The 56,214-nt window shown below is 71.6% G+C and carries 54 protein-coding genes, 2 rRNA genes and 1 riboswitch (1 of these 57 only partly in view); of the genes, 28 read left to right on the top strand and 28 right to left on the bottom strand.

The window, feature by feature from the left end; genetic code table 11:
* From AB4030_RS18160 to AB4030_RS18150, 3 genes are all read left to right on the top strand, one after another.
* A protein-coding gene (locus AB4030_RS18160; protein ID WP_442280611.1) for a DegT/DnrJ/EryC1/StrS family aminotransferase crosses the window boundary here: on the top strand, positions 1-605 show its 3' portion. Its footprint begins 526 nt before the window's first position; 605 of the gene's 1,131 nt are visible here — the last part of the coding sequence; its start codon lies off the left edge, out of view; it ends in the stop codon at positions 603-605.
* Position 606: 1 nt separating this feature from the next.
* Positions 607-2,085 carry a lipopolysaccharide biosynthesis protein gene (locus AB4030_RS18155; protein WP_442280610.1) on the top strand — a complete coding sequence of 493 codons (1,479 nt, stop codon included), beginning with the start codon at positions 607-609 and terminating at the stop codon, positions 2,083-2,085.
* A gap of 88 nt (positions 2,086-2,173) precedes the next feature.
* The gene (locus AB4030_RS18150; protein ID WP_442280609.1) at positions 2,174-2,818 is read left to right on the top strand and encodes a pseudaminic acid biosynthesis-associated methylase; all 645 of its coding nucleotides are present in this window, start codon (positions 2,174-2,176) and stop codon (positions 2,816-2,818) included.
* Between the two features lie 21 nt (positions 2,819-2,839).
* Here AB4030_RS18150 and AB4030_RS18145 read toward each other — a convergent pair whose 3' ends face one another.
* Positions 2,840-3,886: a hypothetical protein gene (locus AB4030_RS18145; protein ID WP_442280608.1), complete on the bottom strand. Its 1,047-nt coding sequence runs from the start codon at positions 3,884-3,886 to the stop codon at positions 2,840-2,842.
* A gap of 7 nt (positions 3,887-3,893) precedes the next feature.
* On the bottom strand, positions 3,894-5,039 hold the full coding sequence (locus tag AB4030_RS18140; RefSeq protein ID WP_442280607.1) for a glycosyltransferase family 4 protein: 1,146 nt from the start codon (positions 5,037-5,039) through the stop codon (positions 3,894-3,896).
* 110 nt (positions 5,040-5,149) lie between these two features.
* On the opposite strand from AB4030_RS18140, the gene AB4030_RS18135 reads away from it, so the two are divergent.
* Genes AB4030_RS18135 through glfT1 form a run of 4 tightly spaced genes read left to right on the top strand, consistent with a single transcriptional unit; the run spans position 5,150 to position 8,433 of the window.
* The gene (locus tag AB4030_RS18135) at positions 5,150-5,833 is read left to right on the top strand and encodes a glycosyltransferase family 2 protein (protein ID WP_442280606.1); all 684 of its coding nucleotides are present in this window, start codon (positions 5,150-5,152) and stop codon (positions 5,831-5,833) included.
* Positions 5,830-6,330: a DUF2304 domain-containing protein gene (locus tag AB4030_RS18130; protein ID WP_442280605.1), complete on the top strand. Its 501-nt coding sequence runs from the start codon at positions 5,830-5,832 to the stop codon at positions 6,328-6,330. The genes AB4030_RS18135 and AB4030_RS18130 overlap by 4 nt, the downstream gene beginning before the upstream one ends.
* On the top strand, positions 6,317-7,489 hold the full coding sequence (locus tag AB4030_RS18125; protein ID WP_442280604.1) for an LCP family protein: 1,173 nt from the start codon (positions 6,317-6,319) through the stop codon (positions 7,487-7,489). The genes AB4030_RS18130 and AB4030_RS18125 overlap by 14 nt, the downstream gene beginning before the upstream one ends.
* Positions 7,489-8,433 (top strand): galactofuranosyltransferase GlfT1, encoded by a 945-nt coding sequence (glfT1, locus tag AB4030_RS18120; RefSeq protein WP_442280603.1) that lies wholly within the window; start codon positions 7,489-7,491, stop codon positions 8,431-8,433. Before AB4030_RS18125 ends, glfT1 begins: the two co-directional genes overlap by 1 nt.
* Here glfT1 and AB4030_RS18115 read toward each other — a convergent pair.
* Both AB4030_RS18115 and AB4030_RS18110 read right to left on the bottom strand, forming a co-directional pair.
* A complete protein-coding gene (locus AB4030_RS18115; RefSeq protein ID WP_442280602.1) occupies positions 8,412-9,224 on the bottom strand; it encodes a WecB/TagA/CpsF family glycosyltransferase in 813 nt (270 codons plus the stop codon). The two genes, glfT1 and AB4030_RS18115, sit on opposite strands and share 22 nt — an antisense overlap.
* A 4-nt stretch (positions 9,225-9,228) precedes the next feature.
* Positions 9,229-10,395, bottom strand: a complete 1,167-nt coding sequence (locus tag AB4030_RS18110) for an acyl-CoA dehydrogenase family protein (RefSeq protein WP_442280601.1) — start codon at positions 10,393-10,395, stop codon at positions 9,229-9,231.
* 140 nt (positions 10,396-10,535) lie between these two features.
* A riboswitch (SAM riboswitch) is annotated at positions 10,536-10,649 on the top strand.
* 88 nt (positions 10,650-10,737) lie between these two features.
* On the opposite strand from AB4030_RS18110, the gene AB4030_RS18105 reads away from it, so the two are divergent.
* Together AB4030_RS18105 and AB4030_RS18100 are read left to right on the top strand one after the other, a co-directional pair.
* A complete protein-coding gene (locus AB4030_RS18105; protein WP_442280600.1) occupies positions 10,738-12,057 on the top strand; it encodes a bifunctional o-acetylhomoserine/o-acetylserine sulfhydrylase in 1,320 nt (439 codons plus the stop codon).
* A gap of 51 nt (positions 12,058-12,108) precedes the next feature.
* Positions 12,109-13,149 carry a S66 family peptidase gene (locus AB4030_RS18100; protein WP_442280599.1) on the top strand — a complete coding sequence of 347 codons (1,041 nt, stop codon included), beginning with the start codon at positions 12,109-12,111 and terminating at the stop codon, positions 13,147-13,149.
* Positions 13,150-13,159: 10 nt separating this feature from the next.
* On the opposite strand, the gene AB4030_RS18095 is transcribed toward AB4030_RS18100, so the two are convergent.
* The 3 genes from AB4030_RS18095 to AB4030_RS18085 form a co-directional block, all read right to left on the bottom strand.
* A complete protein-coding gene (locus AB4030_RS18095; RefSeq protein ID WP_442280598.1) occupies positions 13,160-15,640 on the bottom strand; it encodes an exo-alpha-sialidase in 2,481 nt (826 codons plus the stop codon).
* A 130-nt stretch (positions 15,641-15,770) separates the two neighbouring features.
* Positions 15,771-17,657, bottom strand: coding sequence for a Na+/H+ antiporter (locus tag AB4030_RS18090; protein ID WP_442280597.1), 1,887 nt, complete (start codon positions 17,655-17,657; stop codon positions 15,771-15,773).
* A gap of 24 nt (positions 17,658-17,681) precedes the next feature.
* Positions 17,682-18,701, bottom strand: coding sequence for an LLM class F420-dependent oxidoreductase (locus tag AB4030_RS18085; protein WP_442280596.1), 1,020 nt, complete (start codon positions 18,699-18,701; stop codon positions 17,682-17,684).
* 84 nt (positions 18,702-18,785) lie between these two features.
* On the opposite strand from AB4030_RS18085, the gene AB4030_RS18080 reads away from it, so the two are divergent.
* Entirely contained in the window at positions 18,786-19,250 is a 465-nt protein-coding gene (locus AB4030_RS18080; RefSeq protein ID WP_442280595.1) for a CoA-binding protein, read from the top strand.
* A gap of 168 nt (positions 19,251-19,418) precedes the next feature.
* Here the strand turns inward: AB4030_RS18080 and purE are convergent, their stop codons facing one another.
* The 8 genes from purE to AB4030_RS18040 all read right to left on the bottom strand — a co-directional run bounded on the left by purE (position 19,419) and on the right by AB4030_RS18040 (position 26,647).
* The gene (gene purE / locus AB4030_RS18075; RefSeq protein WP_442280629.1) at positions 19,419-19,916 is read right to left on the bottom strand and encodes a 5-(carboxyamino)imidazole ribonucleotide mutase; all 498 of its coding nucleotides are present in this window, start codon (positions 19,914-19,916) and stop codon (positions 19,419-19,421) included.
* Between the two features lie 50 nt (positions 19,917-19,966).
* Positions 19,967-21,163, bottom strand: a complete 1,197-nt coding sequence (locus AB4030_RS18070; RefSeq protein WP_442280594.1) for a 5-(carboxyamino)imidazole ribonucleotide synthase — start codon at positions 21,161-21,163, stop codon at positions 19,967-19,969.
* A 21-nt stretch (positions 21,164-21,184) separates the two neighbouring features.
* On the bottom strand, positions 21,185-21,832 hold the full coding sequence (locus AB4030_RS18065) for a GtrA family protein (protein ID WP_442280593.1): 648 nt from the start codon (positions 21,830-21,832) through the stop codon (positions 21,185-21,187).
* Between the two features lie 59 nt (positions 21,833-21,891).
* On the bottom strand, positions 21,892-22,920 hold the full coding sequence (locus tag AB4030_RS18060; RefSeq protein WP_442280592.1) for a sensor histidine kinase: 1,029 nt from the start codon (positions 22,918-22,920) through the stop codon (positions 21,892-21,894).
* 2 nt (positions 22,921-22,922) lie between these two features.
* Positions 22,923-23,600 (bottom strand): response regulator transcription factor, encoded by a 678-nt coding sequence (locus AB4030_RS18055; RefSeq protein ID WP_442280591.1) that lies wholly within the window; start codon positions 23,598-23,600, stop codon positions 22,923-22,925.
* Positions 23,601-23,752: 152 nt separating this feature from the next.
* A complete protein-coding gene (locus AB4030_RS18050) occupies positions 23,753-24,592 on the bottom strand; it encodes an enoyl-CoA hydratase-related protein (RefSeq protein WP_442280590.1) in 840 nt (279 codons plus the stop codon).
* A 20-nt stretch (positions 24,593-24,612) separates the two neighbouring features.
* Positions 24,613-25,743 (bottom strand): adenylate/guanylate cyclase domain-containing protein, encoded by a 1,131-nt coding sequence (locus tag AB4030_RS18045; protein WP_442280589.1) that lies wholly within the window; start codon positions 25,741-25,743, stop codon positions 24,613-24,615.
* 7 nt (positions 25,744-25,750) lie between these two features.
* Positions 25,751-26,647 carry a biotin--[acetyl-CoA-carboxylase] ligase gene (locus tag AB4030_RS18040; protein ID WP_442280588.1) on the bottom strand — a complete coding sequence of 299 codons (897 nt, stop codon included), beginning with the start codon at positions 26,645-26,647 and terminating at the stop codon, positions 25,751-25,753.
* A gap of 24 nt (positions 26,648-26,671) precedes the next feature.
* On the opposite strand from AB4030_RS18040, the gene AB4030_RS18035 reads away from it, so the two are divergent.
* The 5 genes from AB4030_RS18035 to AB4030_RS18015 all read left to right on the top strand — a co-directional run bounded on the left by AB4030_RS18035 (position 26,672) and on the right by AB4030_RS18015 (position 32,906).
* Positions 26,672-28,345 (top strand): acyl-CoA carboxylase subunit beta, encoded by a 1,674-nt coding sequence (locus AB4030_RS18035; RefSeq protein WP_442280587.1) that lies wholly within the window; start codon positions 26,672-26,674, stop codon positions 28,343-28,345.
* A 28-nt stretch (positions 28,346-28,373) separates the two neighbouring features.
* Positions 28,374-28,598: an acyl-CoA carboxylase subunit epsilon gene (locus tag AB4030_RS18030; RefSeq protein WP_442280586.1), complete on the top strand. Its 225-nt coding sequence runs from the start codon at positions 28,374-28,376 to the stop codon at positions 28,596-28,598.
* 91 nt (positions 28,599-28,689) lie between these two features.
* Positions 28,690-30,363: a Stk1 family PASTA domain-containing Ser/Thr kinase gene (pknB, locus tag AB4030_RS18025; RefSeq protein ID WP_442280585.1), complete on the top strand. Its 1,674-nt coding sequence runs from the start codon at positions 28,690-28,692 to the stop codon at positions 30,361-30,363.
* Between the two features lie 84 nt (positions 30,364-30,447).
* Positions 30,448-32,142 carry a DUF885 domain-containing protein gene (locus AB4030_RS18020; protein ID WP_442280584.1) on the top strand — a complete coding sequence of 565 codons (1,695 nt, stop codon included), beginning with the start codon at positions 30,448-30,450 and terminating at the stop codon, positions 32,140-32,142.
* 86 nt (positions 32,143-32,228) lie between these two features.
* Positions 32,229-32,906, top strand: coding sequence for a Maf family protein (locus AB4030_RS18015; RefSeq protein ID WP_442280583.1), 678 nt, complete (start codon positions 32,229-32,231; stop codon positions 32,904-32,906).
* A 17-nt stretch (positions 32,907-32,923) separates the two neighbouring features.
* Here the strand turns inward: AB4030_RS18015 and AB4030_RS18010 are convergent, their stop codons facing one another.
* From AB4030_RS18010 to AB4030_RS18000, 3 genes are read right to left on the bottom strand one after another with little or no spacing between them, the layout of a single operon-like run.
* Positions 32,924-34,231, bottom strand: a complete 1,308-nt coding sequence (locus AB4030_RS18010; RefSeq protein WP_442280582.1) for a hypothetical protein — start codon at positions 34,229-34,231, stop codon at positions 32,924-32,926.
* A complete protein-coding gene (locus tag AB4030_RS18005; RefSeq protein WP_442280581.1) occupies positions 34,185-35,756 on the bottom strand; it encodes an acyl-CoA carboxylase subunit beta in 1,572 nt (523 codons plus the stop codon). The genes AB4030_RS18010 and AB4030_RS18005 overlap by 47 nt, the downstream gene beginning before the upstream one ends.
* Positions 35,753-36,931: an acyl-CoA dehydrogenase family protein gene (locus AB4030_RS18000; protein ID WP_442280580.1), complete on the bottom strand. Its 1,179-nt coding sequence runs from the start codon at positions 36,929-36,931 to the stop codon at positions 35,753-35,755. The genes AB4030_RS18005 and AB4030_RS18000 overlap by 4 nt, the downstream gene beginning before the upstream one ends.
* A gap of 85 nt (positions 36,932-37,016) precedes the next feature.
* On the opposite strand from AB4030_RS18000, the gene AB4030_RS17995 reads away from it, so the two are divergent.
* The 4 genes from AB4030_RS17995 (at position 37,017) to AB4030_RS17980 (ending at position 39,670) form a co-directional block, all read left to right on the top strand.
* Complete coding sequence (locus AB4030_RS17995) at positions 37,017-37,400, top strand: MerR family transcriptional regulator (protein WP_442280579.1); 384 nt, start codon at positions 37,017-37,019, stop codon at positions 37,398-37,400.
* Positions 37,401-37,412: 12 nt separating this feature from the next.
* Positions 37,413-38,291, top strand: a complete 879-nt coding sequence (locus AB4030_RS17990; protein ID WP_442280578.1) for a sulfurtransferase — start codon at positions 37,413-37,415, stop codon at positions 38,289-38,291.
* A gap of 4 nt (positions 38,292-38,295) precedes the next feature.
* Positions 38,296-38,751, top strand: coding sequence for a SufE family protein (locus AB4030_RS17985; protein ID WP_442280577.1), 456 nt, complete (start codon positions 38,296-38,298; stop codon positions 38,749-38,751).
* A gap of 211 nt (positions 38,752-38,962) precedes the next feature.
* Positions 38,963-39,670, top strand: coding sequence for a helix-turn-helix domain-containing protein (locus AB4030_RS17980; protein WP_442280576.1), 708 nt, complete (start codon positions 38,963-38,965; stop codon positions 39,668-39,670).
* On the opposite strand, the gene kynA is transcribed toward AB4030_RS17980, so the two are convergent.
* From kynA to AB4030_RS17965, 3 genes are read right to left on the bottom strand one after another with little or no spacing between them, the layout of a single operon-like run.
* Positions 39,602-40,477 carry a tryptophan 2,3-dioxygenase gene (gene kynA, locus AB4030_RS17975; protein ID WP_442280575.1) on the bottom strand — a complete coding sequence of 292 codons (876 nt, stop codon included), beginning with the start codon at positions 40,475-40,477 and terminating at the stop codon, positions 39,602-39,604. The two genes, AB4030_RS17980 and kynA, sit on opposite strands and share 69 nt — an antisense overlap.
* A 22-nt stretch (positions 40,478-40,499) precedes the next feature.
* Entirely contained in the window at positions 40,500-41,021 is a 522-nt protein-coding gene (locus AB4030_RS17970) for a DUF3806 domain-containing protein (RefSeq protein WP_442280574.1), read from the bottom strand.
* A gap of 47 nt (positions 41,022-41,068) precedes the next feature.
* A complete protein-coding gene (locus AB4030_RS17965) occupies positions 41,069-41,911 on the bottom strand; it encodes an aldo/keto reductase (protein WP_442280573.1) in 843 nt (280 codons plus the stop codon).
* Positions 41,912-42,029: 118 nt separating this feature from the next.
* On the opposite strand from AB4030_RS17965, the gene AB4030_RS17960 reads away from it, so the two are divergent.
* Positions 42,030-43,814, top strand: a complete 1,785-nt coding sequence (locus tag AB4030_RS17960) for an acetyl/propionyl/methylcrotonyl-CoA carboxylase subunit alpha (RefSeq protein ID WP_442280572.1) — start codon at positions 42,030-42,032, stop codon at positions 43,812-43,814.
* Between the two features lie 95 nt (positions 43,815-43,909).
* Here AB4030_RS17960 and AB4030_RS17955 read toward each other — a convergent pair whose 3' ends face one another.
* Entirely contained in the window at positions 43,910-44,326 is a 417-nt protein-coding gene (locus AB4030_RS17955) for an antitoxin (RefSeq protein WP_442280571.1), read from the bottom strand.
* 116 nt (positions 44,327-44,442) lie between these two features.
* On the opposite strand from AB4030_RS17955, the gene AB4030_RS17950 reads away from it, so the two are divergent.
* Positions 44,443-44,664 (top strand): hypothetical protein, encoded by a 222-nt coding sequence (locus AB4030_RS17950; RefSeq protein WP_442280570.1) that lies wholly within the window; start codon positions 44,443-44,445, stop codon positions 44,662-44,664.
* Here the strand turns inward: AB4030_RS17950 and AB4030_RS17945 are convergent, their stop codons facing one another.
* Positions 44,665-46,077, bottom strand: coding sequence for an NAD(P)H-quinone dehydrogenase (locus tag AB4030_RS17945; RefSeq protein ID WP_442280569.1), 1,413 nt, complete (start codon positions 46,075-46,077; stop codon positions 44,665-44,667). It abuts the gene before it with no gap.
* Positions 46,078-46,167: 90 nt separating this feature from the next.
* Between AB4030_RS17945 and AB4030_RS17940 the strand changes: the two genes are divergently transcribed.
* Together AB4030_RS17940 and AB4030_RS17935 are read left to right on the top strand one after the other, a co-directional pair.
* Positions 46,168-47,001, top strand: coding sequence for a purine-nucleoside phosphorylase (locus tag AB4030_RS17940; RefSeq protein ID WP_442280568.1), 834 nt, complete (start codon positions 46,168-46,170; stop codon positions 46,999-47,001).
* Positions 47,001-48,686 carry a phospho-sugar mutase gene (locus AB4030_RS17935; RefSeq protein WP_442280567.1) on the top strand — a complete coding sequence of 562 codons (1,686 nt, stop codon included), beginning with the start codon at positions 47,001-47,003 and terminating at the stop codon, positions 48,684-48,686. Before AB4030_RS17940 ends, AB4030_RS17935 begins: the two co-directional genes overlap by 1 nt.
* Positions 48,687-48,736: 50 nt before the next feature.
* On the opposite strand, the gene AB4030_RS17930 is transcribed toward AB4030_RS17935, so the two are convergent.
* A complete protein-coding gene (locus AB4030_RS17930; protein WP_442280566.1) occupies positions 48,737-49,411 on the bottom strand; it encodes a PH domain-containing protein in 675 nt (224 codons plus the stop codon).
* A gap of 55 nt (positions 49,412-49,466) precedes the next feature.
* Between AB4030_RS17930 and deoC the strand changes: the two genes are divergently transcribed.
* The 5 genes from deoC to AB4030_RS17905 are packed head-to-tail and all read left to right on the top strand — an operon-like array spanning position 49,467 to position 54,239.
* Positions 49,467-50,453 (top strand): deoxyribose-phosphate aldolase, encoded by a 987-nt coding sequence (gene deoC / locus AB4030_RS17925; protein ID WP_442280565.1) that lies wholly within the window; start codon positions 49,467-49,469, stop codon positions 50,451-50,453.
* A 52-nt stretch (positions 50,454-50,505) separates the two neighbouring features.
* Positions 50,506-51,978: an aldehyde dehydrogenase family protein gene (locus AB4030_RS17920; protein WP_442280564.1), complete on the top strand. Its 1,473-nt coding sequence runs from the start codon at positions 50,506-50,508 to the stop codon at positions 51,976-51,978.
* A complete protein-coding gene (locus tag AB4030_RS17915; protein ID WP_442280563.1) occupies positions 51,975-52,862 on the top strand; it encodes an aldehyde dehydrogenase family protein in 888 nt (295 codons plus the stop codon). Before AB4030_RS17920 ends, AB4030_RS17915 begins: the two co-directional genes overlap by 4 nt.
* Before the next feature lie 4 nt (positions 52,863-52,866).
* A complete protein-coding gene (locus AB4030_RS17910) occupies positions 52,867-53,547 on the top strand; it encodes a uridine kinase family protein (protein WP_442280562.1) in 681 nt (226 codons plus the stop codon).
* Positions 53,544-54,239, top strand: a complete 696-nt coding sequence (locus AB4030_RS17905) for an aspartate/glutamate racemase family protein (protein ID WP_442280561.1) — start codon at positions 53,544-53,546, stop codon at positions 54,237-54,239. Before AB4030_RS17910 ends, AB4030_RS17905 begins: the two co-directional genes overlap by 4 nt.
* A 57-nt stretch (positions 54,240-54,296) precedes the next feature.
* Here the strand turns inward: AB4030_RS17905 and AB4030_RS17900 are convergent, their stop codons facing one another.
* The 4 genes from AB4030_RS17900 to AB4030_RS17885 all read right to left on the bottom strand — a co-directional run.
* Positions 54,297-55,436, bottom strand: a complete 1,140-nt coding sequence (locus tag AB4030_RS17900; protein WP_442280628.1) for an adenosine deaminase — start codon at positions 55,434-55,436, stop codon at positions 54,297-54,299.
* A gap of 8 nt (positions 55,437-55,444) precedes the next feature.
* Complete coding sequence (locus tag AB4030_RS17895; RefSeq protein WP_442280560.1) at positions 55,445-55,831, bottom strand: cupin domain-containing protein; 387 nt, start codon at positions 55,829-55,831, stop codon at positions 55,445-55,447.
* A 95-nt stretch (positions 55,832-55,926) separates the two neighbouring features.
* Positions 55,927-56,043, bottom strand: a 5S ribosomal RNA gene (gene rrf, locus AB4030_RS17890).
* Between the two features lie 81 nt (positions 56,044-56,124).
* Positions 56,125-56,214, bottom strand: a 23S ribosomal RNA gene (locus tag AB4030_RS17885); the annotation flags it as partial.

Here is a 56,214-nt window from a genome sequence, read left to right as displayed (position 1 = left end):
CCTTCTTCCCGACGAAGAACCTGACGACGGCCGAAGGCGGCGCCGTCGTCAGCCGCGACCCGGCACTGCTCGAGCGCGCCCGCACGTTCAAGGGCATCGGGATGGTGCGCGAGCAGGAGCGCCTGCGGCACCCCGACGAGGGCGCCTGGTGGTACGAGATGCCCGAGCTCGGGCTGAACTACCGCCTTCCCGACGTGCTCGCTGCCCTCGGTTCGAGCCAGCTGACGAGGCTCGGCGAGTTCGTGGCCCGCCGCCAGGAGATCACCGACCGCTACAACGCGGCCTTCGAGGGCATCGACGTGCTCCGGCGTCCGGCGCACCGCAGCGGTGCGGTCCCGGCCTGGCACCTCTACCCCCTGCGCATCCTCGACGGTCGCCGGCGTGAGCTCTTCGACCACCTGCGCGGCCACGGGATCGGGGTGCAGGTCAACTACATCCCGGTCTACTGGCAGCCCTACTTCGAGGACCTGGGCTACCAGCGCGGCATGTGCCCCGTCGCCGAGGAGTACTACTCCCAGGAGATCTCGCTCCCCCTCTTCCCGGACCTCACCGACAGCGACGTCGACCGCGTCAGCGACCTCGTCCGTGGATTCGTCGGCGCCTGACGTGGACGAACCGGTCGACCGGCACAGCGAGGAGCCACACGACGGGTCGCAGGCAGGCGAGCACGGCAGGCAGGCCAGCCGGGCCGTGCTCGGTCGCGGGTCGCTCTACACGCTCGGCACTGCGGCGCCCATCCTCGCGCAGGCGGCCGTCACGCCGGTCGTGACCCGGCTGCTCGGCCGCGACGCCTACGGTCTCGTCGCGCAGGGCGTCGTCGTCATCCAGGTGACCATGATGCTCGCGAGCCTGGGCCTGCCGTCCGTCATCACGCGGCAGGCGCTCATGACGACGAACGGGATGGCGCGGGCCCGCTCGATCCTGCTGCGGGGCTCCCTGACGACCCTCGGGTTCGCGGCCGTGGCGGTGGCCGTGACCGGAGTCGTCCTCGGTGGCGCCGCCCCCGTCACGCGGCAGACCATGCTGCTGGCCGTCGCCTCCGGCGCGTGCTTCGTGGTCGTCGAGAACGCCCAGGCTCTGATGCGCTCGCTCGACCGTCCCCTCGCCTTCATCTCGATCTCCTCGGTGGCGACCCTGGGAGGACCCCTGGCCGGCCTCGCCGCCATCCTGCTCCTCGGCCGTTCCGCCCAGAACTACCTGCTCGGCCTCCTCGTCGGCTATGCGCTCGCGGCGCTCACGGGCGCCGTGCTCTCACTGGGGGTCCGGCTCTCCCACAAGCGCGAGCACACCCCGGGCGACATGCGCGAGGCCTACCGCTTGGGGCTTCCGATGCTGCCCCACATGGTCGCGCTCTACCTCGCGAGCATGGCCCTCGTCTTCGTCGCCGGCGCCCTCTACGGCCGAGCGGACAGCGGACGTCTGCAGCTCGCCCTGCTCATCGGGACGGCGCCGAACGTCATCACCTCCTCCCTCAACAACTCGTGGGCTCCGGTCGTCTTCGCCGCTCCGCCCGAGCGCCGGGCCGCCGTGCTCGAGCGCACGGCGACCGACGTCGCCACCGTGGCCGCGCTCGTCGCGGGTGGCGTGGCACTGCTCAGCCCGTGGCTCCTCCGGCTGACCGCGGACGCCCGCTTCGCCCCCGACCTGCTCGTCCCCGCCGTCTGCCTCGCGTGCATCGGCGCCATGGTCTCGGTCGCCTATCTCGCCAACGTCCACCTGGTCTTCGCCCAGGGTCGGCCCGCCGGCCTGTCCCTCGTCACCCCGCTGTGCCTCGCGCTCGGGGTGGCGACGGCGTGGGCCCTGGGCCACCTCGATGTCGTCTGGGTCGCCATCGGCTTCCCGGTGACGTATGCCGCCCTCGCCGTGGGAGCGGCCGGGCTCCGTCGCAGGGTCGGTGGCCCCGCGTGGAGGGAGCGCCGTCTGGCGCGGCCCTTCCTCATCGGGTCGCTCTTCATCGTCTGCGGCTTCCTGCTCCCGGTGACCGGCCCCTGGTCGGCGAGCCGTTGGCTGGTGGCCGCCGTGGCCGGCGTCCTCGTCCTGCAGCACGGACGCCAGGTCCTGCGTCCTGCCACCCCCGCCGTCTGACCCGCACCTGACCCGCCGCGACCGACATACCGGACACGCGGGGGGCCGCTCCGACCGGCACGGTCGAGGTGGTGTGATGATGTCCCGCATGAGCGACTCCACACAGCCCCGGACGGTCACCCAGCAAGAGGTCTTCTGGACCGGCGACTTCGGCAAGCAGTACATCGAACGCAACCGGGACGAGCGTCTGGTCGAGAACAACAAGGCGCTCTTCGCGAAGGTGGTCGCCGCCAGCGGAGGCACCATCGGGTCGGCCATCGAGTTCGGTGCCAACATCGGCAACAACCTCAAGGCCCTGCGCGACCTGCTCCCCGATGCCGAGCTGGCCGCCATCGAGATCAACCCGGAGGCGGCTGCCCACCTCTCCGCGTGGGGCGGCGCCGAGGTGACGGTCGCCTCGATCCTCGACCACGACCCGGTCGAGGGCAGCCACGACCTCGCTTTCACCAAGGGTGTGCTCATCCACCTCGACCCCGAGTCGCTGCCGTCGGTCTACGACAAGCTGGTGAAGGCATCGCGCCGCTGGGTCATGGTGTGCGAGTACTACAACCCCACTCCGGTGGAGATCACCTACCGCGGACAGAGCGGGGTCCTCTTCAAGCGCGACTTCGCCGGGGAGATCCTCGACCGGCACCCCGAGCTGCGGCTCGTCGACTACGGGTTCACCTACCACCGTGACCCGGAGCACCCGCTCGACGACTCGACGTGGTTCCTCCTCGAGAAGACGAGCTGACCGGGCCCGCCCGGTCGCGGGTCAGGACGGCCGGCACCAGTCGAGGGACGCCCGCGGGTCGACGAGTCGCGGCAGGCGACGCGGCAGGTGGGACAGGGGATGCCTGAGGAAGTCCACGGGCCGGGGGCCTCCCTGCACGGTCGTCGCCGCGACGGCCGTGCCCGACGCCTCGCGGTCACGCAGCCCCACCACGGTCAGGGCCTTGGCGACCGGGCCCCCCATCCAGTAGCTGCCGAAGGCTCGACCCGACAGCGGACGCGACCAGCCGAGCACCCGCGCCAGCTCGGCGGGACTGAGCAGGTGGGAGGCGCCGAGCTCGGCGTCGGCCAGGGGCTTGGTCGCCGCCAGCGGGGCGTCCTCGGCGTGCAGCTCCGGCCAGAGGCGGGTCAGATGGTCGAGCGCGTCGCGGCTCTCCCCCTCGATGAGCGGCGCCGGCCCGAAGACCGTGGCGCTCACCCCGGCGGCCGCGGCATACCAGACGATCGTCGACAGGCGGTTGCTCACGACGCGCGGCGAGGCCAGCACCCCACGGGCCAGGCGGGGCAGGAAGAGCGGGTCGAACCGGTCGCCGGCGCTCACGACCTCGTGTCCGCCACGCCGCCACGCCTGCACCGTCCCCGCCTGCTTGAGGTCCTCCGAGTGCAGGCACACCGTGGAGGGACCGAGCAGCTCGCGGTAGAAGCGCGATAGGCCCTCGGGGTCGCTGTCGGTCGCACGCACGTGGGTGCGGTGGAGCGGGACGACCAGCGGGCGGCCGTCGCCGGGGACCTGCTCGAGCTGCTGCTGGTCCGCGAGCAGGCGCAGCAGGTAGAGGAACGGCGCACCCACCGGCGTCGTCACGCGATCCTCGTCGTCGGGCGACCACGCGCGGGAGGTGTGGGTCCACACGAGGAGGCGGCGCTGGTCCGCCCCCCGGCCGACCTCCGGGAAGTCCCCGAAGTTGACCGCCAGGGGGGAGCTGGCGACCCAGCCGTGCTGCAGCAGCCCGTCGATGTGCCGGGCCCGGTGCTGACCGGCATACCTGGCCAGCGCAGCGGAGTGTCCGTAGAAGTGGTTCTGGATGTCCATCGTGCTCCTAGCGGGGTCCGGCTGACGACAGCAACGCAGCATAGTCATCGGCCACGGTCTCCCAGTCCCAGCGCAGGACCTCCGCGCGGGTGGGATGACAGGGGGCCCGACCAGAGGCAGCGACCGCCGCCTCGGCCAGGCGCACCAGGTCCCCGCGGGGCACGACGTGGACATCGCCCACTCCCGAGGTCTCGAGCTCCCGGGCCACTCCCACGTCATAGGAGACGACGGCGGCTCCCGACAGGAGCGCCTCGAGCTGGGTGAGCTGGAAGCCTTCGGCGGCGACCGACGGGTTGACGTAGACCGCGCCGCGGAGCGCCGCCCGGATCCCGTCGGGCTCGAGCCGCCCGTGCCACTGCACGTCGAGGCCCCACGCCCGCGCCGTGTCCTGCGCCCTGGCCAGGTCCGGGCCGTCGCCGACGACGTGGACCGGCCGCGACACCCCGGTGCGCTCCCCCACGGTCCGGGCCACCGAGAGGAAGTCCTCCCACCCCTTCTCGGCGACGACGCGCCCCACGAAGACGAGCGGCCTCGCGTCGCCGCCCCCGGCGTCCGCCGGCTCCACCCCGCCGAGCCAGCGGTCGACGTCGATCCCGTTGGGGATCATGACCGCGTCGACGCCGGCGAGCTGCCGCACGAAACCGACGACCTCCGCGGAGACACCCACGACGCGGTCGGCGTGACGCAGCACCCACCCGCCCATGGTCGCGTCGACGCCCCGGCTCCCGGCCTCGACCAGCGCCGAGCCGGTGACGACCGAGCCGGCCCCGTGCTCGGTGTGCACGACCGGCACACCCAGCCGGTGCCCGAGCCGCAGCCCCAGGGCACTCATCGGGAAGAAACGCGTGTGCGTCGCCACCACCGACACGGGTCCCGCCGGCAACCCGCCCCGCCGCACCCGCCCCACGAACGCCGCCCACTCGCGCGGACCCGGCAGGCCGATGACGTCCTTGAGGTCGACGCGACGACGCAGCGGCACCACCGACACGCCGTCGACGGCATACGGCTCCGTGCGCTCGCCTAGGTACACGACCGTCGTGGCGACGCCCCGCTCGACCAGCCGCGGCAACAGCTCCGCCAGGTGCGCCTGCACCCCTCCGTGCGTCTCTGCGAAGTTCGTCGTCACGACGAGGAGGTGCTGCGGAGCTGACATGGGAGGACCCTATCCGCGCGCCGGCTCCGCCCGTCGGCGCCGGGGTGGGAGGGGACGCGCCCGCGACGGCGAACGCGATGCCCGCACTCCTCGCCTATTGTGGTGTCCCGATGAACGAGGACACGTGGCTGGTCGTACCGCTCTACAACGAGGCAGCGGTGATCGGGGAGGTCGTGCGGAGGACGCGCGAGACCTTCCCGAAGATCGTGTGCGTCGACGACGGTTCCAGCGACGACTCGGCGCGTGAGGCGGAGGCAGCAGGGGCCGCGGTCGTCCGCCACCCCGTCAACCTCGGCCAGGGCGCGGCGCTGCAGACCGGCTTCACCTACTGCCTCGGCGACCCCGAGATGCGCTACGTCGTCACCTTCGACGCGGACGGTCAGCACCAGGTCACGGACGTGCTCGTCATGCTCGAACGCATCCGCCGTGGTGACGTCAGGGTCGTCTTCGGCTCGCGCTTCCTCGACGACCGCACCAGCGCCACGGCCCTGAAGAAGCTCGTGCTGCGGATGGCCGTCGGCTACACCAACCTGACGACGCACACGAAGCTCACCGACGCTCACAACGGGCTCCGTGTCCTCGAGCGGTCCGTCGTCGAGCGGCTCGACATCACCCAGAACCGGATGGCGCACGCCTCCGAGATCGTGGCCCAGATCGGCCGGATGCAGTTCGACGGCCGGCAGGTCGCCTACACCGAGGAGCCGGTTCACATCCTCTACACCGACTACTCCATGTCCAAGGGTCAGTCCCTCTGGAACTCGGTCAACATCCTCGCGGAGCTGATCTGGCGATGAAGCAGCTCGCGGTCCAGGTCCTCCTCATCGTCGGCACCCTCGCGGTCTCGTGGCGGCTCCTGCTCGGCTACGGGCAACGCGCGCAGGCGCTGCGCCGGCTCGGGCTGCTCCTCTTCGCCGCCTTCGCCGTGTGGTCGATCCTCGACCCCGGCGTGTGGACCCGCCTGGCCTCGATGGTCGGGATCGGCCGTGGCGCCGACCTCATCCTCTACGGCCTCGTCGTCGCCTTCTTCAGCTTCGTCGTCACCACGTTCAAGCGGTTCCGCGAGATGGAGATCCGCTACACGCGGCTCGCCCGGCGGATCGCCATCGACGAGGCCGCGCCCCCGACGAGACGTCCGGCCGTGACGGCTGCCGCCACCCCAGCGGCCACCCCAGCGGCCACCCCAGCGCCCGCCCCCGCGACCTCCACCGCGGCCACCCCCTCGAGCGACGACGGCAACACCCCCGGCAACGCGCCGGCACCCGAGAGCGGAGCGCCCCATGACGCCGCCTGAGTCCCGCACCGGCGACGACGACGCGTACGTCGTCGACACCCGGCGCCAACCGTCCGGCCGCGGCCGCAGCTCCTCCGCCACGGCGACGAGCCACGACGACGCCTACGTCGTCGACACGCGGAACCGTCCGGCGGGCTCTCGCGGCGACGGCTCCGGTGCGGGACCGACCGACCCGGCGCGACGACCCCGCCGTCGCAAGGGCCGCCTCATCGCCCTGCTCATCGGCGTGCTCGTCCTCGCGTGGCTCGCCTTCATGGTGTGGGTGCCCTACAACGCGTGGACCAACATCACCCGGGTCGACTCAGCACCGAGCGGGGACCGTCCGACCGACGGCAAGGGCACGAACTTCCTGCTCATCGGGTCGGACTCGCGGCAGGGCCTCACCGAGGAGCAGAAGAAGCTCTACGGCGCGACGAACGCCGAGGGCGCCCGCACCGACTCGATCATCCTCGTGCACGTCTCGGACAGCGGGAACAAGCCGCTCATCATCTCGCTGCCGCGTGACTCCTACGTGCCCATCCCGGGCTACAAGAAGAACAAGATCAACGCCGCCTACACCTTCGGTGGCCCCAAGCTGCTCGTGGCGACGGTCGAGAACGCGACCGGCCTGCCCATCAAGGGCTACCTCGAGATCGGCTTCGGCGGGTTCGCCTCCGTGGTGGACTCCCTCGGCGGTGTCGACATCTGCGTGCCCTTCAACATGAAGGACCCCGAGGCCGGCATCGACCTCAAGAAGGGCTGCCAGACCCTGAACGGCCCCAACGCCCTCGGCTTCGTCCGCACCCGCCACACCGACCCGCGCGGGGACCTCGGGCGCGCCGACCGGCAGCGCCAGTTCCTCTCGGCGGTCATGAAGAAGGCCATGTCGCCCAGCACCGTCCTCGTGCCGTGGAAGTACCGCTCCTTCGCCGACTCGATGAGCCACGGGCTCACCCTCGGCCAGGACACGACGATGGGTGAGGCCATCGCGATCTTCCAGGCCATGCGGTCGGTCTCCAACGGCGACGGGCTCTCGGCCACGGTCCCGATCTCCGACCCGAACTACACGACGTATGCCGGCTCGTCGGTCAAGTGGGACTCGGCCAAGGCGACCGAGCTGTTCCGCATGATCAAGGACGACGAGTCGCTCACGGCGGTCCCCAAGGGCGCCGGGAACTGATGACGGCCGAGCATCCCGGAGACGACCTCGCCGCCCGGGCCGCCTCGACGGTGGCCGTCGTCGTGACCTGCGACCGGGTCGAGCTGCTCGAGCGCTCGCTCGCCGCCCTCGCGGGCCAGCAGCCGCCGCCCGGGCACGTCGTCGTCGTCGACAACGGCGCCGACGACCGGGTGCGCGCCCTCGTCGAGGCGCTTCCCGTGCCTGCCACGTGGCTGCCCTCGCGACGCAACCTCGGGGGCGCCGGCGGCTTCGCGTACGGGATGCTGCACGCGCTCGCCCTGGGGGCCGACTACGTCTGGCTCGCCGACGACGACGGCCGCCCGGGATCCGACTCGACCCTCGCCACCCTGCTCGAGCACGTCGGCGACGGGCGCCTGGCGATGGCCTCCCCCGCCGTCGTCAACGACGACGACCCGCAGCGACTCGCCTTCCCGACGCGTCGCGCGCTCAAGCCGGTCACCACCGTCGGCGGCCTCGCCGCCGAGGGCCACGACGGCGTCCTCGAGGGCTTTGCGGCGCTCTTCAACGGGGCGCTCTTCACCGCCGAGTGCATCGAGGCGGTCGGTGTGCCCGACCTGCGGCTGTTCCTGCGCGGCGACGAGATCGAGATGATCCGCCGGCTCCAGCGCTCCGGCCAGCGGTACGGCACCGTGACCGCCGCGACCTACATCCACCCCAGCGGCGCAGCGGAGTTCCACGGCCCGCTCAGTGTCGTGCTGCCGCCCGACGGGGCGAAGCGCTTCTACACCTTCCGCAACCGCGGCTACCTGACCAACCAGCCGGGCAAGCGCCTCAAGCGCCCGCTGGAGTATGCCGTGTACTCGGCCTTCCTGCTCGGCGTCCGGCGGTCGCCCGAGGAGTGGCGTGAGTGGCGCGACCTCATGCGCGACGGGCGCCACGAACGGTTCGAGCGGTTCGAGCGCTACGACGCCCGGTCGGAGTGACCGCCGCGGCGTGACGCGAGGCGCTGGCGCACCAGCACCGCGCCCAGCTGCACCGGCTCGACGAAGACGCGCCGGGCGTTGCGGCTCGGGTTCGCCGCGAGCCGGTAGAGCCATTCCAGACCGGCACGCCCCACCCAGCGCGGGGTGTGCACCTGCTCGCCGGACACGTAGTCGATGCAGCCGCCGACGTTGGCGATGACGCCGTGGGTCATCTGGCCCTGGTGCTCCTCGATCCACCGCTCCTGGGCCCCCATGCCCATGCCGACGAGCACGAGGTCGGCCTGGGGCAGCGCCCGCTCGATCGTCGTGGCCGGGCCGGCATCCTGCTGTGCCCGGTCGTAGCCGTCGAAGGCGATCCACCGCACGGCGGGCGCCCGCTCGGCCACGACCGACGCGGCGCGGGCGCTCGACTCCGGCGAGGCGCCCACGGCGAGCACCGTGAGGCTCGGGTTGCGCTCGAGGATCCGGAAGAGCCAGTCGCTGCTGCCCACCCGGTAGGAGGCGTCGAGCGTGGGGTCGGCCGTGCGCAGCGCACGCCAGACCGGCCAGCCGTCGGCCAGCACGACGTCGGCGCCGTCGGTGTAACGACGGAACGCCGGGTCGGTGAGGTAGAGGTGCACACCGTGGAGGTTGAGGTTGCCGAGGCGTACGGCCGGGACCGGACCGGACAGGACCAGGTCGACGACCGCCTGCTCCGACATCGGCGTCGCCGTGGTGCACAGGTAGGGCACCTCGACCCGGGGCGGGATGCCGAGCGAAGCGCGCGCGGCATCATCGGGACCGGACGACACCGCGTCAGCCCTTGAGCAGCTGGCGGGCCATGACGATGCGCTGGACCTGGTTGGTGCCCTCGTAGATCTGGGTGATCTTCGCGTCGCGCATCATCCGCTCGAGCGGGAAGTCCGTCGTGTAGCCGGCTCCCCCGAGCAGCTGGACGGCATCCGTCGTGATCTTCATCGCCACGTCCGAGGCGTAGCACTTGGCGGCCGCCCCGAAGAAGGTGAGGTCCTTGTCGCCGCGCTCGGACTTCGCGGCCGCGACGTAGACCATCTGGCGCGCGGCCTCGAGCTCCATCGCCATATCGGCGAGCATGAACTGGATGCCCTGGAAGTCGGCGATGCGCTTGCCGAACTGCTTGCGCTCCCTGACGTAGGCGACGGCCTGGTCGAGCGCGCCCTGCGCGATCCCGACGGCCTGGGCGCCGATGGTGACCCGCGTGTGGTCGAGCGTGCGCAGTGCGATCTTCAGCCCGTCACCCACCTGCCCGACGACACGGTCCCCCGGGATGCGCACGTTGTCGAAGTGCAGCTCGCGTGTCGGGCTGCCCTTGATGCCGAGCTTGCGTTCCTTCTCACCGAAGGTGAAGCCCTCGTCGGACTTCTCCAGGACGAAGGCCGTGACGTTGCCGCCGCGGGGGCCGTCGGGGTCGGTCACCGCGAGGACGGTGTAGTACTCGGACACACCGGCGTTGGTGATCCACGACTTGTGGCCGTTGACGACCCAGCCGTCGCCGTCCTGACGCGCCCGGCACCTCATCGCCGCGGTGTCGGAGCCCGCCTCGCGCTCGGACAGGCCGTAGGAGAACGTCGTGCGGCCCTGGGCGAGCGGCGGGAGGTAGCGGCACTTGACGTCGTCGCTGGCGGCGAGGATGAGCGGGAGCGAGCCGAGCTTGTTGACGGCCGGGATGAGCGAGGCGGACGCGTCGACCCGGGCCACCTCCTCGATGACGATGCACGTCGCGAGGGCGTCGGCACCGACGCCGTCGTACTCCTCGGGCACGTGGGGTGCGAAGAAGTCGGAGGCGACGAGCGCGTCGTGCGCCTCCTGCGGGTAGCGCGCCTCCGCGTCGACGGCGGCGGCATACGGGGCGATCTTGTCCTCGGCGACCGCGCGGACGGCCTCCCTCAGGGCCTCGTGGTCCTCGCTCGTCCGGAACAGGTCGAAGTCGGCATTCGTGCTCACGCAGGGATCCTACTCGTGGGTTCGATTAGTAGGACGTCCTCGTGATCGACGCCACGGCCACCGGGTGCCGGACGTGGCGCGCGTCCACGATGAGGACGGCGACTCCTCTCGGTGGCGGACGCATACGTAGACTCCCAGCAGGTCATGAGTGTCAGCGACAAGCCCCGGCTCGCTGGCCGGCAACCCTCCAACCGCGGTGGGGTGCCCCGGGTGAGGACCTGGCCACGGACACTCGTCCGCGGCAAGCGCGGAGAGCCTCTCTCCCGCACCGATCCGTCGGTGCGCCGGGCACACAACGGTTGTCGTGGACCGGCCAGCGACATGGCACGAGGAGAACGACCGATGAGCGAGACCCCCAGCTGGTCCTTCGAGACCAAGCAGATCCATGCCGGACAGACCCCCGACACGGCCACCGGAGCGCGCGCCGTGCCGATCTACCAGACCACGAGCTACGTGTTCAACGACACCGACCACGCAGCAAACCTGTTCGGGCTCAAGGAGTTCGGCAACATCTACACGCGCATCATGAACCCCACCGCCGACGTGGTCGAGCAGCGCGTCGCCGCTCTCGAGGGTGGTGTGGGCGCCCTGCTCGTGGCCTCGGGGCAGTCGGCGACCACGCTCGCCCTGCTCAACATCGCCGAGGCCGGCGACCACATCGTGGCCTCCCCCAGCCTCTACGGCGGCACCGCGAACCTGCTGCAGTTCACCTTCCCCCGGCTCGGCGTCGAGGTGACCTTCGTCGAGGACCCCACCTCGCTCGACTCCTGGCGGGCAGCCGTGCGGCCCAACACCAAGGTCTTCTTCGGGGAGACCATCGCCAACCCGAAGGCAGAGGTCCTCGACATCGAGGGCGTCGCCGCCCTCGCGCACGAGCACGGCGTGCCGCTCGTCGTCGACAACACCATCGCCACGCCCTACGTCATCCGCCCGTTCGAGTGGGGCGCCGACGTCGTCGTGCACTCGGCCACGAAGTACCTCGGCGGCCACGGCACGTCCATCGCCGGCCTCATCGTCGACGCCGGCAGCTTCGACTTCGCCGCCGACCCCGAGAAGTTCCCCGCCTACAACACCCCGGACGAGAGCTACCACGGTCTCGTCTACGCCCGCGACCTCGGCGTCGGCAGCCCGCTCGGGGCCAACCTCGCCTACATCCTCAAGGCGCGGGTGCAGCTGCTCCGGGACCTCGGCCCGGCGGCGGCCCCCTTCAACGCCTTCCTCATCACCCAGGGGCTCGAGACCCTCTCGCTGCGCATCGACCGGCACCTCGAGAACGCGGCGAAGGTCGCGGCCCACCTGCAGGGCCACGACCAGGTCGAGCGGGTGGTCTGGGCGTCCCTGCCCGAGAGCCCGTCGTACGCGCTGGCGCAGAAGTACGCGCCGCGTGGCGCTGGCGCGGTGCTCTCCTTCGAGATCGAGGGCGGCCTCGAGGCGGGCAAGAAGTTCGTCGAGGCGCTGACGCTGCACAGCCACGTCGCCAACATCGGTGACGTGCGCTCGCTCGTCATCCACCCCGCCTCGACGACGCACTCGCAAGGTGGTGACGACGCCCGCCTGGCCGCCGGGGTCACGCCCGGGCTGGTGCGCCTGTCGGTCGGGCTGGAGCACATCGACGACATCGTCGCCGACCTCGAGCAGGGCTTCGCCGCCGCGAAGGCCTGACCGCCCGAAACCGGGGTGAAGCGGGTCGGCAGGGCTGGCACGATGGCGGCCATGCCGATCCGCTACCCCGCCCCGCTCCGTCCCGGTGACCGGATTGGCGTGACCTCGCCGAGCTCCGGTGTCTCCGACGAGCTCTGGGGCCGGTTCACGTATGCCGTCGAGTGCCTCCGCGACCGCGGCTTCGACGTGGTGGTTGGCGAGCTCAACCACGCCCCCTCGCACGTCAGCGGTCCCCGCGAGGCCCGCGCGGCGGAGCTCATGGCGATGCTGCTCGACCCGACGATCCGGGCCGTCGTCCCGCCGTGGGGCGGCGAGACCGGCATCGACCTGCTCGACCTCCTCGACCTCGAGGCGGTGGCCGACGCGGAGCCGACGTGGTGCGTGGGCTTCTCCGACACCTCGACCTGGCTCACCCCGCTCACGCTGGCCACCGGCATCGCGACGATCCACGGGCAGAACCTCATGGACACCCCGTATGCCCTGCCGGACGGCATACGCCACTGGGTCGAGGTCGCGAGCGCGAGCCCGGGCGACGAGCTCGAGCAGCGCTCCCCCGGCCGCTTCAGGTCGGACGGCGGCTGGGACGACTACGCCGGAAACCCCACCGTCAGGGCCATGACCCTCGACAGCCCGGGGACGTGGGTCCGCATCGACCCGGGGCACGAGGGCGAGCCGACGACCGTGTCGGGGCGACTCATCGGCGGCTGCGTCGAGACGATCGGGTTCACGGCCGGGAGCCGTTTCGGTGGGGTGGCGGACTTCGCCGAGGCCCACGCGCCGGAGGGACTGCTGCACTACCTCGACATCTGCGAGTGGAACTCCTACGACATCTGCCGGGCCCTGCACGGAATGCGGCTGGCCGGATGGTTCGACCAGGCGAACGGCATCCTCGTCAGCCGCACCCACGCCCCGGGCCGCCCCGGCTTCTCGCAGCACGACGCGGTGCGGGACGCCCTCGGGATTCTCGGCGTGCCGATCATCGCCGACGTGGAGTGCGGCCACGTCGCGCCCCACCTCGCGCTCGTCAACGGCGCCCTCGCGACGGTCACGGCGGGTCCCGAGGAGTGCTCGGTCCGCCAGCGACTCGTCTGAGCCGACCCGGTCAGGACGCGGCGTAGACCTCGTCGAGGAGCACGTCGTCCCCGACCGGCGCGGTTCCCCCGGAGGAGACCTCGACGCCGGTGAACCCGGTGGTGCCGGCGGCGACGGGCACCCGGCCGAGCAGCACCCCGTTGACGTAGACCGAGGCCCCGGACGCGGAGGCCTGGATGCGCACCGCGCTCCAGGTGCCCGCCCGGACCCGACCCTGGCCCGAGAGAAGCTTCCAGGCCGCGCCGTCCCATCGCTTGACGCTGCCGTCGGGCCACACCGAGACCATCAGGCCCTTCTGCGAGACCGGCCCACGGTAGGCGTTGAGCGTCAGCACCAGCGCGCAGCGGATCGCGACCGGGTTCAGCATCATCGAGAAGGTCCTGGTGGACGTGAGCGGCAGGCTCTTGGCGAAGATCGCGGTCGCGGAGGACGACCGGTCGGTCAGGCGCACGGCACGGTCGCTCGACCGCCCCGCGGCGTTGCCCTGCACCGTGACGCTGGGAGCGCCCGCGCTGACGGCGACGTAGCCGGCGGGGACACTCCCGACGGCGTCGTCCTCGAAGGTCGACGGGAGGGTCCGCAGCTGGATCTCGGACAGCTCGACCAGGTCCTGCGGGCTGCCGACGTTGAACCGCACGTAGCGCGCCACGACCCCCGCCGGGAACCCCCGGTCGGTGAGCAACGAGTAGCGACCCGAGCTGTACCACGATGCGACCGTCCGCCAGGTCCTGCCGTCGCTCGACACGGCGGCGTTCGCGCTGGAACCGGGCACCGGCAGCACGAGCGAGGCACCGGTCAGGGTGCTGAGCCCGCCCAGGTCGAGGGTGAGCGTGCCGGACCGCGCCCGGCGCACGGCGCCGGCGTCGGGTTCGATGCTGCCGTCGACGACCGCGGCGGGCCCCGAGGCCGATGTCAGGCGGTCGACCATGTCCGTGGAGATCCGCGCCTGACCGGAGGCCACGAGCCGGCGCACGTCGATCCGGCGGCCGTCCGGTGGAGCCACGTCGATCTCCCGGGACCAGATCCCGACGGGACGCGGGGCGGTGCCGGTGAAGCACCAGTTGCTGCCCATGTCGCCGAACTGGAGGAGCCGGTTGTCCCCCACGCTCACCAGGCTGGTGTAGCCGCTCGTGCGGTCCGCGTAGGTGGTGGTCGGCGGCGTCCACGTCCTGCCCGTGCCGTCCTGCGAGAAGAGCACCTGCGTGCCCGGCCGCCCGAAGCTCAGCGCGAGCTGGCCTCGTGGCGTGACCAGCAGGTGGGGGTCTGCGCTGGAGATGAGCGACGGCGCCACCCCCGGGACGTTGAGCGGTGCCGGAGGGCTCCAGGTCAGGCCGTCGTCGCTCGACCGGGTGATGAGGAGGGGATCGCCGACGACCGCGCCGGTGCAGACCGCGGGGAAGATGGGCGCATCCTGTCGCAGCACCGCGACGAGGTCGCCGTTCGGCACCCGGATCATGGTGGCCTCGTCACGACCTTCGTTCGCGACGGAGTCGTTGCCCTCGGCCATGGTGGACACCCAGGTCCACGTCATGCCGCCGTCGGCGCTGCGCATCAGTTCGACGTCGTAGGTCTTGCGACCTGAACGGACCACGTAGGTCGTCGCCAGGAGCGCCCCGTCCCGCGCCTGGACGATGCCGCGGTGGAAGAGGAAGAGGTCGGCCGCGAACGGCAGTCGCGCCGTGCCGGTGAAGGTGGACCACGTGGCACCGTTGTCGCGTGAGGTCCAGCTGGGCGTGTCGAACTCGCTGCTCCCCGTCGACGTCAGCACCTGGACGTGCGGGGCGGTCAGCGCCCGTGGCGGCACCGGGGGCGCCGGTGCGGGTGTCGAGGTCTCCTGGGCGGCGGTTGCCGGCTGTGGCGTCCCGGTCACGCCCGCGCCCGCGGACGGCGTGCTCGTCGGGGTGTCGGTGCTCGTCGGGGTCTCGGTGCTGGTGGGCGTGTCGGTGCTGGTCGGGGTCTCGGTGCTCGTCGGCGGGTCCGTGCTCGTCGGGGTCTCGGTGCTCGTCGCCGGCGTCGTGGGAGTGTCCGCGCTCGTCGGGGGCACCGTCGGGGTGTCGGTGGGCACCGGCACCGCCTTGGGCTTGGTCCGGAAGTCGACGGCGAGGATCGAGCCGTCGTCGAGACGAGTCGCCGACAGGAGAGGAACGTTGCCCACCGGTGACCAGCTGCGGCCACCGTCGGTCGAGCGCAGCGTCCGCGGGGGCGTGTCCACGGCGCCCGAGTCGATGTCCTGGTTGTAGCTGACGAGCAGTGTGCGCGGTGACCGGCCCCCGTCGGCGGAGGGCAGCGCGAGCACCGCCGGGAACTGCATGTAGCTCGACCCGGCCAGCGTGGCGCGTCCGCTGGCATCGGGAGTGACGCTGCCCGCCACGACCATGGTGCTAGAGCTGGCAGCGGTCACCGCCGTGAGCGCGTCCGCCTCGTCGGGCGCCACGGCCACCGCCGACCCGATCAGAGCAAGGACCATCACGGACCCGGTGACGCGACGCATTGCAACCCCCATAGCAGCGCGGTCCGAGCCCCCCATGAGCCCGCGCGCAAGGGAAGATTACGGCAGCAAGGGCACAAATGCGGTCGTTTTGGCCGAGGTCGTTATTACCATTTCTTTAGAGGGCGCAGACCTAACCCAGAACCTCGTCGACGTAGCACCAGCGCCACGCCTCCCCCGGCTCGATCGAGCGCATCACCGGATGGTGCGTCTCGTGGAAGTGTCCCGTCGCGTGCTTGTACTCTGACGAGTCGCAGCATCCGACGTGGCCGCAGACGAGGCAGAGGCGCAGGTGCACCCAGGTCGTGCCGTCGCGCAGGCACTCCTCGCACCCCTCCGGGGTCCGCGCAGCGGTGCACGAGTCCGTCGCGCGGAGGTGCTCGCACGCGGCCTCGATCGTGTCCACGGGCAGCATCTCGCTCTCCGCCAGACGGCTCTCCTGGTCATCGAGACGGTCGAGCATGGTCTCCTCGAGGTCGAGCGACGCCAGCACGGTGCGGAGCACGACGTGGTCGGCCCGGCCCTCGTCGCGCAGCCGCAACACCTCGTCGCGCTCGGCCTGGAGCATCTGCATGCGGGCCCGGCGGTAGACAGCGCTCGGCGTCTCGTCGGCATCGCCGCTGCGCGGCCCGAGCCGCTCCCACATCTGGTTGAGCCGGTCGTCCGACCGTGACCGCAGCATCTCCTTGGTCGCACCGTCGAGCTCGGTCATCGAGTCGAGGACGTCGAGCCCCGAGCGCGTCGCGGCCTGCAGCACGGTCGCCGCCTGAAGGGCATCCTCGCGGGGGTCGGGGCCACGCACGTCGAGCCGACGAGCCAGGGCAGGCAGGGTCGTACCCTGGATGAGCAGCGTGCCGATCGTGACGACGACAGCGATGAGCACGAGCACCTTCTGGTGTGGGGTCTCCAGCGGCAGCAGCAGGGCCGCCGCGAGCGTCACCACACCTCGCATGCCCGCCCAGGACAGGACGACGGTGTGCGTCCACGGCGCCTGCGCCTCCTCGTGGAGCAGACGCGTGCGCAGGTAGCGGAACGGCACGACCCACAGGGGCCGCAGCACGAGGACCACGACGAGCGTCCCGACGGCGGCGAGCGTGATCTGCCCTGCGGAGAGGGGTGAGCTGCGGACGTCGGCGATGACGTAGAAGACCTGCAGCCCGATGAGGAGGAAGACGGCGTTCTCGAGGAGGAACTGGATCGAGGTCCAGTTGATCCGCTCGCTGAGGCGTGATGCGCCCGTCTGCGTGCGCGGCGACTTGTGGCCGAGGACGAGACCAGCCGTCACGACGGCGATGACGCCCGAGGCGTGGAGCTCCTCGGCAGGGACGTAGGCCGCGAAGGGCACCATGAACGACAGCACGGTGTCGAAGGCCGGCTCGGTGGAGAAATGCCGACGCAGCACGGTGACGAGCAGCGCGACGCCGAAGCCGATCGCGGCCCCGCCGGCCGACGCCCATGCGAAGTCGAGCACGACCCCGCCGAACGACACACCCTTCGACGCCACCCCGGCCGCGAGCCCGGCCGCGGCGAGAGCGGTGCGCAGCGAGACGAGCGCCGTCGCGTCGTTGACGAGCGACTCCCCCTCGAGGATGGACACGAGGCGACGCGGGAGACCGATCCGTCGCCCGACGGCGGTCGCGGCCACCGCGTCTGGCGGTGCGACGACCGCGCCGATCGCGAAGGCGACCGCGAAGTCGAGCCCGAGCGCCCAGCGCAGGAAGAGTGCGACGCCGAGGGCCGTGAAGAGCACGAGCCCCACGGAGAGGCTGAGGATGACGCCCTTGTTGTTGCGGAAGTCGACGAGCGAGGTCTGGATCGCGGCGGCATACAGCAGCGGCGGCAGGATGCCGAGCAGCACGACCTCGGGACTCAGGACCACCTCGGGGACGAACGGGAGGTAGGACCCGAGGATCCCGATGACGATGAGGACGAGGGGCGCGGGCAGGTCGAAGCGGTCGGCCAGCCACGAGCCCCCGAGGACGGTGGCCGAGATGGCCAGCAGCCCGATGGCGATCTCCACGACGACAGCGAGCTGGCGGGCGGGTCAGCCCGCGAGCTCGGGGGCGACGGTCTGCTCGAAGAGCTCGATGCCGGAGCGGTCGTAGGCGGCCTCGGCGAAGTACGTGATGGCGTACGTCATGCCGCGCGCCTCCATGTCCTTGAACATCGAGACGATCTTCTCGGGCGTGCCGACCGCGGGCTGCTTGCGCAGGTCGTCGACGGCTGCCGCGGCCTTGGCGTCGGCCACGCCGCCCTTGCGGAGCAGCTCGCCGTAGAACTGGAGACGGTCCTCGACGTCGGCCTCGGTCTCACCGATGACGACGTTGTAGTTGGCCGAGCGGACGATGTCGCCGAAGTCGCGGCCGAGGTCGTCGCAGTGGCCTTCGAGGATCGCGCTCTTGTGGTCGAAGCCCTCGGGGCTGCCGTCGAAGTTCGTGTAGTCGGCGTACTGGGCCGCGATCTTCAGCGTCACCTTCTCGCCGCCGCCGGCGATCCACATGGGGATGCCGTTGAGGACGCTCCCCGGGTGGCTCGTGCCCTGCAGCGGCCGCGGAGCGCAGAGGGCGCCGTCGACCTGGTAGTACTTCCCGTCGAGCGTGGCCGACCCCTTGGTCCACATGTCGCGGAAGACCTGGACGCCCTCGCGGAGCGCGCCGAGGCGGTCGCCGGCCTTGGGGAAGCCGTAGCCGTAGGCGCGCCACTCGTGCTCGTACCAGCCGGCGCCGATGCCCATCTCGGTGCGGCCTCCGGAGATGACGTCGACGGTCGCGGCGACCTTCGCGAGGTAGGCGGGGTTGCGGTAGGCCATGCACGTGCACATCTGGCCGAGGCGGACCCGGCTCGTCGCGGCGCCGAAGCCCGCCATGAGCGACCACGCCTCGTGCGTCGCCTCGCCCGAGGGCTGCGGCACCGTGTGGAAGTGGTCGTAGACCCAGATCGACTCGAAGACGTCTCCGTCGTCGGCGTGCTTGGCGAGGTTGACCATGACTTCCCACTGCTGGGCCGGCTCGATGCCGACGAGATCCATCCGCCAGCCCTGGGGAACGAACATTCCGAATCGCATTCCCTCATCCAACCACGGTCGCCCGTGGCCGGTCCGGACGCGACCTGCGGGCACCTACGTGCACCTACGTGTGAGGATGACGGGATGAGTCCGCACCACAACGACCCGGACGTCATCCGGGACCTGCTGCACACCCCTGCCTCCTGGGCCGTCGTCGGCCTCGGCGACAACCCCGACCGCACGGCCTACCGCGTGTCGTTGTGGCTCCAGCGCGAGCTCGGGATCCGTCTCGTCCCGGTGCACCCGAGCGCCGCCCGCGTGCACGGCTGCCAGGGCTACAAGACCCTGTCCGACATCCCGGACGGCACCGTCGTCAAGGTCGTCGACTGCTTCGTCAACAGTGAGCGGGTCGGTGCCGTCGTCGACGAGGCGATCGCCGAGCGGGAGCGACTCGGCATCGAGGCGCTGTGGCTGCAGCTCGGGGTCGTCGACGAGCAGGCAGCTGCCCGCGCCGAGCAGGCTGGGCTCGCGGTCGTCATGGACACCTGCCCGAAGATCGAGTACCCCCGGATCCACCCCGGCGACGGCGCCGCGGCCGTGACCGACTGACGGCGCCAGCGCGGGCCTCATCGTTCTCGCCGTCCCCTACGTCACTGCTGCACCCCACGCAGCACTGACGTGGCATTCCTACGTCACTGCTGCACCCCACGCAGCACTGACGTGGCATTCCTACGTCACTGCTGCACCCCACGCAGCACTGACGCACCCCTCGGGCGCTCAGTCCGAGAGCCCGTGCGCCACCTGCTCGCGCAGCGACGCGCCCTTGGCGTGCGCCTGGTCGCGCAGGTCGGCCTGGAAGGCGACCATCTGCTCGCGGACGTCGACCGACAGGTCGTCCGTGCCCGTGCCGACGATGCGCGCAGCGAGCAGACCCGCGTTGCGGGCGCCCCCGATCGACACGGTCGCGACCGGCACGCCGGCCGGCATCTGGACGATCGAGAGGAGCGAGTCCATGCCGTCGAGGTACTTCAGCGGGACCGGCACGCCGACGACCGGGAGGGGCGTCACCGACGCGAGCATGCCGGGCAGGTGCGCTGCTCCCCCGGCCCCGGCGATGACGACCCGCAGACCGCGCGCGGCCGCCTTCTGGCCGTAGGCGATCATCTCGTCGGGCATCCGGTGGGCCGAGACGACGTCGGCCTCGTAGGGGATGCCGAACTCCTCGAGGGCGCGGGCGGCCTCACGCATGACGGGCCAGTCGCTGTCGCTGCCCATGACGATGCCGACGACGGGTGCTGGGCTCGCTGCGTTCACGGCGGTCTCGCTCACTCGGTGATCACTCCTCGGAGGTAGTCGGCCGCGTGGCCCGCGCGCTCGCGGGCATCGCCCAGGTCGGCGCCGCTGACGTTGACGTGGCCGATCTTTCGACCCGGACGCACGCCCTTGCCGTAGACGTGGACCTTGGCGCCGGGGTCGCGGGCCATGATGTGGCGGTAGGCCGGGTAGAGGTGCTCGAAGTCGCCGCCGAGGACGTTGGCCATGACGGTCCACGGCGCCCGCGGCCTGGGGTCGCCGAGCGGCAGGTCGAGGACCGCACGCAGGTGCTGCTCGAACTGCCCGGTGACGGCGCCGTCCATCGACCAGTGGCCGCTGTTGTGCGGGCGCATCGCGAGCTCGTTGACGACGTATGCCGCTGCGCCGCCCTTCCCGGGACGCACCTCGAACAGCTCGACGGCGAGCACGCCGGTCACATCGAGCTCGCCGGCGATCCGGAGCGCGGCCTCGGTGACGACGGACGCGAGGTCTGCGTCGAGCGCCGGCGCGGGGGCGAGGACCTCGGTGCAGATGCCGTCGGTCTGGACCGTCTCGACGACCGGCCACGCCGCCGCCTGGCCGGACGGGCTGCGGGCGATGAGCACCGCGAGCTCGCGGACGAAGTCGACCTTCTCCTCGAGGAGCAGACCGCCCTCGAGCGGACCGGGCTCACCGATCCGGGCGATCCACTCGGTGAGGTCGTCAGCCGACGACGCGACGGCCACGCCCTTGCCGTCGTAACCGCCGCGGGGCGTCTTGGCGACGATCGGCCAGCCGACCTCGTCCCCGAAGGCGGTGACCTCCTGGGCAGTCGTGGCGCGGGACCACCGCGGACAGGCGATGCCCAGCGCGGTGAGGCGCTCACGCATGGCGAGCTTGTCCTGGGCGAAGTTCAGGGCGGCGCGGGTCGGGTGGATGGCGACCCCGTCGGCCTCGAGCGCCTCGAGGACGGCCGGCGGCACGTGCTCGTGGTCGAACGTGACGACGTCGCAGTGGCGGGCGAACTCGAGCACCGTCTCGAGGTCGGTGTGCTCCCCCACCGGCGAGCTCGGCACGACGAGCGCGGCAGCAGCGGTGTCGCTCTCGGCGAGCACCGACAGCTGGACGCCCAGCTCGACGGCCGGGCCCTGCATCATGCGGGCGAGCTGTCCACCCCCGACGACGCCGACGACGGGAAATCCTCCGGGGGCGCGCTTCGGCTTGCTCACGCGTCCCAAGGGTAGTCGGCCTCAGGCGGGACGGTCGTGGCGGCCCGGTCCGGCGCTCGCCGGCTGGCCCGCGCCGGGTGCGCTGTGGAGGCTCTCGTCGGTCAGGGCCGCCTCGACGTGGCTCGGGTCGGCGAGATCGGGGTGGTGGGTGCGCACCGCCGCGAAGGTCCACAGCTTGTTGAGCACGAAGGAGATCGGGGTGACGACGACGATGACGATGAGCTGGGCCCAGTAGAGCCGCGTGCGGAAGCCGGTGGAGTCGTCGAGCACGGTGGGCGACAGGTGGATCGGTGAGTCGAGGTGCATGAGCAGGGTCAGCAGCACCAGACCGACGACCTGTCCCAGGAGCCCGACCGCGAGGAACGGCCAGTACTCGTGCCACCACCTCGCGCGCTTGCTCGTGCGGAACGTCCAGGTCCGGTTCAGCTGGAAGTTCCAGAGGTTCGCCACGAGGAAGGCGAAGGTCGAGTAGGCGTGGTACCAGCGGACGTTGAACTCGGTGCCGGGCACGGGGACGATCGCCTGATTGAAGCCCGGTCCGAGCTTCTTGACGATGACGAGCGTCAGCAGGTTGACGAGCACGCCGGAGGCGCCCACCACGGCGAACCGGAGCAGCAGCAGCCAGTTGTGCCGGTGGCGCACGAACAGGAACTCATGCAGGCGCCTCACCGGGGCACCCTATCCCGCGCGGCCGGGTGTCCCGGGCGGGATCGGACCGTCGGGCCGGGTCAGTCCGTCTCCGCCTCGGAGAGGAAGAGCGCGAAGCGGGCGGGCTGGGCCTGGACCAGGTCGAGGCGGCCGCCGTTGGACTCGGCGAGGTCGCGCGCCAGGGCGAGCCCGAGACCGGTGCTGCCACCGGCCCCGCTGCTGACCGAGCGTTCGAAGATGTGCGGCGCCATGGCCGCGGGCACCCCGTCCCCCTGGTCGCTGACCTCGATGATGACCGACGGGCCGGACCGGCGGGCGTGCACGTCCACCGTCCCGCGACCGTGCACGAGGGAGTTCTCCAGGAGCGTCGAGAGCACCTGCGACAGGGCGACCGGCGTCGACCGGACGAAGAGACCTCGCTCCCCGCGCACCCGTACCGAGCGTCGAGCCTGCTCGAAGGCGGGCTGCCACTCACGCTGCAGGGCGGCGATGACCGAGTCGAGCGACACCGCCGGCGACGGCCCTCCGGACCCGCGGGTGCGGCCGAGGAGGTCGTCGACGACACGGGTCAGGCGCTCGACCTGGGCGATGGCGATGGTGGCCTCCTCCTTGACCACCTCGGCGTCGTCGGTCTCGGAGATCTCCTCGAGGCGCATGAGCAGGGCCGTCAGCGGCGTGCGCAGCTGGTGCGAGGCGTCAGCGGCGAAGTCCCGCTCGGCGGCGAGCGACTTCGTCATGTCGTGGGCCCGACGGTTCATGACCCCCGACACGTGGTCGATCTCGTCGATGTCGGAGTGCACCGGCGTCAGGCGCGCCTCCCCGGCGGCGAAGCGGTTCGCGAGCTGGACGAGCTCCTGCGACGACTGCTCGACGCGGGCCCGGGCGCCCAGCGTGCTGAGGTAGGCCGCACCACCGCCGATGGCGCCCACCCCCAGCATGAGGGCGCCGAAGCGGACGACGCCGACGGACGGGTCGGAGACGACCCACGAGGTGATGGCCTCCGGCCGCTGCATGACGGCCCACGCGACGACGACGGTCGAGAGCAGGACGAACGACCCGGCGCAGACGACTGCGCCGACAAGGGCCATCCGGTCGAGCACCCGGCGCACGGTCAGTCGACCTGAGGGCGCTCGAAGCGGAAGCCGACGCCACGGACCGTGGCGATGTACTGCGGCGAGGTCGCGTCGTCGCCGAGCTTCCGGCGCAGGACGGAGATGTGCATGTCGAGGGTCTTCGTGGAGCCGAACCACGCGGTGTCCCAGATCTCGCGCATGAGCTGCTCACGGGAGACGACCTTGCCCTGCTCGCGCACGAGGACCCGCAGCAGGTCGAACTCCTTGGCGGTCAGCTGCAGCTCCTCGCCCTTGAACCAGGCCCGTCGCCCCTCGGAGTCGATGCGGACGAGCTCGCCGGTCGCCGCGACCTCGGTCGGGGTGCGACGCAGCAGCGCCCGCACGCGAGCGAGCAGCTCGGCGAGCCGGAACGGCTTCGTGACGTAGTCGTCGGCGCCGGCGTCCAGGCCCACGACGGTGTCGACCTCGTCGGCACGCGCGGTGAGGATGAGCACGGGGATGGCGCGCCCCTCGGCCCGGATGCGACGGCACACCTCGAGGCCGTCGATCTTCGGCAGCCCGAGGTCGAGGAGCACGAGGTCGGGGTTCTCCTTGGCGCCGTCGAGGGCGGCCAGGCCGTCCTCGCGCACGTCGACGTCGTAGCCCTCCCGCCGCAGTGCACGGGCCAGCGGTTCGGAGATGGCTGTGTCGTCCTCCGCCAGGAGCACTCGGGTCATGTCACCGTCCTCAAGATCTGCCGGTCCGAAGGCGCACCGACCGAGGTGAGCCTATCCACATCGGCCCGAAATGCACCCTGACGCCCCGCCCGTCCGCGGAGATGCTCCCGGCCCACCGGGCCGGCTGGCACCCAGCAGCCCGGCGGCACGAGTCAGCGCCCGGGCCAGACGGGACGACGCTTCTCCGCGAAGGCGGCGACCCCCTCACGCCGATCGCCGGAGAAGGCGGTGGCCCGCCAGCAGGCGTCCTCGATCTCGAGGCCCGCGTCGAGGCCGACGTCGGCCCCGAGCCGCATGGCACGCTTCGCGTTGCGCAGGCCGACGGGCGAGTTGGCCGAGATGGCCCGGGCCAGCTCGAGCGCCCGGTCGCGGGCGGTGCCGGCGGGCACGACCTCGTCGACGGCTCCGAGCTCGAGGGCCTCGCGCGCGGGCATGCGGGACGCGGTGAAGATCGCCTTGGCCGCGCGCGACCACCCGATGCGGCGCACGAGCAGCTGCGTGCCGCCCCCACCCGGGATGACGCCGACGCTGACCTCGGGCAGGCCGACGACGGCCCCGTCGCCGGCGACGACGACGTCGCACGAGAGGGCCAGCTCGAAGCCGCCGCCGAGCGCGAAACCGTCGACCGCCGCGATCGCCGGCACGGGCAGGTCGAGGACACCGCCGTAGGCCGCCCGCGCCACCGGCCGCTGTTCCATGAGGTCGGCGTCCGTGAAGGCGTTGCGCTCCTTGAGGTCGGCCCCGACGCAGAACGCCTTCTCGTGGCTCGAGGTCAGCAGGACGCAGCGCACCGTCTCGTCGGCCGCGACCCGGGCCGTCGCCGCGGCGATGGCGCGGGCCATCGCCGTGGAGACGGCGTTCATGGCCTCGGGCCGGTCGAGGACGATCTCGGCGACGTGCGCGAGCGCGGGGTCCTCGAAGCGCTCGACGCGCACGAGTGCGTCCGACCCCCCGCTCGCGGTGGCGTCGGCTCCAGTCGGCAGTGACGGCATACGTCGGTCTCCTCGGTCGGTCACGTGTCGGCGGACGAGCCGGCTCGGTGGGTGGGGTCGGGAGCCGGGGCTCCCGAGACGGAGCGGCGACCGGCGGACGTCGCCCGGCGCAGGAGCGACGGGGTCACGGGTCCGACGCCGCGCAGGATGCGGCGGCGTTGTCCGGTCAGCTCGAAGCCGGAGAGGCTGGCGAGCTCGCGGGCCATCGTCGCGTCGACGAGCACGCTGCCGGCCTGGGCGACGGCGGTCAGGCGGGAGGCCCGGTTGACGGTCGTGCCGAAGACGTCGCCGAGCCGGCTGATGATCGGGCCGCGGGCCATGCCGCAGCGCACGTCGGGCAGGACGTCGTCGTTCGTCATCGTCTCGACGAGGTCGAGCGCGATGGCCGCAGCGGGCGCCGCGCCGACCGTCGTGAAGAGCACCTCGTCGCCGACCGTCTTGATGAGGCGTCCGCCGTGGGCGGTGATGACGTCGGCCGAGAGCGCCTCGAAGCGGGAGACCAGCCGCGCGAGGTCGCGCTCGGACATCCGACGGACGAGCGCCGTGAAGTTGACGAGGTCCGCGAAGCCCACGGACCGCATCTTCGTCATGCCGTAGGCCTCGGGGTCGGCGTCGGCGAGCATGCGGGCCACCGTGGCCGACAGGTGCCGGCGCCAGGCGTAGACGAGGAGCGGCTCGAGGCGGTCGGTGAGCACGGCGAGACGCTTCGCCGTCTCGGTGGCGGTCTCGAGGCTCGGCACCGAGCGGGACTCGTGGTCGTCGTCGTCACCCTCGTCGGCGAGAGCGGCCGTCATGTGCGTCTCGACGGCCTCGGCGATGAGCTGGGACTGCCACCCCGCGAGGCGGTCGGCCGACCGGGCGAAGGCCCGCGTCATCGCGAGCGCCGTCTGCTCGTCGAGGAGCCCGTCCCGGACGATGCCGGCGACCGCGGCCAGCGCCTTCTGGTCCGCCTCGGTGAACAGCTCGTCGTCCGTGTCCACCACGGGGAAGCCCAGGGCGTGCCAGAACTTGCGCGCCGAGAGCAGGGACACCTCGGCGCCGCGGCTGACGTCGCGGCGGCGCAGGTCGAGCGGACGACCGAGCAGCTGCTCGGTGTAGTCCTCGCTCACCCGCCCGGCTGGCTCGGTGCCAGCGCTGCCCGGCTCGGTCATGGGCCGATCATGCCAGTCCGCCGGCGGCGGGTCGGACGTGGACGACGTCACCGGCGGCGAACGTCCGGGTGTCCTCGCCGGTGCGCACCACGAGCCCGCCGTCGTCGTCGACCGCGACGGCGGTGCCCTCGGCGGCGCCACCTGCGGGCAGGTGCACCCGGACGCGGAGACCGAGGGTGGAGCACGCGGAGCGGTATGCCGCCCGCACCGCGGCGCCGTCGTCGGCCCCCTCGCCGGCAGCGCCCTGCACGCCCGCGCCCGCGAGCACCCGGGTGAGGTGGTCGAGGTAGGCGAGCAGGAGGTCCTCGCGGCGCACCTGGCTGCCTGCGAGCGCCAGTGACGTGGCGGTCTCCACCGGCAGCTCGGTCCGGGTCTGGTCGATGTTGACGCCGGTCCCGACGACGACCACCTGGCGGCCCCCGGACGTGACCAGCTCGCACAGGATGCCGCTGAGCTTCCGGTCCCCGTCGTCGGCGAGGAGCACGTCGTTGGGCCACTTGAGCCGAGCCGTGAGCGGCCGCCCGGCCCGCTCCGACACCTCGCGCACGGCACGCGCGAGGGCGAGCCCGGCGAGCAGCGGCATCCAGCCGGCCTGCGTGGCATCGGTGACGGGCACCGCGACGCTGACCGCGAGCGAGGCGCGGTCGGGAACGGTCCAGGCGCGTCCCAGCCGCCCGCGCCCGCCGGTCTGGTGGTCGGTCAGGACGACCCACCAGAGGCCGCGGTCGTCGTCGTCTCCCGACGACACGGCATACGCACCGCTCGTCGGGGATGACCCGCTGAGCAGCTCGCGCAGCCGGGTGTTCGTCGACCCGAGGGCGGGGTGGAACTCGACCCCGCGCCACGGCCGTCCGGACGTGACCAAGGCCGCACTCACAGTCTCGATGTCGAGCGAATCGCGCACGTCCACAAGGCTAGAGTGCCGAGCATGGCAACCGATCACGTGATCGCAGAGCAGCCGACCAGCACGGCCGACCCCAGCACGACGCCCGCGGCGCAGGCGTCCCCAGCGTCCCCAGCGCCCGACCTCGCCACCACCGCCGGCAAGCTCGCCGACCTCCGGCGCCGCGTCGCCGAGGTCGCCAACGCGGGGTCGGAACGGGCCGTCGAGAAGCAGCACGCGCGCGGCAAGAAGACGGCCCGCGAGCGCATCGAGATGCTCCTCGACGAGGGCACCTTCATCGAGCTCGACAAGTACGCCCGGCACCGCAGCAACAACTTCGGCCAGGAGAAGAACCGCCCCTACGGCGACGGCGTCGTCACCGGTTACGGCATGGTCGACGGTCGCCAGGTCGCTGTCTTCGCCCAGGACTTCACCGTCTTCGGCGGCTCCCTCGGCGAGGTCTTCGGCGAGAAGATCGTCAAGGTCATGGACTTCGCGATGAAGATCGGCTGCCCGGTCATCGGCCTCAACGACTCCGGTGGCGCCCGCATCCAGGAGGGCGTCGTCTCCCTCGGCCTCTACGGCGAGATCTTCTTCCGCAACGTGCGCGCCTCGGGTGTCATCCCGCAGATCTCGCTGGTCATGGGCCCGTGCGCCGGGGGCGCGGTCTACTCCCCCGCCATCACCGACTTCACCGTCATGGTCGACCAGACCTCGCACATGTTCATCACCGGCCCCGACGTCATCAAGACCGTCACCGGTGAGGACGTCGGCTTCGAGGAGCTGGGCGGCGCCCAGACCCACAACAGCAAGTCGGGTGTCGCGCACTACATGGGCACCGACGAGCAGGACGCCATCGACTACGTCAAGGCGCTGCTGTCCTACCTGCCGAGCAACAACATGGACACCCCGCCGACCTACGGCGACGGGGACGGCGACCTGTCGGTCACCGACGACGACCGCTGGCTCGACACGTGCATCCCCGACTCGCCCAACGTGCCCTACGACATGAAGCACGTCATCGAGCACGTCGTCGACGACGGTGAGTTCCTCGAGGTGCAGCCGCTCTTCGCGCCGAACATCATCACCGGCTTCGCCCGCATCGACGGGATGTCGGTCGGTGTCGTGGCCAACCAGCCGATGCAGTTCGCCGGCTGCCTCGACATCGACGCCTCCGAGAAGGCCGCGCGGTTCGTGCGCACGTGCGACTGCTTCAACGTGCCGGTGCTGACCTTCGTCGACGTGCCCGGCTTCCTGCCCGGCACGAGCCAGGAGTGGGACGGCATCATCCGCCGCGGCGCCAAGCTCATCTACGCGTATGCCGAGGCCACCGTCCCGAAGATCACCGTCATCACCCGCAAGGCCTACGGCGGCGCCTACGACGTCATGGGCTCCAAGCACCTCGGCGCCGACATCAACCTCGCGTGGCCGACCGGGCAGATCGCCGTCATGGGGGCCCAGGGCGCCGTCAACATCCTCTACCGCAAGGAGCTCAAGCACACCGCGGAGAAGGGCGGTGACGTCGAGGCCCAGCGCCAGGAGCTCATCACGCACTACGAGGAGACGCTCGCCAACCCCTACGTCGCGGCGGAGCGTGGCTACATCGACACCGTCATCAGCCCGTCCAACACGCGGATGAACGTCACCCGGGCCCTGCGGGCGCTGCAGAACAAGCGCGAGACGCTGCCGCCCAAGAAGCACGGGAACATCCCGCTGTGACGCTCGAACCGCACCGAAGGAGCTTGGTTTGAGCGAGAACGAGCACAGCGCGAGCGCAGCGAGCCCGACGCTGTCCGTGACGGGCAACGCGACGGCTGAGGAGGTCGCGGCGCTCGTCGTCGTCCTCTCGGCCCTGGGCGGCGAGGAATCCGCTCCTGAGCACGCACGCTCGGCGTGGTCCGACCCGTCCTGGCGGCTCGTCGGCCCGTCCCGCACCCGCGACGGCTGGCGCACGAGCGCCCTTCCCCGCTGACCCGCTGAGTCGGGCGCCGACCGTCCACCGGGCGCCGCTCGAGCCGCTTCGGTTGGCCCGCAGGGGGGCGCTTCCTCTAAAGTCGATGCCCATGTCTGTCGACTCCTCACCCGCCGTCCGCATCGCTCAGCGCTACCTGCTGGGCGAGCGCATCGCCGTCGGCGGCATGGGTGAGGTGTATCTCGCGACCGACGAGCGCCTCGGTCGACAGGTCGCCGTCAAGGTCCTCTCCCCGGCTTTCGCCGAGTCCCCCGACTTCGTCGAGCGCTTCCGTCGTGAGGCCCTGACGGCCGCCGCGCTCTCCCACCCGAACATCGCGCAGGTCTACGACTACGGCGTCGACGGCGCCTCCCACTTCATCGTGATGGAGTATGCCGAGGGCTGGGACCTCGCCCACCTGATCCGCGAGCACGGCCGGCTCACCCCCAGCGACGCCGTGCGCATCGCCGAGCAGGTCTGCGCCGCCCTGGCGGTGGCCCACCGTGCCGGGGTCGTGCACCGGGACGTCAAGCCGGGCAACGTCATCGTCCGGCCCGACGGCACCGTCAAGGTCACGGACTTCGGGATCGCGCGCGCGCTCGGGCAGGCGTCGATCACCGACACCGGCACGGTCATGGGGACCGCCGCCTACATCGCCCCGGAGCAGGCCCGCGGGGAGACCACGACCCCGGCGTCCGACCTCTACTCGCTCGGGATCCTGCTCTTCCAGATGCTGACCGGCGCCGTCCCCTTCGAGGGCGACACCCCCGTCGCGGTCGCCATCCGCCACCTCGACGAGCCGGTGCCGCTGCCCAGCTCGCGCGTCGCCGACCTGCCCGCGAACCTCGACGAGGTCGTCGTGCGGGCCACTGCGAAGGCGCCCGCCGACCGCTACCCCGACGCCGACGCGATGGCCGCCGCACTGCGGGTCCACGAGACGCGCGCCGACGCTGCAACCCGGGCCCTCCCGCTGGGCGAGGCGACCGCGGTCCTCGACCTCGCCGCCACGACGTCCAGCCCGACGGCCGGCCTGCCGTCGGGCACGGCGTCCAGCCCGGCCTCGAACACGGCGTCGAACACGGCGATGATGCCGGCCGTCCCGTCGGGTCCCCCGACCGGAGCGGTGGACGCGACCGAGCGCACGAGCGCTGGTGCGCCTCGCCGACGGTCCGGCAAGCGGTCCGTCGTCTGGGTGCTCGGCGCCGTCGTCGTCGCGCTCCTCGCGACGGTCGCCTACGTCCTGCTGTCGGGTTCGGACCCGGCCACCCCGCCCGCCACCGGCAAGCCCGCAGCGAGCTCCTCGACGCCGTCCTCGACGCCGCCCACCACCTCCGCCCCTGCCGACGGCAGCGCCGTTCCCGCCGGTCTGGTCGGCCAGCAGCGCGACGCCGCGGTCCGCGAGCTCATCGGCTCCGGGGTCAACGTGCGGTGGGTCCTCGTGCGCTCGACGCAACCGGACGGCGCGGTCATGGGCTCCTTCCCCGCGGAGGGCCAGCCGCTGACGAAGGGCCAGACGGTGGCCCTGGTCGTGAGCCGTGGACATGCACCCGACCAGGTCAGCTCCTCGTTCGTCGTCCCCGACGGGCTCGTCGGCACCAGCGCCTCGGACGCGACGCAGCGCCTGGGCGGCACGGACGTCCGGGTCACGCGAGTCACCATCCCCGCCCCCGGCAAGGAGGGGCAGGTGCTGGCGACGTGGCCGGCGGCCGGTGCCCGGGCGGCCGACGGGGTCGTCGTGCTCGTCGTGGGCGGTGGCGACAAGGGCGGCTCGTCCAACGGCGGCTGACGCACGACCCGCGGCGGCGACCACCGCCGCCGGACCGCGCACAATGTGCTGGCACGCGGCGCCGGCCTCGATTACCTTCACCGGGTGACCGCCAACACCCAGACCGCGCGACCCCGGACCGACGTCGACCGCATCGCGGAGACCTACTTCGAGGCCGCCGTCGCCCTCAGTCCCATCAACGCGACCTTCCTCGGCGTGCCCGGCGGCGAGGAGGATCTCGACGACCTCTCGCCCGCCGGTAACGCCGCCGCCGCCGAGCTGCGCCGGGCGACGCTGGCCCAGCTCGCCGGCGCGACCCCGAGCGACGACGTCGACCGGGTCACCGTCGACGCCATGACCGAGCGCCTCCAGCTCGCCGAGGACCGGTATGCCGCGGGACTCGACGAGATGTCGCTCAACGTCCTCGCGTCGCCCCTCCAGAGCGTCCGCGACGTCTTCGACCTGATGCCGCAGCAGACGGCGGACGACTGGCGCGTCTTCGCGACCCGGATGGGCAAGATCCCGGCCGCCCTCGAGGGCTACCAGGAGGCGCTGCTCCTCGCCCGCGAGCGTGGGCAGGTCTCGCCGCGCCGCCAGGTCGAGGCCTGCGCCGAGCAGTCGCGCGACCTCACCGCCGACGACGGCTACTTCGCCAAGATCGTGGCCGACGCCACGGTCGGCGACGAGCCGTTGGAGAGCGAGCTCGCGGCGGCGCTCGCCGCCTCCGCACAGGCTGCGTCGGCGGCATACGGCGCGATGGCCGACTGGCTCGAGCGGGAGCTGCTGCCGCACGCGCCCGAGGCAGACGCCTGCGGGCGCGAGCGCTACGCCCTCGAGTCGCGCTACTTCCTCGGTGCCACCGTCGACCTCGAGGAGACCTACCGCTGGGGCCAGCAGGAGGTCGCGAGCCTCCACGCCCAGATGAGCGAGATCGCCGACGGGCTCGAGGCCGGCGCCAGCGTCGCGCGCGGTGTCGAGATCCTCGACGCCGACGAGAAGTACCAGCTGCACGGCACCGACGCCCTCAAGGCCTGGATGCAGGAGCGCGCCGACGAGGTCATCGCCGACCTCAAGGACGTGCACTTCGACATCCCCGGGCCGGTGCAGCGCATCGAGTGCATGATCGCGCCGACGCAGACCGGCGGCATCTACTACACCGGGCCGTCCGACGACTTCAGCCGGCCGGGCCGGATGTGGTGGTCGGTACCGAAGGGCAACACCGAGTTCCGCACGTGGAACGAGCTGACGACCGTCTACCACGAGGGGGTCCCCGGCCATCACCTCCAGGTCGCACAGACGGTCAACCGCTCCGAGCTGCTCAACCGCTGGCGCCGGCTCGAGGCCTGGACCTCGGGTCACGGCGAGGGGTGGGCGCTCTACGCCGAGCGGCTCATGGCCGAGCTCGGCTACATGGACGACCCGGGCAACCGGATGGGCTGGCTTGCGGGACAGTCGCTTCGAGCCGCTCGCGTTGTCATCGACATCGGCGTGCACTGCGGCTTCGACGCCCCGGACGAGGTCGGCGGCGGTGCGTGGGACTACGACAAGGCGTGGACCTACCTGACCCGCTACGGCTTCATGGACGAGAAGATCCTGCGCTTCGAGCTCAACCGCTACCTCGGTTGGCCGGGCCAGGCGCCGAGCTACAAGATCGGCGAACGGCTGTGGCTCCAGCTGCGTGACGAGGTCAAGCAGCGCGAGGGCGACGCGTTCGACCTCAAGTCCTTCCACCGTCGGGCGCTCGACATCGGCGGCGTCGGCCTCGACACCCTGCGCGCAGCGGTCCTCCAGGAGATCTGAGGTCCGCCCGCATCGCTGACGGCGCCGCTCCTCGGAGTGGCGCCGTTGACGCCCGCCGGCTCCGGATCGGCGCCTAGCATGTCGTCATGCCGACGAGCCCCCTCCCCGACGTGCCGACCGTCCAGCTCGTCCTCGCCTCCGCCTCCCCCGCGCGTCGCTCGACCCTCCGCGCGGCGGGGATCGAGCCCGTCGTCCTCGTGAGCGGCGTCGACGAGGACCTCACCGTCGCCGAGGCGACGGACCGCTACGGCCTGCTGGGCCCCGGCGACATCGCGTTGCTGCTGGCGCGCGCCAAGGCGGAGGATGTCGCTTCCCGGCTCGACGACCACGCCGTCGTCCTGGGCTGCGACTCGGTGCTCGAGCTCGACGGCGAGGTGCACGGCAAGCCGGGCGACGCCGAGGAGGCCGTGGCGCGGTGGCGTCGGATGCGCGGCCGCTCCGGGGTGCTGCACACCGGACACTGGCTCATCGACGAGCGGAACGGCGGCGGGGCGACCCTCGGCGCGACCGCGTCGACGACCGTCCACTTCGCCGAGGTCTCCGACGAGGAGATCGCCGCTTACGTCGCCACGGGCGAACCGCTCACGGTGGCCGGCGCCTTCACCATCGACGGGCTCGGCGGCGCGTTCATCACGGCCGTCGAGGGCGACCACCACAACGTCGTCGGCCTGTCCCTGCCGTTGCTGCGCGAGCTGCTCGCCGACGCCGGCATCGAGTGGTTCGACGTCGTGGGGTGCGTGCGGCGCCAGCCCGACTGCGGCTGACGGCGCCACGCGGGGCCTCAGGGGTAGAGGTCGTCGGTGAGGTTCTCGATGACGAGGTAGTGCTCGGTCCACCACCACATCTGGGCCGCGCCGACGACGACGATGAGCCCGAGCAGCCAGTAGCGGTAGCGCCCCCACCAGCGCAGCTTGAGGAACCACGCGATGACCAGCGTCATCGGGAAGGCGAGCAGGGCGTAGCGCACGCGACTCGGGGTCGTGCTCGTCACGAGGATGATGTAGGCCGGGTAGGCGCCGGCCCAGCCCCAGATCTCCGGACCCCAGCGCCACGAGTTCTTCGAGAGCATGAACCAGGTGAATGCCGCGACACCGAGCACCCCGGCGACCTGACCGATGACGCCCCAGTAGTCGTAGAGCAGGTTCCACCAGAGGTAGAGCTTGATCTTCGTCTCGATGTTCCAGGCGAGCATCGTGTCGTTGTACGCGTTGGGGGTGTCCGTCGCGATCGTGACGATCGTCGGCCAGAGCCACGTCAGGGCGCCGGCGTATGCCGCGAGCGCCCCCAGTCCGACGCGCAGGCGCACCGGGTGCTCTCCCTCGTCACCCTGACGCCAGCGCACGACCCAGTGGGCGACGATGACCGGCACCATGGCGATGACGACGTTGCGGCTCAGCGAGAGCACGAGCAGCGCGAGGACGACCCACCAGTACTGCCGCTTCCGCATCAGCCAGAGCACCGTGACGACGCCGAGCAGGGCGGTGGACTCGGTGTAGGACGCCGAGAACGCCGGGGAGGCGATGAAGAAGCAGGTCGCGACGACGGCGACGATCGCCTCCCAGCGCCCGACCGCCTGGTCGACGAGCTTGAAGAGCACGTGCATCGCGGCGAAACCGATGGCCGTCGACAGCACCGGTGCGACGACGGTGAAGCCCAGCCCGGTGACCTTCATGACCAGCCCGGCCGTCATGGGGAACACCGGGAAGAACGCCCACGGGTTCATGTCGATGCCGCCCCAGCCGACGCGGGGCAGGACTGCGGGATAGCCGTGTTCGGCGATGACGCGGTACCACTGGCCGTCCCAGCCGGTCATGACGGCGTTGTAGCCGGGGTCCGCGGGGGTGGGGTAGAAGATCCGGATGTTCGCCGTCCCGATGGGCAGCGGGATCTGGTAGCGCGAGAGGTAGGTGGCCGCCACCCAGACGAACACGCGCGAGACCGCGAAGACGGCGAACGGGAACCAGACCGGGAAGCGTCGCCAGAACGGCTGCTTCGCCTCGACCGCCCGGTCGGGGTGCTCGAGGCGGCGACCGAGACGCGGCTCAGACCGGCGGGACGGCGCGTCGGCGCTCGCTGAAGTGACGGTCACGCCGGGAAGCATAAGCCAGTCGTCGCACGAGGTCCGAGCGCAGTTCATCCGCCTCGATGATGGAGTCGAGCACCAGGTCGGCCGCGAGACGCTCGATGTCGACGTCCTCCTCATACTCGCGACGGCGGTCCGCGACGAACCGTGCCTGCTCGTCCGGGTCCGCGATCTCGGCGATCTTGTTGGCGTAGACGGCGTTGACGGCGGCCTCCGGACCCATGACGGCGATCCGGGCGGTCGGCAGGGCGATGGTCGCGTCGGGTCCGAAGCCGGGACCGCCCATGGCGTAGAGCCCGGCGCCGTAGGCCTTGCGCACGATGACGCAGAACTGCGGCACCGTGGCGGACGAGACCGCGCTGACCATCTTGGCCCCGTGGCGGATGATGCCGCCCCGCTCGACCTCCGAGCCGATCATGAAGCCCGGCACGTCGGCCAGGTAGACGAGCGGCACGTTGAAGGCATCGCACAGCCAGATGAAGCGCGCGGCCTTGTCGGCGCTGTCGGTGAAGAGCACGCCACCCTTGACCATCGAGTTGTTCGCGACGATGCCGACGGTCTGGCCCTCGAGGCGGCCGAAGCCGATGACGAGCTCGCCCGCCCACAGCGGCTTGAGCTCGAAGAAGGAGTCGTCGTCGACGAGCCCGTCGATGACGTCGTGGATGTCGAAGGGCACCGACTCGCGCTCGGGCACGGTCTCGGGGGTGAGCGGCGTGCCCGGTGCCTCGGCGGCATACGTCGGCGGGTGGTCGCGCCAGCTGCCGGGGACGTAGGAGAAGTAGAGCTTGGCCAGCTCGATGGCCTCGGCGTCGTCGTGCGCGAGCAGGTCGCCGACCCCGGAGACGGTGCAGTGCATCCGGGCGCCACCCATCTCCTCGAGGGAGACCTTCTCGCCGACGACCATCTCGGCCATGCGGGGGCTGCCGAGGTACATCGAGGCGTTGCCCTCGACCATGATGATGAGGTCGCAGAAGCTGGGGATGTAGGCCCCGCCCGCGGCGCTCGGACCGAAGAGGCAGCAGATCTGCGGCACCTTGCCCGAGAGCGCCACCTGGTTGTGGAAGATGCGACCGGCGCCGCGGCGGCCGGGGAACATCTCGACCTGGTCGGTGATGCGGGCACCCGCAGAGTCGACGAACCAGAAGACGGGCAGCTCCTCGCGCAGCGCCATCTCGGTGGCGCGGACGATCTTCTCGACCGTGCGCGAGCCCCAGGAGCCGGCCTTGACCGTCGGGTCGTTGGCGATGACGATCGCGGGGCGACCGTCGACGGTGCCACGGCCGGTGACCACGCCATCGGCCGGCAGCCCGGGCTGGAGCGCGTTGGCATAGCGGCCGTCCTCGACGAAGCTGCCCTCGTCGAAGAGCAGGGCGATGCGGTCGCGGACGTAGATCTTGCCCTGGGCGTCGAGCTTGGCCTGCGCCTTGTCGGGCGCGCTGGCCGACGCGGTGTGGGCCGCGGCGAGACGGGCCCGGACGTCGGCGACGCGCGGGTCGCCGTGGGGGTTCGAGATCGACGCGGCTGCGCTCATGCCGGCAGACCCAGGCCACGGGCGATGAGCATCCGCTGCACCTCGGAGGTGCCCTCACCGATCTCGAGGATCTTCGCGTCGCGGTAGAAGCGTGCGACGGGGAACTCCTCCATGAAGCCGTTGCCACCGAACACCTGCGTCGCGATGCGGGTGGCGGCGACGGCGGCCTCCGTCGAATAGAGCTTGGCAATGGCGGCTGCCTGCTTGACCTCCTTGACCGAGCGCTTGCCGGCGTGGAGCTCGTCCTTGAGCCAGGCGGCCTTGTACGTCAGCAGGCGCGCGCCCTCGACCATGACGGCCAGGTCGGCCAGCTGGAAGGAGACGCCCTGGTTGACGCCGATCGGACGACCGAAGGCCGTGCGGGTCTTGGCGTAGTCGGTGGCGAGCTCGAGGCACGCCTGGGCGCAGCCGACGGCGAGCGCCGAGATGGCGATGCGACCGTCGTCGAGGGTCTTGAGGAACTGCTTGAAGCCCTCCCCCTCCGCGCCGAGGAGGTGGTCAGCCGGGACGCGGCAGTCCTCGAATGTGAGGCCGTGGGTGTCGGACACGTGCCAGCCGAGCTTGTGGTAGGCCGGTTCGACGACGAAGCCGGGCGTTCCGGCCGGGACCATGATCGCCGAGATCTGGGGCGATCCGTCCTCGTTCGTGCCGGTGCGCGCGGTGACGGTGACGACCGAGGTGATGTCGGTGCCGGAGTTGGTGATGAACGCCTTGGCCCCGCTGATGACCCACTCGTCACCGTCGCGCACGGCGCGGGTGCGAGTGGCTCCGGCGTCGGAGCCGGCCTCGGGCTCGGTGAGGCCGAAGCCGGCGAGCGCGCGGCCCGAGACGAGGTCGGGCAGGAAGCGTTGCTTCTGCTCCTCGCTGCCGTAGGTGAGGATCGGGTTGATGCCGAGGCCGACCCCGGCGGAGAGCGTGATACCGATGGACTGGTCGACGCGGCCGAGCTCCTCGATGGCGACGCAGAGGCTCGTGAAGTCGCCGGCGTCGCCCGCGCCGCCGAACTCCTCCGGGACGACGAGGCCGAACAGGCCGAGGTCACCCATCTTGGGCACCAGGTCGGTCGGGAAGAAGGCGGCGGTGTCCCACTTGGCGATGTTGGGCGCGACCTCCTTCTCGGCGAAGTCGCGGACGACCATCCGGAAGTCCTCGTGGTCCTGGCTGAGCTCGAACATCGCTGTTCTCCTGAGATCGTCGCCGCCATCATGCGCTCGTGACGCGTGCTTGACGTTGACGTAAACGTAAAGCACTATCGACCTCATGACAAGTGCGCCGACCTGGACCATCGCCGAGGTGGCGGAGGAGTTCGACGTCACGCACCGGACCGTGCGCCACTACGAGGACCTCGGCCTGATCTCCCCCGAGCGCCGTGGGACGCAGCGGATCTACCACCGTCGGGACCGGACGCGTCTCGGCCTCATCCTGCGGGGCAAGCGACTGGGTTTCCCGCTCGAGGAGATCCGCACGATCATCGACCTGTTCGACGCGCCTCGGGGCCGTCGCGCCCAGCTCGAGTACGTCCTCGGCCAGATCGACGAGCGCCGGGCCGACCTCGACCAGCGGCTGCGGGACATCCAGGACGCCATCGCCGAGCTGGGCGAGTTCGAGCGACGATGCCGTGAGGATCTCGACAAGCTCGCGTGACACGATGGGCCCATGAGCGCCGAAGACACGAAGATCTCCGCCTATGCCCACCCCGAGCGCCTCGTCACCACCGACTGGCTCGCGGAGCAGGTCGCGGCCGGCCGGATCGGCGGCCCCGACGGGATCGTGCTGCTGGAGTCGGACGAGGACGTGCTGCTCTACGAGACCGGTCACATCCCCGGCGCCCTCAAGATCGACTGGCACGCCGACCTCAACGACCAGGTGTCGCGCGACTACGTCGACGGCGCCCGGTTCGCCGAGGTGATGGGCTCGCGCGGGATCCGGCGCGACACGACCGTGGTCATCTACGGCGACAAGAGCAACTGGTGGGCGGCCTACGCGCTGTGGGTCTTCAGCCTCTTCGGGCACGAGGACGTCCGGCTGCTCGACGGCGGCCGTGCCAAGTGGATCGCTGAGGGCCGCGAGCTGACCCGTGACGTGCCGACCGCGACGTCGGTGGACTATCCCGTGGCCGACCGGGACGACGCCCCGATCCGGGCGTTCAAGGACGACGTGCTCGCCCACCTCGGCAAGCCACTCGTCGACGTCCGCTCCCCCGGCGAGTACTCGGGCGAGCTGCTGCACATGCCCGACTACCCGCAGGAGGGCGCGATGCGCGGCGGACACATCCCCGGCGCCAAGTCGGTGCCGTGGGCACGCGCGGCCAACGACGACGGTTCGTTCAAGTCCCGTGAGGACCTCGAGGCGATCTACCTGCAGGAGCAGGGACTCACGCCCTCGGACGACGTGGTCGCGTACTGCCGCATCGGCGAGCGCTCGTCGCACACGTGGTTCGTCCTGACGCACCTGCTGGGTTTCGAGGCGGTGCGCAACTACGACGGTTCGTGGACTGAGTGGGGCAACGCCGTGCGCGTCCCGATCGAGAGGTGAACCCGTGACCGAGACCGCCCTGCCCGCGTCGCTGGCCGAGATCGCCGAGGACTTCCGCTCGGCCAGCAACGACCTCAAGCTGCAGCTGCTGCTGGAGTTCAGTGACGAGCTGCCCGGCCTGCCCGAGCGGTATGCCGGCCACCTCGACCAGCTCGAACGCGTCGACGAGTGCCAGTCGCCGCTCTTCCTCACCGTCGAGGTGGGTGACGGCGCGTCCCTCGACGATCGAGTCGTCAGCCTGTTCTTCGACGCGCCTGCCGAGGCCCCGACGACGCGCGGCTTCGCGGGCATCCTCCGTGAGGGCCTCGACGGCCTCTCCGCAGCCGAGGTGCTCGCCGTGCCCGACGACGCCCCGATGCGATTCGGCCTCGCGGAAGCGGTGTCCCCCCTGCGCATGCGCGGCATGGTCGCGATGCTCGCCCGCATCAAACGCCAGGTCCGCGCCAAGACCGCCACCTGAGTCAGGTCATCGACGGCGCGCTACGTCACTGCTGCACCCCACGCAGCACTGACGTAGCAACCCAGACCCAACCCCCGCCGACCCCTACGTCACTGCTGCACCCCACGCAGCACTGACGTAGCGATCGGGATGGCTCCATGCTTCATGGCTGCCTGTGGAAAACTCGCCGACAGCCGGGTCCACTGTCGGCACGGGCGTGCAACCTGCGTCCATGAGCGAGAGAGCACTTCCCGAGCGCGACGGCGAGGCAGGTCGGTACGTCGTGCGGGTGCGTCGGCTGGCAGACCTCAGCCAGCGTGACCTGGCCGCCCGGGTCGGGCTGTCGCCGAGTACGGTCAGTCGAATCGAGTCCGGGCTCATCGCGCCGACCTTGGACCTCTATGAGCGGATGCTTGCCCTGGCTGAGCTGCGGCTGGCCGTGCTCGACGCCGCGGGTCACGAGGTGACACCGGTCCCGGTCGACACGGTGCGCGACAACCAGGGGCGCCGGTTCCCCGCGCATCTCGACGTGGCGCCCCCGGACGAGGTGCCGTACGAGCGGTGGGCGTTCCCGCGCTACGACCGACCCGACGCGCAGGGCTGGTTCCAGCACCGAACCGCTCGCGACCAGCGTGGTGCCGAGGACGCGCCGCTCCGGGAGCGACCGGCCGACCACCCGACGGAGAACGAGCTCGCCCTGCGACGACGCCTCATGCGCGGCCGACAGCCGCGGGTTGATGCGCCGCCGGCGCCGGATCTCGTGTGTGAGTGCCTCGACGCGTGCTTCGAAGAGGTGTGCGTGACCGAGTGCCCGTGCCAGTGCGAGCCCCAGACCGGCGACCTCTGGCGACGACTCCTCGCTGCCCGGTCGTCAGCCCCCGATGCGAGTGCGGACCTCGTACAGCTCGGGGAAGAAGGTGAGGTCGAGCGCTCGTCGTAGGAAGTCGACGCCCGTCGAGCCTCCGGTGCCCGTCTTCTGCCCGATGGTGCGCTGGACGACCTGGAGGTGACGGAACCGCCACTGCTGGAAGTTGTCCTCGAGATCGACCAGCTCCTCGCACGTCTCGTAGACACCCCAGTGCTCGTTCGGCTGGGCATAGACACCAGCGAAGACGTCGACGAGCCTCTCGTCGAGGCGGTAGGGCTGGGTCCAGTCACGGTCCAGCAGGGCCGACGGCACGGCATACCCACGTCGAGCGAGGTAGGCGAGGAACTCGTCGTAGAGGCTCGGCTCGTGCAACAGCTCGTCGAGCGCCTCCCGGGCTGCCTCGTCGTGCGCAAAGACCGCCACCATGTCGGCGTTCTTGTTGCCGAGCAGGAACTCCACCTCGCGGTACTGCGCCGACTGGAAGCCCGAGCTCGTGGCGAGGAAGGGCCGGATCTCGGCGTACTCGCTCGGCGTCAGCGTCGCGAGCACCGACCACTGGTCCGTGAGCGTGTGCTGGATGTGCTTGACCCGCGCGAGTCGTTTGAGAGCCGGGCCCAGCTGGTCGTCGCGGAGCAGGTTCCTGGCTGAGCGCAGCTCGTGGATCAGCAGCTTCAGCCACAGCTCGGAGGTCTGGTGCTGGATGATGAAGAGCAGCTCGTCGTGCTGTGGCGGCTCGCTCAGCGGTTGCTGCGCACTGAGCAGCGTGTCGAGGCGGAGGTAGTCGCCGTATGACATCTTGCGCGTGAAGTCCCGCTGGATGCCCTCCTCCAGGTCGCGCTTGCTGCGCCGGTCCAGCCCGCCGTGGGCAGCGTTGTCCATGCCCGCGATCCTAGGGGCCGGGTCAGCGCGAGCGCGGGCGGATGCTCACGAGGTGCGAGACGACGCCGGGCACCCATCCGGTCTCACCACGCATCCACCGGGCGCCGACGAGGTTGTGCGGCACGACCACCGTGTCGGCTCGTGCCGCGACCAGCCCCAGGTCGGTGCCGAACACGTCGGTGACGACCGCCCAGTCCCGGGCGCTGTGGCGGGCCAGGTACTCACCGATGGCGACGGCATACGTCTCGACGATGACGTCGGGGCCCTCGCCCGACCCGCCCTCGTCGGACCACCGCCGGAAGGCGGCGTCGTAGTGGGACCCGATGGACGAGAGGTCGTCGACGTCCACGCCCTCCGCAGCCGCGTGCTCGAGTGCGGTGGCGATGCGGGCGCGCTCGTCGTCGCCGAGCGGGTTGGCGACCGGCCGGCCCGTGAAGTCGGGGGTCAGCGCGTCGTCGCCCTCAGCGGCCTCGAACTCGGCGACCGCGGTCGCGTCCGTCGGCACAGAGGTGTCGTCCTTGCTCTTCCGCGAGAACAGTCCCATGCCCGCCAATCTAGTGGCTCGGACGCGACCGGGTCAGGTCAGGCGGGTCAGCCGAAGGTGTCCGGGTCGGGGCCGGTGCGGGTGCCGCGGTCGAGCCCGGCCAGCGCCTCGAGGTCGTCGTCGCCGAGGGCGAACCCGAAGATCTCGACGTTCTCGGCGATCCGCGCCGGGGTGACCGACCGCGTCAGCACGACGTTGCCGAGCTCGACGTGCCAGCGCAGGACGAGCTGGGCGGGGGTGACCTCGTGCTTGGCGGCGAGCTGCGCGACGACCGGGTCGTCGAGCAGGCCGGCGCGGACCGCCAGCGGACTCCACGCCTCGGTGACGATGCCGTGCTCGGCATGGAAGGCGCGGAGCTCGTGCTGCTGGAGGTAGGGGCTCAGCTCGACCTGGTTGACAGAAGGCAGGACGCCGGTCTCGTCGAGCAGTCGCTGCAGGTGCGGCACCTGGAAGTTGCAGACCCCGACGGAGCGGACCCGCCCCTCGCGCTGGAGGTCGAGCATGGCCTTCCACGCGTCGACGTAGGCGTCCTGCTGCGGCGCCGGCCAGTGGATCAGGTAGAGGTCGAGGACGTCGATCCCGAGGCGCTTCATCGAGGCGTCGAAGGCGGCCGGGACGTCCGCGTGGTCGTCGTTCCAGACCTTCGTGGTGACGAAAACGTCGTCGCGGTCGACGTCCTCGCGACCGAGGACACGGCCGACGCCCTCCTCGTTGCCGTAGATGCGCGCCGTGTCGATGTGCCGGTAGCCGACCTCGAGGGCGCGGCCGAAGGCGGCGTCGACGTCCGCGTCCGGGACCTCCCAGACACCGAAACCGACCTGCGGGATGGACAGGCCGGGGGTGGAGGCGTGGCCGAGAGCGAGCGTGGGTGCTGACTGGTGTGTCGTCATGCCACTCACGCTAGGTCGGCGCTGGCACCGGTGATGTGCCGGACCTCACTCTGAGACGACCGGGAATACGCCTGAGGACACAGGGGCGACGCGACGTCGGCCCGATAGAGTCCGAGCCATGCCATCCATCAGCAAGGTCCTGATCGCAAACCGTGGTGAGATCGCCGTCCGCATCGCGCGGGCGTGCACGGACAGCGGGATCGCCTCGGTGGCGGTCTACGCCGAGCCGGACCGGGATGCCCTGCACGTCAAGGTCGCCGACGAGGCGTACGCCCTCGGGGGCTCGACCCCCGGTGAGAGCTACCTCGTCCAGGAGAAGCTGCTCGACATCGCCCGCCGGGCCGGCGCCGACGCCGTGCACCCCGGCTACGGCTTCCTCGCCGAGAACGCGTCGTTCGCCCAGGCCGTGATCGACGCAGGGCTCATCTGGATCGGCCCCGGGCCCGAGGCGATCGACTCCCTCGGCGACAAGGTCAAGGCGCGCCACATCGCGACCAAGGCCGGCGCCCCGCTCGTGCCCGGCACGAAGGACCCGGTCTCCGGCGCCGACGAGGTGGTGGAGTTCGCCAAGGAGCACGGCCTCCCGGTGGCGATCAAGGCGGCCTACGGCGGCGGCGGCCGCGGCCTCAAGGTCGCGCGCGCCATGGAGGAGATCCCCGACCTCTACGACTCGGCGGTGCGCGAGGCCGTGACGGCCTTCGGCCGCGGCGAGTGCTTCGTCGAGCGCTTCCTCGACCACCCGCGCCACGTCGAGACCCAGTGCCTGGCCGACCAGCACGGCAACGTCGTCGTCGTCTCGACCCGCGACTGCTCGCTCCAGCGCCGCAACCAGAAGCTCGTCGAGGAGGCACCCGCGCCGTTCCTCACCGAGGAGCAGCACACCGAGCTGCTGCGCGCGAGCAAGGCCATCCTCAAGGGGGCCGGCTACGTCGGCGCCGGCACGTGCGAGTTCCTCGTCGGGCCGGCCGGTGACATCAGCTTCCTCGAGGTCAACACCCGCCTGCAGGTCGAGCACCCCGTGACCGAGGAGGTCACCGGCATCGACCTCGTGCGCGAGCAGTTCCGCATCGCCAACGGCGAGTCCCTCGACTACGGCGACCCCGAGCCGCACGCCCACTCCATCGAGTTCCGCATCAACGGCGAGGACGCCGGCCGCGGCTTCCTGCCCGCTCCGGGCACCGTGAGCCGGATGGTCGTGCCGCAGGGCCCGGGCGTGCGCTGGGACGCCGGCATCGTCGAGGGCGACACCGTCGCCGGCGCGTTCGACTCGATGATCGCCAAGCTCGTCATCACCGGCCGCACCCGCGAGGAGGCCATCGAGCGCTCCCGCCGCGCCCTGGCCGAGCTGACCATCGAGGGCATGCCGACCGTTGTCCCGTTCCACCGCGCGGTCGTCGCCGACCCGGCCTTCGCGCCGGCCGACGGGAAGCCCTTCACGATCCACACCCGCTGGATCGAGACCGAGTTCGACAACACCATCGAGCCGTATGCCGGGGGCTCGGCCGACGCGGACGAGGCCGAGGAGCGCCAGACCGTCGTCGTCGAGGTCGGCGGCAAGCGCCTCGAGGTCTCGCTGCCCGGGGGCCTCTCCCTCGGTGGCGGCAGCGGCGGCGCAGCGGCGAAGAAGAAGGCGCCCAAAAGGTCCGGTGGCGGCAAGTCCGGGGGCGCCGCCTCCGGCGACTCGCTCACCGCCCCGATGCAGGGCACCATCGTCAAGATCGCCGTCGAGGAGGGCGCGACCGTCGCCGCGGGCGACCTCGTCATCGTCCTCGAGGCGATGAAGATGGAGCAGCCGATCACCGCCCACAAGGCCGGCGTCGTCTCCGGCCTGACCGCGAAGGTCGGCGAGACCGTCACGTCGGGCGCGGTGCTCGCCGAGATCAAGGACGCCGGCGAGGGCTGAGCGCCGCTACACCTGGACGACGACGAAGGGCCGACCCGCCGTGTAGCGGGTCGGCCCTCGTCACGTGGTCCGCCGTCGGTGAGAGCGGACCCTGCTCAGCCCCGGTCCGCGGGCGGGATCTCCGACGGGCCGGGGCTCCCGGGCACGTGCGGGTCGACGGGGGCGGGATCGTTCGGGTCGACCGGGGGCATCGGCTCGACGGGCCCGGGGCCGGGCTCCGGCGTCGGGACCGGCCCGGGCTCCGGGACCGGCTGCGGTGTGGCCGGTGGCTGCGGGGTGCCCGGCGGTGCGGGCGGGACGGGCGGCTCCGGAGCAGCCGGCGGGATCGTGCCCTCGGCGTCGGGCGGCAGGCCGAGCGTCTCCTTCAGCTTGTCGCTGCCCTGGTCGACCTGGTCGGCGTACTTGCCGGCCGTGCGCTCGTTGATGAGCTCCTCGGCCTTGTCGAGTCCCTGCTGGGCCTGCTCGGGATGGCCTTTGACGAAGTCCTTGGCCTTCTGGATCCAGTCGCTCACTGCGTGTGCCTCCACGGTCCGACCTGCTCAGGACCGCCGTCCGACGGCGGGCGGCGACCCCGACGTGACGACGACGCCGTCACGGCTCGACGCTACGCCTCTGGCACACTTCTCATGTGCTTGCGACCCTCCCGACCGCGACGACCGCCCAGCCCGTCTTCTCGGTGACGAACCTCGTCATCCTCGTCATCCTCGGCGCGATCTTCTACCCGCTCCAGAAGAAGCTTCGCGAGTCGGCGTCCCGTCGCCGGCGCGAACGTTGGGCCGAGGAGGATCGCCTCGCCGAGCTCGAGCGCGAGGAGCGTGACCGGCCGCCGTCGACGGATGAGCCCGGCTGATCAGTCGGACTGGTGCAGCTGGCGCGCGGCCTCGGCGATCGAGCCGGACAGCGACGGATAGACCGTGATGGTGCTCGACACCTGGTCGACGCTGAGCCGGTTCTGCACGGCGAGCGCCACGGGGTAGATCAGCTCGGACGCCTTGGGGGCCACGACGACGCCGCCGAGCACCGTGCCGTAGCCCTTGCGGCAGAAGAGCTTGACGAAGCCGTCGGAGATGCCCTGCATCTTGGCGCGCGGGTTGCGGCCGAGCGGCAGCGTCACGGACTCCACGTCCTGGGACTCGTCGGCGGCGTTCTGGCTGATGCCGACGGTCGCGATCTCGGGCTCGGTGAAGACGTTGGCGGCGACCCCGCGCACGTTGAGGGGCGACACGGCGTCGCCGAGCGCGTGCCACATGGCGATGCGACCCTGCATGGCCGCCACGGACGCCAGGGGCAGCACCCCCGTGCAGTCGCCGGCGGCATACACCCCCGGGGCGCTGGTGCGCGAGACCCGGTCGACCTGGATGTGCCCGGAGGGGCTGAGCTCGACACCGGCCTCCTCGAGACCCAGTCCCGCCGTGTTGGGCACGGACCCGACGGCGAGCAGGGCGTGCGAGCCCTCGACGGCGCGCCCGTCGACGAGAGTGACGACGACGCCGTCGGCAGTGCGCTCGACCGAGGCGGCCCGCGACTTGTTGAGCACCTCCATGCCGCGCTTGCGGAAGACGTCCTCAATGACGGTGGCGGCGTCGGCGTCCTCGCCCGGCAGCACCCGGTCGCGGGACGACACGAGGACGACCTGCGAGCCGAGGCCGAGGTAGGCCTGCGCGAGCTCGGCGCCGGTGACGCCGGACCCGATGACGACGACGCGCTCGGGCAGCTCGTCGAGGGAGTAGATCTGCTGCCAGGTCAGGATCCGCTCGCCGTCGGGGCGCATCGTGTCCATGACCCGGGGTGCGGCGCCGGTGGCGAGGAGGACGACGTGGGCGGGCAGCTCGCTCGTCGTGCCGTCCGCGAGCTCGGCGACGACGCGCTCGCGGCCCACGATCCGGGCCGTGCCGCGCAGCACGGTGACGCCGACCTGCTCGAGGCTGCCCTGGATGTCAGCGCTCTGCGCGGCGGCGAGCTCGAGGATCCGGCCGTTGACGGTGTGCGGCTGGGCAACGGCGTCGGAGACCTCGTCGCCGTCGTCGTCCTGCAGCCGCACACCGAGGTGTGACGCCGTCCGGAAGTCGGACATGTAGTCGGCGGTGGCGATGAGGGCCTTGCTCGGCACGCAGTCGGTGAGCACGGCGGCCCCGCCGAGGCCGTCCTTCTCGACGACGGTGACCTGGGCGCCGAGCTGGGCGGCGACGAGGGCCGCCTCGTAGCCTCCGGGGCCGCCGCCGATGATGACAACCGACGTCTCGCGCGTGATCACGGGGTCCATCCAACCATCCCGGGGAGCGGCGCCGACCGGGCCCCGGAGGCTGCCGAGGATTCGTGCCGGCGCGCGGACGACCTCGCTAGAGTCCTCAGCGTGACCCGTTCCCACCGTGATCTCAGTGACCCCGCCACCGACCCCTTCGACGTCGCCGCCGACGCGGCCGCCGTCATCGCGGAGCGCACCGGCGTCGACCACCACGACGTCGCGCTCGTGCTCGGCTCGGGGTGGGGCCAGACGGCCGACCTCATCGGCGAGACGCTCGCGACGGTCGACAACGCCGACGTGCCGGGCTTCCACGCGGCCGCCGTCGCGGGCCACTCGGGCAGCATGCGCTCGGTCGCCATCGGTGACACCGGGCGGCGCGCCCTCGTCTTCGGCACGCGCACCCACTTCTACGAGGGCCGCGGCGTGCGCGCCGTCGTCCACGGGGTGCGCACGGCCAAGGCCGCGGGGTGCGGGACCATCGTGCTCACCAACGGCTGCGGCGGCCTCAACCCGGCGTGGCGTCCCGGCACCCCGGTCCTCATCCGCGACCACATCAACCTCACGGCCCACTCCCCCATCGAGGGCGCCAACTTCGTCGACCTCACCGACCTCTACACGCCGCGCCTGCGCGACATCGCGCGCGAGGTGGATGGCGACCTCGACGAGGGCGTCTACGTCCAGTTCCGCGGGCCGCACTACGAGACGCCGGCCGAGGTGCAGATGGCCAAGGTGATCGGCGGCGACCTCGTTGGCATGTCCACGACGCTCGAGGCCATCGCGGCCCGCCAGAGCGGCCTCGACGTCCTCGGCATCTCGCTCGTGACGAACCTCGCCGCCGGGATCTCCGACCAGCCGCTCAGCCACGCCGAGGTGCTCGAGGCGGGTCAGGCGGCCGCCGAACGCTGCGGGCGCCTGCTCGCCGACGTCGTGGGTCGCCTCTGATGACCGCCCCCGACACCGCCGAGACGTTGTATGCCGCTGCGCGGGCCTGGCGCGACGACGACCCCGACCCGACGACGCGAGCCGAGCTCGACGCCGTCCTCGCCCGCGCGTCGGAGGGCGACGAGGCGGCGGCCGCCGACCTAGCCGACCGCATGTCCGGTCTGCTCGAGTTCGGCACGGCCGGGCTGCGTGGCGCCCTCGGCGCCGGCCCCAACCGGATGAACCGCAGCGTCGTCATCCGAGCGGCAGCCGGCCTCACGGCATACCTCAAGGCCGAGGGCCGGGCCGGCGAGTCGCCGACGGTCGTCATCGGCTTCGACGCGCGCTACAACTCCGACGTCTTCGCCCGCGACACCGCGGCCGTCGTCGTCGCCGCCGGGGGCCGCGCGCTGCTGCTCCCCCAGCCGCTGCCGACCCCCGTCCTCGCCTTCGCCATCCGCCACCTCGGCGCCGACGCCGGCGTCATGGTCACCGCGAGCCACAACCCGCCGCAGGACAACGGCTACAAGGTCTACCTCGGGGACGGCAGCCAGATCGTGCCGCCGGCAGACAGCCAGATCGCCGCCCACATCGCGCGGGTGGAGCGGGTGGCCGACGTGCCGCGCGCCGCAGACGGGTGGAAGACGCTGGGCGACGACCTCGTCGAGCACTACGTCGACGCCGTCGTGAGCGTCGTCGACCCCGCCTCGCCGCGAGACCTGCGCACGGTCCACACGAGCCTGCACGGCGTCGGGCACACGACGGTGCACACCGCCTTCGTCCAGGCCGGCTTCCCGGCTCCGGTCGTCGTCGACGAGCAGGCGGTGCCCGACCCGGACTTCCCGACCGTCGCCTTCCCCAACCCCGAGGAGAAGGGCGCCATCGACCTCGCGCTCGCCCGCGCCCGTGCGGTCGGGTGCGACCTCGTCATCGCCAACGACCCCGACGCCGACCGGTGCGCGGCGGCGGTCCTGGACCCGGCGCTCGGGGACTGGCGGATGCTGCGGGGCGACGAGGTCGGCGCGCTCCTCGGGGCCCACATCGTGCGACGGGGCGTCTCTCGGCGCGACGTCTTCGCCAACTCGATCGTGTCCTCGCGCCTGCTCGCGTCGATCGCCAAGGCGGCCGGGCTGCGCCACGAGGAGACCCTGACCGGCTTCAAGTGGATCTCGCGGGTCGACCGCCTGCGCTACGGCTACGAGGAGGCCCTCGGCTACTGCGTCGCGCCGCAGATCGTGCGCGACAAGGACGGCGTCAGCGCCGCCCTGCTGCTCGCCGAGCTCGCAGCCACGCAGAAGGCCGAGGGCCGCACCCTCACCGACCTGCTCGACGAGCTCTACGTCGAGCACGGGGTGCACGCCACCGACTCCTTCTCCGTGCGGGTGTCGGACCTCGCCCAGACGGAGACGCTCATGGCCCGCCTCCGGGCCGAGCCGCCGACGACCGTGGCCGGCGTCGAGGTCACCCGCACCGACGACCTGAGCCGCGGGGACGGCGGGCTGCCGCCGACCGAGGGGCTGCGCTACCACCTCGCCGACCGCTCCCGGGTCATCGTCCGTCCGAGCGGCACCGAGCCCAAGGTCAAGGTCTACCTCGAGGTCATCGAACCCGTCGCGACGGCGGCCACGCTGGCGGAGTCACGCGCGGTGGCCGAGACCCGTCTCGCCCGTGTCCGCGCCGACTTCGAGCCCCTGACGTCCCTCTGAGGGGTGCCACCTGCGTACGCCCCTGATGTGGGCGTGCGCGGGCGGCGAGGTCAGACGACGAAGGTCCCGAGGACGAAGAAGGCGGTGGCGGCCAGCAGCAGGCCGACGGCCACCGGGTCCCACATCTGGTGGGCGATGCGCGGGGTGCGGCCGTCCTTGCGCCTGCGATCGGCGCCGATGCGCTCCTCGACCTCGGCGGCGACCGCCTGCGCCTCGACCTTCGAGGTCGACGGCGTCTCGGTGGTCCCCTTGCCGCGGACCTTGTTGGCCCCGAGGGTCAGCAGGCCGCGACCGTGCCTCGGCCGACCGGGATCGGCCGGAACCCCCCACGCGGTGTAGCGCCGGCCCTCGACGACGAGCTCGAGCGCCCAGCGCGAGCGGACCTCGGTGATGGCCGGCCACGTGACGTCGACGACGCGCAGCGGGTTGACGAGACGGATCCCCTCGGCGTGGATGACGGCGCAGGGCCGGACGACGAAGAGCCAGATCAGCACGAGGGCGAGCACGACGGTCGAGATGAGGGTCCAGCTGCGTGGCGCGGTGAGCAGGGCCGGGATGAGCAGGGCGAGCCCGGCGAGACCACCGAGGACGCCGACGACGACCGCGGACTGGGGACGCAGGGTCCGCGCGTCGCGCAGCTCAGGCTCACGGTCGGCACGCTCGGGCTCCGTGACGGGCGGCTCGGCCGGCGGCTCGGCGGGCGGCTGGGGCACTTCGGGACTCACGGTCAGACTCTCTCACGCGTCACGGCCCGTCTCATCAGGCGGATAGACTCCGGTGGTGACAGTTAGCACCACGACGCGCACCGCGCAGGACCTCACCGCCCAGGCGCGGGACGTCCTCGGGGTGTCACGCCTGACCAACCATGCCCTGACCTCGTGGCTGCACGGCCTGCCCGGTGTCGACCAGGTCGGCTGCGAGGCGCGTGCCGCCGCCCTCGGCACCCGCTCGGTCAAGACGACGAGCAAGGCCTGGGCCATCGACACCGCCATCGGGATGATCGACCTGACGACGCTCGAGGGCTCCGACACCGTCGGCAAGGTGCGATCGCTGTGCGCCAAGGCCCTCGTGCCCGACCCGCTCGACCCGACGACGCCCCGGCCCGCGGCCGTCTGCGTCTACGGCGACATGGTCGCCACCGCGAAGGCGGCCCTCGGCGACAGCGGCATCCACGTGGCGGCGGTCGCGACGGCCTTCCCCTCGGGCCGCGCGAGCATGGCCGTCAAGCTCGCCGACACCCGCGACGCCGTCGAGGCCGGCGCCGACGAGATCGACATGGTCATCGACCGGGGCGCGTTCCTCTCGGGCGACCACCTCACGGTCTTCAACCAGATCGCCGAGGTGAAGGCCGCCTGCGGCACCGCCCACCTCAAGGTGATCATGGAGACCGGCGAGCTCGTCACCTACGACAACGTCCGCCGCGCGTCCTACCTCTCGATGCTCGCGGGCGCCGACTTCATCAAGACGTCCACCGGCAAGATCCAGCCCGCGGCCACGCTGCCCGTCACCCTGATCATGCTCGAGGCCGTGCGCGACTGGCGCGACCTCACGGGCAGCCAGGTCGGCGTCAAGCCGGCTGGCGGCATCAAGACCACCAAGGACGCCATCAAGTACCTCGTCATGGTCAACGAGATCGCCGGCGACGACTGGCTCTCGCCCGAGTGGTTCCGCTTCGGGGCCTCGAGCCTGCTCAACGACCTCCTCCTGCAGCGCCAGAAGCTCACCACGGGTGCCTACTCCGGCGCCGACTACGTGACGATCGACTGACCCGCTCCCCACGACAGCGCCTCACACGACCGCGCCCACGAAAGACATCCTGATGCCGAAGTTCGAGTACGCCCCCGCGCCGGAGTCGCGCGCCATCGTCACGATCGAGAAGTCCTACGGCCTCTTCATCGACGGCGGCTTCACGCGCCCCAAGGCGACCTTCCCGACGATCAACCCCGCGGACGAGACGGTCCTCGCCGAGGTGAGCCAGGCCGGCCCCAAGGACGTCGACAAGGCCGTCGCCGCCGCCCGGCGCGCCTATGACGGCGTCTGGGGCCGGATGAGCGGCGCCGAGCGGAGCAAGTACCTCTTCCGTATCGCCCGCATCCTGCAGGAGCGCGCCCGCGAGTTCGCCGTGCTCGAGTCGCTCGACAACGGCAAGCCGATCAAGGAGACGCGCGACTTCGACGTCCCGACGGCCGCCGCGCACTTCTTCTACCACGCGGGCTGGGCCGACAAGCTGGAGTATGCCGGCCTCTCCACTCCCGGGAGCGCCCCCGCTCGCGCGCACGGCGTCGTCGGGCAGATCATCCCCTGGAACTTCCCGCTGCTCATGCTCGCGTGGAAGGTCGCGCCGGCCCTGGCCACCGGCAACACCGTCGTGCTCAAGCCCGCCGAGACGACGCCGCTCAGCGCCCTGCTCTTCGCCGAGGTCTGCCAGCAGGCCGAGCTGCCCGCCGGTGTCGTCAACATCGTCACCGGCGACGGACGCACGGGCCAGGCGCTCGTCGAGCACCCGGACGTCGACAAGATCGCATTCACCGGCTCGACCGAGGTCGGCAAGACCATCGCCCGGTCCATCGCCGGCACGGCCAAGAAGGCCACCCTCGAGCTCGGCGGCAAGGCCGCGAACATCATCTTCGACGACGCCCCGATCGAGCAGGCCGTCGAGGGCATCGTCGGCGGCATCTTCTTCAACCAGGGTCAGGTCTGCTGCGCCGGGTCGCGCCTGCTCGTGCAGGAGAACATCCACGACCAGGTCATCGCCAAGCTCAAGCGGCGGCTCCAAACGCTGCGCGTCGGCGACCCGCTCGACAAGAACAGCGACCTCGGCGCGATCAACTCGCGCGAGCAGCTCGACCGCATCACGGCCCTTGTCGACGCGGGTGTCGCCGAGGGCGCCGAGCGGTGGAGCCCGGCCTGCACGCTGCCGACCAAGGGCTTCTGGTACCCCCCGACGCTGCTCACCGGCGTCTCGCAGACCCACCGGGTCGCGACGGAGGAGATCTTCGGGCCGGTGCTGACCGTGCTGACCTTCCGCACGCCCCAGGAGGCGGTCGCAAAGGCGAACAACACGGCATACGGCCTCTCCGCGGGTGTTTGGACCGAGAAGGGCTCGCGCATCCTCTGGATGGCCGACCAGCTCAAGGCCGGCGTCGTCTGGGCCAACACCTTCAACCGCTTCGACCCCAGCTCGCCCTTCGGCGGCTACAAGGAGTCCGGGTACGGCCGCGAGGGCGGTCGGCACGGGCTGGAGGCCTACGTGACCACTGCCCCTGCGACCCTGACGGGAGCCACCCGATGAGCCGCCTCGACGTGCGCAAGACCTACAAGCTCTACATCGGCGGGAAGTTCCCCCGCAGCGAGTCCGGCCGCTCGTACGAGGTTGTCTCGGCCTCCGGGCAGTTCCTCGCCAACGCCTCGATGGGCTCGCGCAAGGACGTGCGCGACGCGGTCGTCGCCGCCCGTGGCGCGTTCCCGGGCTGGGCGGGAGCCACCGCGTTCAACCGCGGGCAGGTGCTCTACCGCGTCGCCGAGGTGCTCGAGGGGCGCCGGGCCCAGTTCGTCGACGAGATCAGTGCCGGCGAGGGCCTCACGTCCCGCGCGGCCTCCGCCGTCGTCGACGCCGCGGTCGACCGCGTCGTCTGGTATGCCGGGTGGACCGACAAGATCGCCCAGGTGCTCGGCAACCTCAACCCGGTCGCGGGGCCCTACTTCAACGTCTCGGCGCCCGAGCCGACCGGAGTCGTGGGCGTGCTTGCGCCGCAGGCCTCCTCGCTGCTCGGGCTCGTCTCTGTCGTCGCCCCGGTCATTGCCACGGGCAACACCGCGGTCGTCGTCACGTCGGCCGACCGGCCGCTGCCGGCCATCACCTTCGGCGAGGTGCTCGCCACCTCCGACGTCCCGGGCGGCGTCGTCAACCTCATCACCGCGCGCACCGCCGAGGTCGCCTCGTGGCTGGCCTCCCACCGGGACGTCAACGCCATCGACCTGACCGGTGTCGCCGGCGCCGAGGGCGTCGACTGGGCCGCTCTCGAGGCGGACGCGGCCGGCAACCTCAAGCGCGTCCTGCGGCCCGCCGTGCAGGACGGCGACACCGTCGAGCCCGACTGGACCGCCGACCCGGGCCTGTCCCGCATCCGCGCCTTCGTCGAGACGAAGACCGTCTGGCACCCCAAGGGTCTCTGAACCGGTGGGCGGAGGCGAGGCGTCGGTCGACCACCGCAGCGGTGGTCCCGAGGGTGACCCACCCGGGCGTCCCGGGCGGCGCCGCGTCATCCTCCTGACCGGTCCCAGCGGGGCCGGCAAGAGCCGCCTGTCGGCTCGGCTCAGCGCCGCGCACGGGTGGCCCGTCGTGCGCCTGGACGACTTCTACCGCGAGGACCACGACCCGAGGCTGCCCCGCTCCCCCCTGGGGATCCCGGACTGGGACCACCCCGACTCCTGGGACACGGAGTCCGCGGTCGACGCCCTGCGTCAGCTCGTCGACGAGGGCCGGGTCGAGGTGCCCGTCTACGACATCGGCGCGTCCGCGGTGACGGGCCGGCACGTGCTCGAGGCGCGCCCCACCGACTACGTCCTCGCCGAGGGGCTCTTCGCCGGCCGGCTGGTGGAGCGGCTCCGTCGTGAGGGGTTGCTCGCCGACGCCCTGTGCGTGCGGCAGAACCGCACCCTGACGGCCCTGCGCCGCTTCGTGCGCGACCTGTCCGAGCGACGCAAACCGCCGCACATCCTGCTGCGCCGTGGACTTGCCCTGTGGCGCGACGAGCCCCACGTCGTCGCCGAGGCCCAGGCCGACGGGGCGCGGTGCATCCACCCGCGCCAGGCCGAGGCCGAGCTCGGGACGCTGCTACGGGCGGGCACCACGCCGTGAGGCTCGTCGGCCTGCTCGGCGGGATGAGCTGGGAGTCGAGCGCGGTGTACTACCGCCTGGCCAACGAGCTCGTGCGGGAGCGGGTCGGCGGGCTCGCCTCCGCCCGGCTGCTGCTCCACTCCGTCGACTTCGCCGAGATCGAGCGTCTCCAGGCCGGGGACCGGTGGGACGAGGCCGGCGCGCTGCTCGCGACTGCCGCGGCCGGGCTCGAGGCCGGCGGGGCCGAGCTGCTCGTCCTGTGCACCAACACGATGCACCGGGTGGCTCCCGCCATCGAGGCTGCGGTCTCGATCCCGCTGCTGCACATCGGTGACGTGACGGCTGCCGCGGTGCGCGCGGCGGCCATCGGCCGGGTGGGCCTGCTCGCGACGGCATACACGATGGAGCAGACGTTCCTGCGTGACCGTCTCGCCAGCCACGGGCTCACGGTCATCGTCCCCGACGCGGAGGACCGCGGTCTGGTCCACCGCGTCATCTACGACGAGCTGTGCCTCGGCATCGTCACCGAGGAGTCCCGGCAGGCCTACCGACAGGTGATCGGGCGGCTGGTGGCCGCCGGCGCGGAGGGGATCATCCTCGGCTGCACGGAGATCGAGCTCCTTGTGGACGAGTCCGACTCGGCCGTGCCCGTCTTCCCGACCACCCGCCTGCACGTCGAGGCCGCGGTCACAGCGGCGCTCGATCCCGCCTGACGGCGCCCGTCGTATGCCGTGTGCCGTGGCCGCCGGGCCGAGGTGACGGCGGGTGCGTCAGTAGCCGAGGGCGGCATACCCCGGCTTGATGACGCCGTCGATGAGCTCGAGACGCTCGTCGAAGGGGATGAAGGCCGACTTCATCGCGTTGATGGTCACCCAGCGCAGGTCCTCGAGGGTCCAGCCGGCCTCGTCGCACAGCAGCGTGGCCTCCCTGGTCATCGACGTGTCGCTCATGAGGCGGTTGTCGGTGTTGAGGGTGACGCGGAAGCGCAGGCGGCGCAGGAGTGTGATCGGGTGCAACGCGATGGACAGGGCCGCCGAGGTCTGCAGGTTGCTGCTGGGGCACATCTCCAGGGGGATGCGCTTGTCCCGCACGTAGGCCGCGAGCCGACCCAGCCGCACCCGATCGAGCTCCAGCGACGTCAGCGCCGCCGGGTCGTCCTGGTTGCCCTCGACCCACTCGGCGAAGGGTGAGCCGTCGATGGTGATGTCGTCGACGATCCGCACCCCGTGGCCGAGCCGATCCGCGCCGCACCACTGGATGGCTTCCCAGATCGACGGCAGACCGAAGGCCTCGCCCGCGTGGATGGTGAAGTGGAAGTTCTCGCGACGGAGGTACTCGAACGCGTCGAGGTGACGGGTGGGCGGGTAGCCCGCCTCGGCTCCGGCGATGTCGAAGCCCGAGACGCCCTGGTCGCGGTAGCGGATCGCGAGCTCGGCGATCTCGGTGGACTTGGCGGCGTGCCGCATGGCCGTCAGCAGCGACGTGACCCGGATGGGGTGGCCCGCAGCCGCAGCCTTGGCCTCGCCGTCGCGCAGGCCGGCGTTGACCGCCTCGACGACGCCCTCGAGCGTCAGGCCACGCGTCAGGTGCTGCTCGGGGGCGTAGCGGCTCTCGGCGTAGACGACGCCGTCGCCGGCGAGGTCCTGCGCGCACTCGCTGGCGACGCGGAAGAGGCCCTCCCGGGTCTGCATGACGGCCAGGGTGTGGTCGAACGTCTCGAGGTAGCGCGGCAGGGAGCCGGAGTCGGCGCTCTCCCGGAACCAGGTGCCCAGCGCCCCGGCCTCGGAGGCCGGAAGGGCGTCGTAGCCGACGTCCGCGGCCAGCTCGATGATGGTCTGCGGACGGAGGCCGCCGTCGAGGTGGTCGTGCAGCAGGACCTTGGGTGCCTGTTGCAGGTCGTGGACGCTCATCCGCTGGCTCACGCCTGCGTTCCGGCGGAGTCCTCGTCCCGGTGCACCGTCTCGGGGCTGAAGGCCGGGAGGCAGACCGCGACGTACTCCGCCCCTTCGGGGCCACACGAGTAGCGGATGCGCTCTCCCCCACGCGTGACGACGGACTGTCCGGCGGTCACCTCGAGGGCGCCACCGTCATGGTCGACGATCACCGCCCCCGCGAGAACGAGCGTGATCTCGTCGAACTCGGGGGTCTGGAAGGGCTCGGACCAGCCGGCAGGTGCGACCATGCGGGCCACCGAGACCGACGACTGCAGACCTGCGGCGGGGGTGTTGACGGCGCCGACGTGCTCGTCGATGACCTTGCCACCGGGAACGGGGATACGGGTCGGAGAGGGGATGAGTTCAGGCACGATCCCAACCCTAGACCCAGACGCAGGCCGGGGGAAAAGGGTCTGGATATGCGACAACCCCGCCAGCGGGGCTGGCGGGGTTGTCGTGAATGTGTGTCCGGCTGCGTCCTACTCTCCCACACCGTCACCAGTGCAGTACCATCGGCGCTGAAGGGCTTAGCTTCCGGGTTCGGAATGGAGCCGGGCGTTTCCCCTTCGCTATGACAGCCGAAACTCTATGGAGATATCAAATYMAGTGGGTGGTGTTCCCGTTTGTATCTCGGGAACCGCACAGTGGACGCGTAGCATCTTTGTAAGTCAAGTTATCGGCTTATTAGTACCGGTCAGCTCCACACATTGCTGTGCTTCCACATCCGGCCTATCAACCCAGTAGTCTAGCTGGG

The sequence above is a fragment of the Terrabacter sp. 2YAF2 genome, from assembly GCF_052114705.1.
GTDB lineage: Bacteria > Actinomycetota > Actinomycetes > Actinomycetales > Dermatophilaceae > Terrabacter.
This window is presented reverse-complemented; position numbering and strand designations above follow the sequence as displayed.

What these genes read in the sequence shown, in the direction of transcription:
- AB4030_RS18150 (WP_442280609.1), top strand. Translation starts at nt 2,174, where the DNA reads ATGAGCGACTCCACACAGCCCCGGACGGTCACCCAGCAAGAGGTCTTC.
- AB4030_RS18145 (WP_442280608.1), bottom strand. Translation starts at nt 3,886, where the DNA reads ATGGACATCCAGAACCACTTCTACGGACACTCCGCTGCGCTGGCCAGG.
- AB4030_RS18140 (WP_442280607.1), bottom strand. Translation starts at nt 5,039, where the DNA reads ATGTCAGCTCCGCAGCACCTCCTCGTCGTGACGACGAACTTCGCAGAG.
- AB4030_RS18135 (WP_442280606.1), top strand. Translation starts at nt 5,150, where the DNA reads ATGAACGAGGACACGTGGCTGGTCGTACCGCTCTACAACGAGGCAGCG.
- AB4030_RS18130 (WP_442280605.1), top strand. Translation starts at nt 5,830, where the DNA reads ATGAAGCAGCTCGCGGTCCAGGTCCTCCTCATCGTCGGCACCCTCGCG.
- AB4030_RS18125 (WP_442280604.1), top strand. Translation starts at nt 6,317, where the DNA reads ATGACGCCGCCTGAGTCCCGCACCGGCGACGACGACGCGTACGTCGTC.
- glfT1 (WP_442280603.1), top strand. Translation starts at nt 7,489, where the DNA reads ATGACGGCCGAGCATCCCGGAGACGACCTCGCCGCCCGGGCCGCCTCG.
- AB4030_RS18105 (WP_442280600.1), top strand. Translation starts at nt 10,738, where the DNA reads ATGAGCGAGACCCCCAGCTGGTCCTTCGAGACCAAGCAGATCCATGCC.
- AB4030_RS18100 (WP_442280599.1), top strand. Translation starts at nt 12,109, where the DNA reads ATGCCGATCCGCTACCCCGCCCCGCTCCGTCCCGGTGACCGGATTGGC.
- AB4030_RS18095 (WP_442280598.1), bottom strand. Translation starts at nt 15,640, where the DNA reads ATGCGTCGCGTCACCGGGTCCGTGATGGTCCTTGCTCTGATCGGGTCG.
- AB4030_RS18085 (WP_442280596.1), bottom strand. Translation starts at nt 18,701, where the DNA reads ATGCGATTCGGAATGTTCGTTCCCCAGGGCTGGCGGATGGATCTCGTC.
- AB4030_RS18080 (WP_442280595.1), top strand. Translation starts at nt 18,786, where the DNA reads ATGAGTCCGCACCACAACGACCCGGACGTCATCCGGGACCTGCTGCAC.
- purE (WP_442280629.1), bottom strand. Translation starts at nt 19,916, where the DNA reads ATGGGCAGCGACAGCGACTGGCCCGTCATGCGTGAGGCCGCCCGCGCC.
- AB4030_RS18055 (WP_442280591.1), bottom strand. Translation starts at nt 23,600, where the DNA reads ATGACCCGAGTGCTCCTGGCGGAGGACGACACAGCCATCTCCGAACCG.
- AB4030_RS18050 (WP_442280590.1), bottom strand. Translation starts at nt 24,592, where the DNA reads ATGCCGTCACTGCCGACTGGAGCCGACGCCACCGCGAGCGGGGGGTCG.
- AB4030_RS18045 (WP_442280589.1), bottom strand. Translation starts at nt 25,743, where the DNA reads ATGACCGAGCCGGGCAGCGCTGGCACCGAGCCAGCCGGGCGGGTGAGC.
- AB4030_RS18035 (WP_442280587.1), top strand. Translation starts at nt 26,672, where the DNA reads ATGGCAACCGATCACGTGATCGCAGAGCAGCCGACCAGCACGGCCGAC.
- pknB (WP_442280585.1), top strand. Translation starts at nt 28,690, where the DNA reads ATGTCTGTCGACTCCTCACCCGCCGTCCGCATCGCTCAGCGCTACCTG.
- AB4030_RS18015 (WP_442280583.1), top strand. Translation starts at nt 32,229, where the DNA reads ATGCCGACGAGCCCCCTCCCCGACGTGCCGACCGTCCAGCTCGTCCTC.
- AB4030_RS18005 (WP_442280581.1), bottom strand. Translation starts at nt 35,756, where the DNA reads ATGAGCGCAGCCGCGTCGATCTCGAACCCCCACGGCGACCCGCGCGTC.
- AB4030_RS18000 (WP_442280580.1), bottom strand. Translation starts at nt 36,931, where the DNA reads ATGTTCGAGCTCAGCCAGGACCACGAGGACTTCCGGATGGTCGTCCGC.
- AB4030_RS17995 (WP_442280579.1), top strand. Translation starts at nt 37,017, where the DNA reads ATGACAAGTGCGCCGACCTGGACCATCGCCGAGGTGGCGGAGGAGTTC.
- AB4030_RS17990 (WP_442280578.1), top strand. Translation starts at nt 37,413, where the DNA reads ATGAGCGCCGAAGACACGAAGATCTCCGCCTATGCCCACCCCGAGCGC.
- AB4030_RS17980 (WP_442280576.1), top strand. Translation starts at nt 38,963, where the DNA reads ATGAGCGAGAGAGCACTTCCCGAGCGCGACGGCGAGGCAGGTCGGTAC.
- kynA (WP_442280575.1), bottom strand. Translation starts at nt 40,477, where the DNA reads ATGGACAACGCTGCCCACGGCGGGCTGGACCGGCGCAGCAAGCGCGAC.
- AB4030_RS17970 (WP_442280574.1), bottom strand. Translation starts at nt 41,021, where the DNA reads ATGGGACTGTTCTCGCGGAAGAGCAAGGACGACACCTCTGTGCCGACG.
- AB4030_RS17965 (WP_442280573.1), bottom strand. Translation starts at nt 41,911, where the DNA reads ATGACGACACACCAGTCAGCACCCACGCTCGCTCTCGGCCACGCCTCC.
- AB4030_RS17960 (WP_442280572.1), top strand. Translation starts at nt 42,030, where the DNA reads ATGCCATCCATCAGCAAGGTCCTGATCGCAAACCGTGGTGAGATCGCC.
- AB4030_RS17945 (WP_442280569.1), bottom strand. Translation starts at nt 46,077, where the DNA reads ATGGACCCCGTGATCACGCGCGAGACGTCGGTTGTCATCATCGGCGGC.
- AB4030_RS17935 (WP_442280567.1), top strand. Translation starts at nt 47,001, where the DNA reads ATGACCGCCCCCGACACCGCCGAGACGTTGTATGCCGCTGCGCGGGCC.
- AB4030_RS17920 (WP_442280564.1), top strand. Translation starts at nt 50,506, where the DNA reads ATGCCGAAGTTCGAGTACGCCCCCGCGCCGGAGTCGCGCGCCATCGTC.
- AB4030_RS17915 (WP_442280563.1), top strand. Translation starts at nt 51,975, where the DNA reads ATGAGCCGCCTCGACGTGCGCAAGACCTACAAGCTCTACATCGGCGGG.
- AB4030_RS17900 (WP_442280628.1), bottom strand. Translation starts at nt 55,436, where the DNA reads ATGAGCGTCCACGACCTGCAACAGGCACCCAAGGTCCTGCTGCACGAC.